This window comes from Bradyrhizobium sp. UFLA05-108 (genome assembly GCF_059803455.1).
Map to the genome: position 1 here is coordinate 1 of NZ_JBANAZ010000069.1, position 50,450 is coordinate 50,450.

The following is a 50,450-nucleotide window of genomic DNA, read 5'->3' on the forward strand; positions in this document are numbered from 1 at the left end:
ATGTCGCAGCCCGGCCGAACAAGGAGATGGCCAATAACGAAAGCGCTTGACACCAATCGCCCCATACAAGTCCTTTGGTCCATAGCGTCGGTCAGCAAGTGTCCGCTTTAGCGCCGCTTTGGGGTATTAAGCGGACGGTCACGGTAGAACCGTGATCACGAGGACCCTGCGACAAGGGCCGCATGCGAGCGAGTGCTTCGCGAACGGGTATGGTCATCGCATGATGACTGCCGCCGGCGACCTCCGGCAAGCTCGCGAGCTGGCACTGCTGATCTGCGATGGCGACAAAGCACTCGAGACCTTCCTCGCGCATTGCGATGTCGCCGCGCGTAATCCGGTGGTGCCCCTATGACGACCTTGTGCTGTCCGCGGTGCTGAGGATCAGGCGCACGCCGGACGGCGTCGACATCGATCGGATCACTATGGACGTGAGACGCGCAAGACGTTGGCGATCGAGCGCCCGCGGCGGGCCGAGTGGCGCAAGGCCGAGTTCACGGCGAAGCGCTTGCCACCTTCGAGCTTCATAATGATTGCCTCTCAACCCATCCGCTATTTCGCGGCCTGTTTGCTCGGGTCATCGGCCGGATTGGCATAGGTGATAGCGAACGGCCCGGGCCCGGCGATCTGTACCACGGTGTCTTCTGTCGTCCAGGCATAGTGGTTCATGCCTGCTGGCATTTCGGCAAAGGCTCCAGCCTTAAGGGACTGCCCCTTGTCCACATCGAGCTTGTCGCCGAGACCGACACGGAAGTCGCCGGAGATCACCGTCACGAACTCGTCGGTGGGATGGTTATGGGCCGGGACTTTGTAGTTGGCCGGCATCTTTAGCCGCATCGTGAACAGCCCCTCCTTGCTGGGGTCACCAGCTATGACGGCGAGCTGCGCGCCGGGTGGGATGGTCGGTGGAACGGGACCCCACTTAATGTCTTCAACATTGACCGGAGGCTTCATTTGCATCTCAGCGGCCTGCAGTGCCGCCTTCGGCAGGAGTTGCGCTGCTGCTAGGACAGCAAGGCCAGAAGCAACAGCAAATAGTACGATTGGTCGCCTCATTTCCTTTCCCTCCTTGGCTTAGATCTCTCTTCACTCACCACAAGCTGGTCACACAAAGAAGAAGTCGCTGCCATGCAACCGTGAAGGCGTGACGATCCGGCGATTGATTGCCGGCGAACGGATCGTCGATGGTGGTGCATGAATAAGTTGCTATGTCGAACCTCCCGATTTGAGACCGGACATTGCAGGGCAGGAATTACAACGGTCTTCCAACTGATCTCTCTAAAATACGAAGCGTGTGCGGGCACGACGAGATCGTGCTCGGCAAGGCCCTAAGGCTGCCCATTGAATATAATTGCGTACGCCTGCCGCGCAGCTCAGACTTAGACCCCTAGGGGGCAGCTCTCTGAGGCTCCAATTCGAGCATACGCTCAACAGCAAGTAGCGCAAGTGGATGGGCCATGACATTATCGGCCCAGGCCCGCTAGACTCTGGAGCGGGCTGCCAGGGTAGCCCCGCGCTGCGCGACGGAGGGCAGCGCTTGTGCGTTTCATAGGTCGCCCGCCGGGTAGGTAGCCCCGGCAGCAAAAGCGCTTCCCGTGCCTCCGTGGACTGCACGGCTCTCGCAGCTTCGTGATCACGCCGATGCGTTCGAGCAACGTTCGTCGTAGTACAATGACCTTTCCCCAAAGAGGAGCCCGGCCATGAGGAAGATCGTGATCGCTACGACCTTTGCTGCCGTTACTCTTACCGCCTATCCGGCGGCCGCATGCGACTGGAACCGTCAGGCAAGCGCTAAAGATCCCGTTGTCGCCGCCACCGCCCCTTCCACAACTGTTGGACAGGCCTCACAAAGCGCGGCGGCCCAGCCCGCGAGCGTTGCTTCTGATGAGGGCAATCGCAAATCCCTCCAAGAATCTGCGCCGGTTGTTTTGATCACTGACCGTCACTAGGCGCGCCTGCGACCCTCTCGACGACGGTGCGGTCGACGAGCGATCAACTGGACCTGCGGTCGCCGGCTGCGTGATGTTCGTCGCCGGCAGTCCGATCATCAGCCTCGTCGGAAGGGCTGACACTGCAATTCGCCTGTGCGACTTCAGGGCTGCTGGTCTGAATCAGGAAAAGCTGCTTCCGCATCTCAGAAAGGCGCGCACGGCAAAACTCACGGTATAGAAAATCGAAAATGGCGGGCATGATCGAGCCCTCCGTCGCTCGAGTAGGCACCGCACCACCACGACCATGGCGCGCGCTGTGAACTAGATCACAGGCAGGCACCTGTATTCCGGGCTGTTCTGGTCACTTGTGCGTGCGAGGTAGTCGCGCTGCACCGCGAGTTTTTAGGTGCGAGGGCAGCTCTTCTTCTCCTTGGTTCGGCCCAGCATGCTCAGCGACCTCGCTAAGGGTCCAACTGTGGACCTTGCGCGCGGAACGACGTCGCAGAGTTACCCGAGGTCGCCGCCGGCGACTGGCAAGATATTGCCTGTGACATAACTTGCTTCATCCGACGCCAAGAACAGGATTGGCGCGACCTGCTCGGCGACCGAGCCGTATCGCCCGAGGAAGCTAGATTTCTTAACCTGCTTGACGACCTCGTTCATCCATTCCTTTTCCTCAACCGTGTCGCCCTCGGCGTTGCGCGGCACTCGCCTCGGCGGCGCCTCTGTGCCGCCGGGAGCCGTCGCGACAACGCGTATGTTGTCCGATGCGTACTCCATCGCCAGGCTTTGAGTGATCGCGTTGATTCCTCCCTTTGCAGCCGAGTATGGCACCCGGTGAATGCCGCGCGTCGCGTTCGATGAGACGTTCACTATCGTACCCCTGCCTCGCCGGGTGAGGTACGGAATCACGGCGTGACAACACCACAAGGTGGGCATTAACGAGCGCCGAATCTCCGCCTCGATCTGCTGCGGCTCGAACCGATGGTATGGTCGCATCCGGATTGCGCCGCCGACGTTGTTGATGAGGATGTCGATTGCGCCGAAATGTCTGATGGCCTCGGCCATGGCGGCTTCAGCACCCTCGTGGGTTTCGAGATCGCATACGAAGCCGCGGCCTCCGACACCTGCTTCCGAGGCGACATCATCGACGAAGTCCGCACGATCGACGAACAGGACGTTGCCGCCCTCGGCCGCGGCCCGCAGCGCCACGGCGCGCCCGATCCCCTGAGCGGCACCGGTCACGACCAGCGTCTTTCCGGCAAAGCGACCTTCGAAGATCATGCTGCCACCGCTTCGGTCGCGGAAAACTTCTCGTAGAAGAAATGCGAGGGGCTAACCCTCTTTTCCGTGAAGAACACCCGCACCGTCTCCACCATCGGCGGCGGACCGCACAGATAGACGTCGCAGTCACCGTCGTTGAGATGCTCGTCCGCGAGATGCGCCGTGACATATCCCTTCAGCGGATGGGCGCTATCCGGGTTGGCGACGCAGGTCGCCCAGGTGAGCGTCGGCAGCCGCCTGGCCAGCGCTTCGATCCGATCGATCTCGACCAGATCGCCATCATTGGTGACGCCATAGATCAGATGCACGGGCTGGTCGGTGCCTTGGTCGGCGAGGACCTCGAGCATCGACAGGATCGGCGCGAGGCCCGTGCCGCCGGCGAGCATCACGACCGGACGGTCGACCGCTCGCAGGAAGAAGCTTCCTTGCGGACCGACAAACGTCATCCTGGTACCGACCCTGGCCTCGCTCGCGAGCCAGCCGCTCATCAGACCGCCCGGCACGTTGCGGATCAGGAAGCTCGCTTCACTCGCCCCCACCTTCGAACTGAACGAGTAGGAACGATGCTCGCTCGTCCCGGGCACCGTGAGGTTCACGTACTGGCCAGGCAGGTATCCCAACGCGTCCGGTCTGTCGAGCTTGAGCTTGAGGATGATCGTGCTGTCCGAGACGAGTTCGACGGAGCTCACCTCGGCGCCATGTTCAGCGGGCCTTACCTTGCAGGCCGTGGACGGAACCGGCACGGCGATAACGCAATCCGAGGACGGCACCATCTGGCAGGTCAGCACCAGTCCCTCCTCGGCCTCGGCTCCGCTCAGCGCGTCGTCGAGATATTCGTCGCCGAGATCGTATTCACCCTGCTCGCAGCGGCATTTGCAGGTGCCGCAAACGCCATCCGAACAGTCCATCGGCAGGTTGATCTTATTGCGATAGGCCGCGTCCAAGACCTTCTCGCCCTTGTTGCAGTCGATGAAACGGGTGGCCCCGTCCTCGAAATTGAGTGCTACGCGATAAGTCATGTCTTACTCTCCCGCGATCCCAACGAGCAGCGTCAGATGTGATAGATGTCGATGACCTGGTGGATGTAGTCGCTCTTGAGCACGACCTTCTTGGCCAGGATCCGCGGTTCCTCACCGCGCGTATCCAGCGTGTAGAAAGCGGCACCGAAGAAGCTGTCGGTCTTCTTGTAGCGGTGGCTGAGCGTGTGCCAGTTGAAGCGCAGGTCGAGCTCGCCGTCGCGTTCCGCCACGATTTCGACATTCGAGACATTGTGGCTGGTACGCGGCTCCGGCGTGCTCGCGCCGGACCGCTCGGTCTTGATGCGGAAGACGCGGTCTTCCAGACCCTCCCGGTTTGGATAGTAGATCAGCGAGATATGCTGCTGCGGGTCCTCGACGACTTGGTCGTCGTCGTCCCACGCCGGCATCCAGAAACTGGCCTTGGGCGAATAGAGCTTGATCCATTCGTCCCACTGCCGGTCGTCCAGCAGCCGCGCCTCGCGGAACAGGAAGGAGCGGACATGTTCGAGATCGAATTTACCGGTGGACACGAGCGTGCTGGCGGTTGCGATGCTCATGCTGCCTCTCCCCGCAACGCAACGACGCCGCCTGTCGCTTCGCCGCCATTTCGCAGGATCGCCTGGCGCAGCGACTTGGCCCAGAACTCATGCTGGCGCACGAACAGGCCTTCGTCCTCGCTGCGTTCGCCGCTCAGCAGCGGCTCGAGGCCGATCGCCCTGGCGTTCTCATCCGGGCCGTCGATCCAATGGACGGCGCCCCGACTGAGGTCATTCCAGAGTTCGCCGGCGCCGACATAGGCGGTCTGACAAGCACGGAATTCTTCCAAATCGTCCGGCGTGCCCATGCCGGAGACGTTGAAGAAGTCCTCGTATTGCCGGATGCGGGTCGCGCGTTCCTTCGCGTCCTCTCCTTTGGGCGCGAAGCAGTAGATGGTCACCTCGGTCTCGTCGACGCTGATCGGCCGCACCACGCGGATCTGCGTCGAGAACTGATCCATGAGGTAGACGTTCGGATAGATTCCGAGATTGCGGGTCTGGCCGATGATGAAGCCGGCGCGATCTTTGCCGAGACGCGCTTCGAGCTCGTCCTTGTGATTGAAGACGGGCCGGACTTCGGGATTGAGCAGATTGGTCCAGAGCAGGATGTGTCCGTTCTCGAAGCCGTAGACGCCGCCTACGCTCTTGGACCAGCCGTTGGCGTCGACCGTCTTGGTGCCCTCGTTCTCGTAGTTGCGATGGCCCATAGTCGCCGAGTAATTCCAGTGCACGGAGCTGACGTGATATCCGTCAGCGCCGTTCTCCATCTGGAGCTTCCAATTGCCGTCGTAGATGTAGGAGGAATTGCCGCGCAGCACCTCGATGCCGTTGGGCGCCCCGTCGGCGATCTGGTCGATCACGGCTTTCGCGCCGCCGAGATGCTCCTCGAGGGAAACGACGTCCGGATTGAGGCTGCCGAACAGGAAGCCGCGATAACTCTCGAAGCGCGGAACCTTAGCCAGGTCGTGCGAGCCGTGGGTGTTGAACGAGGCCGGGTAGTCGCCGGTCTTGCCGTCCTTAACCTTGAGGAGCTTGCCTGAATTGCTGAAGGTCCAACCGTGGAATGGGCAGGTGAAGCTGCCCTTATTGCCGTGCTTTCGCCGGCAGAGCATCGCACCGCGATGGGCGCAGGCGTTGATCATCGCATGCAGTTCACCTGCCTTGTCGCGGGTGATCATGATCGGCTTGCGGCCGATCCAGGCACTGAAATAGTCGTTGTTCTCGGGGATCTGGCTCTCATGCGCCAGGAACACCCAGTTGCCTTCGAAGATGTGCCGCATCTCGAGCTCGTACATCTCGACATCGGTGAAGATGTCGCGGCGGCACCGGAACAGCCCGCTCGTCTTGTCTTCGACCACCGCGCCGTCGATGCGCTCCAACAGTGTCGTCATCGTTTCCTCTCCTCTTCCCATTCGTTGCCGCGTCGGGTCGCTGGCGAGACTCAAGCCGCCTCGGCGCGCTGTCGGCTGGAAAAGTGCTCGTCGGCACCGTCAGCGGCGCGCTGGAGCTGGAAGTCGAAATTGATGTAGGCGCTGTCGCCCTGACGCTGCGGGACCGGCAGCAGACCATCGCGTGTGGCGAAGGCGAAGTCGTCGGCGGCATGCGGGTCGTCGCCGAAGTTGATCTGCGTCGTCAGCTTCCGGTAACCGGGCGCTTCGATGAAGAAGTGGACGTGCGCCGGGCGATGACCGTGACGACCGATCGCCTTCATCAGCGTGTCGGTGGCGCCGCCGGGCGGCACGGAATAGCCGTTCGGCATCTTCGAGTGGAACGAGTATTTTCCGTCGGCGCCGAGCTTGATGCGTGCGCGATTGTTGAACGGCGTCTGTTCACGGGTCGGATCGAAATGCGAATACCAGCCCTGTGAGTTGGCATGCCAGACGTGCAGGATCGCATCCTTGACCGGCTCACCGTCCGGGCCAGTGACGCGGCCTCTCATGTAGAGGCTGCCGGTCGCGTCCGGATCTTTCGTCAGATTGACATCGCCCTCCTCGAGCGGCGCACCCGCCACGTAAAGCGGTCCCTCGATGGTACGCGGCGTGCCGCCCGTGCGGCCAGCCTCCGCGTCCTTTGCATCCATGAACAGATCCAGGAAGTGCTCAAGTCCCGTGCCGGGCACCAGCAACCCGAACTCCGGCGCGCCCTTCTGCAGGAAGTTGATGGCGCCCCAGAATTCGTCCTCGCTGATGTCGTGCCGGACGATGATCTTCGCACTGGCCTCGACGATGTCGCGGACGATTGCCTTCAGACGGGAATCCCCGCTCGGCTGATTGAAGCCCGCAGCCCTGTCGAGCAATGCCTGGACGTTCGCAGTCTTCACGAAGCTCGTATCCATGTCGTCTCTCCCTTGGTTTTAGGTCCGGCATGCGGACGTTCGTCGTTCGTAATGTTTCAGCGCTCGTCGTCGTGGATTGAAGATGGATGTCTACAGAGCGGTGTCACCTTCATCTCCATGAAGGTATAAAGCGGCAGGCTCGTCAGGATGTCGTGAAGCTCCGCGTTGCTTTCGACATCGAAGATGCTGACGTTCGCGTAGTGGCCGACGACGCGCCAGATGTGACGCCACTTGCCAGCGCGCTGCAGCTCCTGAAACCGCTCCTTCTCGCGCGCCTTGAGGCGGTCGGCTTCCTGCCGGTCGAAGTCCAGCGGGATACGGACGTTCATCTCGACCATGGTGAGCATGCATCACGCTCCCTTTGACGCGACGACGTGCAATGTCGGCGCGGTGCGATCACGGCGAAACCGGGCAATCTTGTCCTCGTCGAGCGTCACGCCGAGACCGGGGCCTGTCGGCACGCCCAGCGAGAAATCGGCGTAGTCGAGCGGCTCGGCCAAAATCTCCTCCGTGAGCAGCAGCGGACCGAACAGTTCGGTGCCCCAGGCGAGCTTAGGGAACGTCGCGAAGAGATGGGCAGAGGCTGCGGTGCCAACACCGGCCTCGAGCATCGTGCCACCGTAGAGACCGATCCCCGAAGCATCGGCGATGGCTGCGACGTCGCGGCCGGCATGTAGCCCGCCTGACTGGGCGATCTTCACGGCGAAGACGCGGGCGGCGGCGCTGGCGGCAATACGGAACGCGTCGCGGGGACCGTGCAGCGCTTCGTCGGCCATCAGGGGGATTCCGTGCCGTGCGGACAGGCGCGACATGATGGCGATCGCGTCGCGGGCGACCGGCTGCTCGACCAGGTCGCAGCCGGCGTCTTCCAGCATCTTCATGCCGGCATCGGCCTGTGCCTCGTCCCAGCCCTGATTGACGTCGACGCGGACGCTGCCGCGGCTTCCGATAGCCTTTTTGATCGCCGCAACATGAGCGACATCGTCGGCCACGCTGCGCTTGCCGATCTTCAGCTTGAAGATCGAATGCCGCCTGGCCTCGAGCATGGCCTCGGCTTCCTCGATGTCGCGCGCAGTATTTCCACTCGCGAGCGTCCAGGCCACCGCCAGGCGGTCGCGTACGCGTCCCCCGCCGATCAGTTCGGAGACGGGCACGCCGAGACGCTTGCCGGCGGCATCAAGCAGCGCGGTCTCGATCGCGCATTTGGCGATATGGTTGCCGACGACGTTGCGACCGATCTTCGCCATTGTCTCGGCGACGCGGGACACTTCACAGGTCTTCAGGACCGGCGCGATATAGGTATCGATTGCGAGCTTGATGCCTTCAGGGCTTTCTTCGCCGTAGCTCAGACCACCGATCGTGGTCCCCTCGCCGATCCCGATGACACCGTCTGAGCAGGTGATCCGGACCAGAACGACGGCCTGGCTGCGCATCGTGGCCATCGCCAGGACGTGAGGCCTGATCGTGGGCACATCGACGATAAAGGTATCGACCTGGGCAGCTTTGCTCGTCACCGGCGCGTCCTCGAATTCGCATTTCGTGGCCGAAAACTAGATATATGCGGCATCGATGGCAAAGACCGATTGGGTCCAATATTATACCTATGAGGTATACGCTTCAGATGGGACAATGGTCAGCTCTGCTTTTCCGCACGCGCAACGACGAGTATCGGTGCGTCGTCCGCCGCCAGGAACCTTGGATAATCGCCCCGCCGATCGGCCGCCTTCTCGAAAAACAAGGCGACCGTCTCGCTGGAGCCAACGGCTGACGGTCGCTTTCTTTCTCCAGGTCAGGTGTCCCAACGAGCACTCGATTGACCCGACCAGCGATTGTTAGCCCGTTGAGACATGTTAACCACTGTTCTGATTGTCGGCCCTGGAGCCGTCGTCAATCGCGATCGTGCTTCTATCTTCAGGTCAGAGGTGACTCGCAGAGTTCGAGCCGCGTCGAATTCACCGCGCGCAGTCTCGCGGTTAAGTACTTGGAACCGAATCGGCTTTCAGACCCTCACGCCGATCTACAGATTCTGGGCGTTGGCCGCTCCAATTGCGGCTCGATCCACAGACGCGAAGCTTCGGATTTCCTTGAGTATGGCGCAGGCGCAGTGGCCGCACTTCGCCGTGCAGCCGAGCAAGGCGTAAACGCGACTGACCCGCGGGCATGGCGCGACGCTTGCGATCGCGGATCTAATCTCGACCTCGCTGAGGACGTTGCAACTGCAAACGATCACGGCGCACTCCTGACTGAAGAAGCTGCTAGGACCGCAATGGGAGGCAATCCCAGCGAGCCTGCCGCCGCTACGATGGTGAATGAAGCGAGACCACCCTAGGGCGTAACATCCGATCGAAACAGGACCGCCTCAGTCTATGTTCATACCTGCGGGGTATGGTGCACACCGAATTCCCCCTGCTCATTGTGGCGCCGGGAATGACGCGCCTCGTTTCCGCGAGCGGGAGGGTTTGCCCGGATCAGCTTGAAGCGAAGGATTGATTGTGTCTATTTCAATACTCGAGAGGTATGGACGCGATTGGAGGGCTGCTCCCATGGAACTCCGTCACCTGCGCTACTTCACCACCGTGGCAGCGGAGGGCTCCTTCAGTCGCGCCGCTGAGAAACTCCACATCGCGCAACCACCGTTGAGCCGCCAAGTGCAGCAGCTCGAGGACGAATTGGGCGTGCGCCTGCTCGATCGTGGCCGACCGCTTACGTTGACAGAGCCCGGACGATATCTGTTCGAACAGGGACGTCAGATCCTGCAGCGCATTGACGAGATGCGTGCGATGACCAAGCGGATCGCCAAAGGCACGGTATTGCAGTTCAACATCGGCTTTGTCGCATCCACCCTCTACGACGCTCTTCCGGAACTGATCCGCCGCTTCCGCATCATCCTGCCCGGCGCAGAGGTCAATCTTCTGGAGATGACGACGCTCGAGCAGGTCGCAGCATTGAAGGACGGTCGTATCGATGTAGGTTTCGGCCGACTGAGATTCGACGATGAGGCGATCGTCCGTAGCGTCATCCGTGAAGAACGCGTCTGCCTTGTGGTACCACGCCGGCACAAATTGGCGGCCAAGAAGGGGAGGTTACGACTGCGCGCAACCGCTGACGAACCGCTCATCGTCTATCCCAAGTCGCCGCGGCCAAGCTACGCCGATCAGGTTCTTTCATTCTACCGCGATGCAGGTATTGAGCCGAGGGTCGCGATGGAGGCGAAGGAGTTGCAGACCGCGCTCGGTCTTGTCGCCTCTGGTGGCGGCGTCTGCATCGTGCCTGCCTCCGTGAGGCGCTTCGGGCGCGACGACGTATGCTTTATCGACCTCGATGAGCCGAAGATGATTTCGCCGATCATCATGAGTTATCGCAAGAATGACGCGTCGATGCTGCTCACGCAATTGATCAAGCTGGTTCGCGAATTCGACAAATGGGATGCATCTACCGGTCACCCTGCGTCCGGCTCGTCTGATTGATCGCAACGCCGCGCCTACGCCGAGGGTTCAAGCTCGACGCAGATATCATTCATTGCCAGATACAGCTCTCAAGGCGCGGCGCAACGAAAATGGTACCGCTCAAGAGTATCGGTATCGTGGCAAGCAGCAACTTCGTATAGTCATTCTGTTGCCTGGCCTAAATGGCTTCTGCCGTGCCTTCCTCTGTGATCCGTCCAAGGTGCATGATCACCAGCAGAAGTCCAAGGCTGGGATGACATCGGTGTATGGCGCAATAGTCTAGTAATTGCTCGCCGATAGCTCGTTCGGAATGCCGTCGATCGGGCATTCTTCGGTGCCAACGGTTGGACGAGTCATCGCCTCGACCATCTCGCGCGTCCCTTCCGGATCAGCGATCCAGTTCTTGTAGAACTCATAGGGGCAGGCGGCCACGCCGCGCGGGCCTTCGCCGGAATTGATCATGCCAGTGTAGCCGCGATGCAGCAGCTTGAAGAGATGGTTCTGCGACTGGTTGTTGCGGCGCGCATCGCGGATCAGGCCCTTCGACAGGCCAGCGTATTGAATGCCATATTCCTCTTCGCCGGTCTCGCCAAGCGTGCGTCCATCGAAGCCGATAATCGCAGAGTGCCCGAAGTAGGAATAAACGCCGTCAAAGCCCGCGGCATTGGCGACAGCGACATAGACATTGTTAGCCCACGCCATCGCCTTGGAAATCAGCACCTGCTGTTCCTTCGCCGGATACATGTAGCCCTGGCAACGCACGATCAGTTCGGCGCCCTTCATCGCGCAGTCGCGCCAGATCTCCGGATAGTTGCCGTCGTCGCAGATAATCAGACTGATCTTCAGCCCCTTCGGACCGTCCGAGACATAGGTGCATTTGCCGGGATACCAGCCCTCGATCGGCACCCAGGGCATGATCTTGCGATACTTCTGCACGATCTCGCCCTTGTCGTTCATCAGGATCAGCGTGTTGTAGGGCGCCTTGTGCGGATGTTCTTCGTGGCGCTCGCCGGTCAGCGAGAATACGCCCCAGACCTTCGCCTTGCGGCAGGCTGCGGCGAAAATCGCGGTCTCCTCGCCCGGCACCTGCGAGGCGGTCTCGTACATCTCCTTGGCGTCGTACATGATGCCGTGGGTGGAATACTCGGGAAAAATCACGAGATCCATGCCGGGCAGACCGAGCTTCATGCCGACGACCATGTCGGCGATCTTGCGGGCGTTGTCGAGCACCTCGGCCCTCGTGTGCAACCGCGGCATCTTGTAATTGACGACGGCAACGCCGACCACGTCGTTGCTGGAAGAGATGTCACCGTGAAGCATTTGAAACGCCCTTCTGTTCTAGTTTGAATTCATCGCCGGCGCGATGGCCATGCGACGTCAGTGGCTGATCATCCAGGGGCGCGCAGTCGGGAATCCGACGGCGCCGCTCTTGCTTTTCGTCACGAGACGCCCCGGTTTCTTCTTCGTCGCTGTCCCACAGCAGCCGCAGCCCGGTCCGTGCGCGGCCTTGTACTGGTCGAGCGTCTTCGGCGCATACTTGCTCCGCTCGTTGGTGGCATGCGCCTTACGCTTGTCCGCGGGCATGCAGAAGAACGCCGGCGCAGTGAGGATCACGCGCGGCGATTTCATCTCGCAGCGCGGACAGTCTTGCGGATCGTCACATTCGGCCATCGGCCGCATGTCGGTGAACGGGCCGCAATCGTTGCAGAGATATTCGTAGACAGGCATCGTCGCTCCCTCGCTGTTGCGCATCGGATGCGGGGCCCACCCCCCGCATCCGTCTCACGCAGGGATTACTTGTCGGGCGAGATCGGCATCTGGATGTCGCCTGTGATGTGCTTGATTGGTCCGGCCGACGACGGCATAACGTCGAAGTCGAAAATCTCGGTCGGCAACCACAGCGTGGCGCAGGCGTTGGGCACGTCGACCACGCCCGAGATGTGGCCTTGGCACGGCGCGGTGCCGAGGATCGAATAGGCTTGGGCGCCGGAATAGCCGAACTTCTTCAGGTATTCGATCGCGTTCAAGCAGGCCTGGCGATAGGCGATGTGGACGTCGAGATAGTGCTGCTTGCCGGCCTCATCGACCGAGATGCCCTCGAAGATCAGATAGTCCTTGTAGTTCGGCGTGATCGGCGACGGCTTGAACACCGGGTTCTTGATGCCGTATTTCGCCACGCCATCCTTGATGACGTCGACCTTGATGTGAAGCCAGCCGGCCATTTCGATCGCGCCGCAGAAGGTGATCTCGCCGTCGCCCTGGCTGAAATGCAGATCGCCCATCGAGAGACCGCCGCCGGGCACATAGACCGGGAAGTAGATCTTCGAGCCGCGCGAGAGATCCTTGATGTCGCAATTGCCGCCATGCTCGCGCGGCGGCACGGTGCGCGCGCCCTCGAGACCGATCTTGGCCTTGATGTCACCTTTGGCCTGGCCCGCATGCGCGGTCGGCGCGAACGGCGGATTGGCAAGGCCCGGCACCCGAGTCGGGTTGGTCGCGATCAACTCGGCTTCGCGCGCATTCCAGGCGGCCAGCATCTTGGCATCGGGCAGACAGCCGATCAGGCCGGGGTGAATGAGTCCGGCGAAATTGACGCCGGGCACGTGACGCGACGAGGTGTAGAGCCCCTTGATGTCCCAGATCGATTTCTGCGCCAGCGGGAAGTGATCGGTCAGGAAGCCGCCGCCATTCTGCTTGGAGAAGAAGCCGTTGAAGCCCCACAGGCTTTCCTTCAGCGGGCCGACGTCGAGCAGATCGACGACGAGAAGATCGCCGGGCTCGGCACCCTTGACGCCGATCGGACCGGACAGGAAGTGCACGATCGACAGATCGATGTCGCGCACGTCGTCGGCCGAGTCGTTGTTCTTGATGAAGCCGCCGGTCCAGTCGACAGTTTCGATGATGAAGTCGTCGCCGGGGCTGACCCACTCGACGATCGGAACCTCAGGATGCCAACGGTTGTGGATCTTGTCGTTTTCATAGGCCGACTTGGTGAGGTCAACCTTGATTAGTGTATCTGGCATCGAGATGCTCCCCTTCGTTGACTGATTAGACGGACAAAAACTTGGAGATCTGCGCGGCATCGACGCCGTCGCACGGATCGTCGCGCACGATCTCGCCGTTCTCGATCACGAGCACGCGGTCGGCGATGTCGAGCGCAAAACTCAGGACCTGCTCGGAGACGACAATCGACAAGCCTCGCTCGTCGCGGATTCGCTTCAAGGTGCGCGCCATCTCCTTGATGATCGACGGCTGTATGCCTTCGGTCGGTTCATCCAGCAACAACACCTTCGGTTTGGTGGCGAGCGCACGGGCGATCGCCAATTGCTGCTGTTGCCCACCGGAGAGATTGCCACCGCGGCGCCCCTTCATCTCCAGCAGCACCGGAAACAGCTCGTAGATGTCAGCGGGCACTTCGTTGCCACCCGAGACGACCAAACCAGTCTCAATGTTCTCCTTCACCGTCATGGTCGAGAAGATCATCCGCCCCTGCGGCACGTAAGCGAGGCCTTTTGCGACGCGTTCGTAGCTCGGGAGCGAACCGAGCTCGATGCCGTCCATGGTCACCCTGCCGCTCTTTGTCGGCACGATACCCATCAGCGACTTCATCAGCGTCGTCTTGCCCATACCGTTGCGGCCCATGATCGCGACGATCTCGTTGGGCGCGACCGACACGTTGAGGCCGTGCAGCACCTCGCTCTGGCCGTACGCGACGTGAAGATCATTGATTGCCAACATTGATGTCGCTCCTCAGTGACCAAGGTACACTTCAATGACCTTGGGATCGTTCTTCACCTTCTCCATCGTGCCTTCGGAGAGGATTTGGCCCTGGTGCAGCACGGTGACCTTGTGCGCGATGTCCTCGACAAACTTCATGTCGTGCTCGATAACCAGCACCGAGCGGTCCTTGATGATGCGGTTGAGCAGCTCGGCAGTCTTGGCGCGTTCGGACACGCTCATGCCGGCGACGGGCTCGTCGAGCATCAGCAAATCCGGATCCTGGATGAGCAGCATGCCGATCTCCAGCCACTGCTTCTGGCCGTGGCTGAGCAGCGCCGCGCTCATGTTGAGGCGATCCTTGAGGAAGATCATCTCTGCGACCTCGTGGACGCGTTCGCGCACGGCGGCATCGCGAGTAAAGGTCAGCGCGCCGAAGACCGTGCGGCCGCGTGGAAACGAGATCTCCAAATTCTCGAACACGGTGAGGTCGTCGTAGATCGATGGTGTCTGGAACTTGCGACCGACGCCGGCCTTGACGATCTGGTTCTCCTTCAGCTTGGTCAGGTCCTTGCCGCGGAATTCGATCGAGCCCGACGTGGCCTTGGTCTTTCCACAGATCAGGTCGAGCACGGTGGTCTTGCCGGCGCCGTTCGGGCCGATGATGACGCGGATCTCGTTCTCCTCGACATAGAAGGAGAGATCGTTGACGGCCTTGAAACCGTCGAACGACACTGTGAGACCTTCGACCGAGAGCAGGAAGGGCTTTGGCTGGTGACCGATGAGCATGAAGTCCTCCTCATTCTGCCGGCGCGCCGTCGGCGACCGAATTGTCGCTCCAGCCCGGCTTCGGTTTGCGCGAGGCGGTCAGGCGATTGATGCGCGGCTGGATGTAGTCGCCCCAGATACCGGCAAGGCCGTTCGGGAATGCGAGCACCACGGCAATGAACAGGCCGCCAAGGCCGAACAGCCAGAGTTCCGGGAAGGACTCGGAGAGACTGGTTTTGGCGAAGTTGACCAGCAACGTGCCGTAGACCGCGCCGAGGATCGAGAGGCGACCGCCAACCGCGGTGTAGATCACCATCTCGATCGAGGGTACGATGCCGACGAAGGACGGCGACATGAAGCCGACATTGAGCGCGAACATGGCGCCGCCGATCGCGGCGAACACCGCGGCGATGCAGAAGGCGAAGATCTTGAAATTGGCGACGCTGTAGCCGGAGAAGCGGACCCGATCCTCCTGGTCGCGCATCGCCACCAGGATGCGGCCAAGCTTGGAATGCCGCACCAGCTGGGCGATGCAGATGCAGGCGAAGAGCAACCCGACCTCGAAGAAGTAGAGCACGACCTTGGCGTGGTCGGGACGGATGTCCCAGCCCTTCAGGGTGCGGAGGTCCGTCATGCCGTTGATGCCGCCGGTGTAGCCCTGCTGCCCGACGATCAGGATGGTCAGGATCGCGGCGACCGCTTGCGTGATGATCGCAAAGTAGGTGCCGCCGACGCGGCGCTTGAACATCGCCGCTCCAATGATCAGCGCGAAGATGCCCGGCACCAGGATGACAGCCGCGATGGTGAAGGTCAGGCTGTGGAACGGCTTCCAGAAGAACGGCAGTGCGGTGATCTGATTCCAGTCCATGAAATCGGGAATGCCGGGTGTCGACTGGATCTTTGTGTTCTCGACGCTCGAGGCCTCAAGCTTGAGAAACATCGCCATACAGTAACCGCCGAGGCCGAAGAACACGCCCTGCCCCAGGCTCAGGATGCCGCCGTAGCCCCAGCACATCACGAGCCCCAGCGCGACGAAGGCGTAAGTCAGATATTTGGCGACCAGATTGAGCCGGAAGACGTCGAGGCAGAGCGGCAGGATCACCACCAGGAATGCGGCGAGCACCAGGATGCCGATCAGCTCCGAGCGCGTGGCAAAGCGATTGTCGTTCATGGGTTGCGCCCCCTGCGCTTCTCTACTTGCGGACCTTGAGGGCGAACAGCCCCTGCGGCCGCAGCATCAGAATTCCGACCACTACGAGCAGCGTCAAAACCTTCGCCATCGATCCCGACATGAAGAATTCGAGCGTCGACTGGGTCTGCGAGATCGAGAAGGCCGAGGCGATGGTGCCGAGCAGGCTGGCAGCTCCGCCGAACACGACGACCAGGAAGGTGTCGACGATGTAGAGCTGGCCTGAGGTAGGCCCGGTCGAACCAATCATGGTGAAGGCCGAACCGGCGACGCCGGCGATGCCGCAGCCGAGCGCGAAGGTGTAACGGTCGACCTTCGCGGTGTTGATGCCGACCGCGCCCGCCATGATGCGGTTCTGCACGACGGCGCGGACCTGGCGGCCCCAGCGCGACATGAACATGACGTAGGCGACCGCGATGGTGATCAGCACCGTCAGGCCCATCACGAAGACGCCGTTGATCGGCACCTCAATCGAGTCGGTGACGTGCAGCGAGCCGAGCATCCACTGCGGCAGCTCGACGCCGACCTCACGCGCGCCGAAGATCGAGCGATAGGCCTGCTGCAACATCAGGCTAAGGCCCCAGGTCGCGAGCAGCGTATCGAGTGGGCGCTTATACAGATGCCGGATCAGCACCCATTCGACCAGCATTCCGAGCGCACCGGATGCGAAGAAGGCCAATATCATCGCGAGGAAGAAGTAGCCGCTGAACAGGCTCGGCAGGTAAGACTGGAAGAAGCTCGACGTCATCCAGGTGACGTAGGCACCCAGGATCATGAACTCGCCATGCGCCATGTTGATGACGCCCATCTGGCCGAAGATGATCGCAAGTCCGAGCGCCATCAGCACGTAGACGGAAAACAGGATCAGGCCGGCAAAGCCCTGCATGACGAAGATCGAACCGAGGTCGCCAATCGAATAGTCGCCGAACATCTGATTTCTCCGTCGAGGGGGGACAGCGTCCCGCGTCCGGGGACAGCGTCGCGCGTCCGGGACAGCGTCCCGCATCCGAGGGTCCCGCGTCGCGAGTGATGTCGCGACGCGGGGTCGTGAAGCGTGGATTGACGGTCCACGCCAGGGAGCTCTTGCTCGGGGAAAGATCGCGAAGGACTTACTGGTAGCCCTTCGGGAACGGGTCGGGCTCGACCAGATCGGCCGTCTCGTAGATCAGCTCGAACTGGCCATCAAGCTTGGCGCGGCCGACTCGAGTCTTCGACCAGAGGTGATGGTTTTCGTGGATGCGCACATAACCTTCCGGCGCGCCCTTGAATTCCACGCCGGGCGAAGCTGCGGCGATCTTGTCGACGTCGAAGCTTCCGGCCTTCTCGACCGTCAACTTCCACAGCCACGGGCCGAGATAGGCAGCCTGCGTCACGTCGCCGATCACGGTCTTCTCGCCCCACATCTTCTTGAAGGCGGGCACGAAGGTCTTGTTGTTCGGGTTATCGAGCGACTGGAAGTATTTCATGCAGGCATAGGCGCCCGCGATGTTCTCGCCGCCAATGCCGTCGATCTCGTCTTCGGTCACCGAGATCGTCAGCAGCGCCTGCTTCGACAGGTCGACGCCGGCCGCCTTGAGCTGCTTGTAGAAGGCGACGTTGGAGCCACCGACCACGTCGGTGAAGATCACGTCGGGCTTGGTCAGCTTGATCTTGTTGATGACAGAATTGAACTGGGTGCTGCCGAGCGCGTAATACTCCTCGCCGACGACCTTGCCCTTCAGCACGTTCTCGACATGCTTGCGTGCGATCTTGTTCGAGGTGCGCGGCCAAATGTAGTCCGAGCCGATGAAGAAGAACGATTTGGCGCCCTTCTCCTTGGCGATCCAGTTCAGGCCGGCGAGGATCTGCTGGGTGGCTTCCTGGCCGGTGTAGATCACATTCTTGGACTGCTCGAGGCCTTCATAGAAGGTAGGGTAGTAGAGCATGCCGTTGTACTGCTCGACGACCGGCAGCACTGCCTTGCGCGAGGCCGAGGTCCAGCAGCCCATGATGGCCGCAACCTTGTCGTTGACGAGGAGCTTCTTGGCCTTCTCCGCGAAAGTTGGCCAGTCGCTGGCGCCGTCTTCCTGGATGACCTTGATCTTGCGGCCGAGCACGCCACCCATGGCGTTGATCTGGTCGATCGCGAGCTTCTCGGCTTCGATCGAACCGGTCTCGGAGATCGCCATCGTGCCGGTCGCCGAGTGCAGGATGCCGACAGTGACTTCAGTATCGGTTACCGCGAGACCGGTGGTGTTGATCGCAGAAGTTGCCGGCGCCTGCGCAAAAGACGCGCGCGGCAGCATGGTCATCGCAGGAATTGCCGCCATTCCCATCAGCAGCCTGCGGCGGAATGCCGACTGCGGGCCCGTATTTGTTTCGTCTGACATGAGCACCCCATTGGTTCGAGAACGCGCTTATTGATCAGGCGAGGATTGCTCAGAATTGTGCACTGCACAGATACGTGGGATTGCGTATACTGCACCGCAAAATGACGACGTAGGTTCTTGGGTACGGGATTTGCTTGCGATCAGCGCCGGCAAAGCGGGTCAGGAGTCAGGACGTGGCAGGGCGGCAGCGGATAGACCGCGTCAGGCGCCAATACAATCAATGGGTCGCCAACCAGACTCTGGAAGACTACGCGCTGCGCTTCACCGCCAAGAGCGCGCGGCGCTGGTCCGCCGCCCGCGTTGCCAACACCGCGCTCGGTGCGATCTCCTTCCTCGCGCTTGAAGCGATCGGGGGCACCATCACGCTGAACTACGGCGCGACCAATGCGACCGCCGCGATCCTGGTGGTCAGCGTCATCATCTTCCTGTGCGGACTGCCGATTGCCTATTACGCCACGAAATGCGGCATCGATATCGACCTGCTGACCCGCGGCGCCGGCTTCGGCTATATCGGCTCGACCATCACCTCGCTGATCTACGCCTCCTTCACCTTCATCTTCTTCGCTTTCGAGGCTGTCATCCTCGCGGCAGCGCTGGAGATGTGCTTCGGCATCCCTCGCCCGCTCGGCTATCTCATCTCCTCTGTCGTCATCATTCCGCTGGTGACCTACGGCATCACCCTGATCAGCCGCTTTCAATTATGGACGCAGCCACTGTGGGTCATCCTGCATATCCTCCCCTTCGTGGCGATCGCCTGGGCCAATCCGCATTCCTTCACAGAATGGCGGACGTTCGCCGGCGAGCATGGCAATCCGAGCGGCCATCTCGATCTCTTGCTGTTCGGCACGGCCGCGTCGGTGGTGTTTTCGCTGGTGGCGCAGATCGGCGAGCAGGTCGACTTCCTGCGCTTCCTGCCGCGCGACCGCCGGACATCAAAGACCTCGTGGTGGATTGCGCTGCTCAGCGCCGGTCCAGGCTGGATCGTCTTCGGCGCGCTCAAGCTCCTGGTCGGCTCGTTCCTCGCCTATTTCGCGCTGAGCCATGGCGTCGCGCTCGAACAGGCTGCCGAGCCGGCGCATATGTATCTCGAAGCCTTCCGCTACGTGCTGTCGCAGCCGGATCTGGCGCTGGCGCTGACCGGCAGCTTCGTCATCCTGTCGCAGGTCAAGATCAACGTCACCAATGCCTATGCCGGCTCGATCGCCTGGTCGAACTTCTTCTCGCGGCTGACGCACAGCCATCCCGGCCGCGTGGTCTGGCTGGTGTTCAACGTGATGGTGGCGCTGCTGCTGATGGAGATCGGCGTCTACAAGGCGCTGGAGCAGACGCTGGCGCTCTACTCCAACGTCGCGATCGCCTGGGTCGGCGCGCTGGTCGCCGACCTCGTCATCAACAAGCCGCTGGGCCTTCGCCCGCCGCAGATCGAGTTCAAGCGCGCGCATCTCTACGACATCAATCCAGTCGGCGTCGGCGCGATGACGATCGCGACCATCGTCTCGATCTCGGCGTTCTACGGATTGTTCGGGCCGACCGCGAAGGCTCTGTCCGCCTTCGTGGCGCTCGCCGCCGCGTTTATCGCCGCGCCGCTGATCGCCTGGGCCACCGACGGCAAATATTACATCGCGCGCAAGCCGAAGCGGAGCTGGCAGAACGTCGAGGCGATCCAGTGCTGTATCTGTGAGCATTCGTTCGAGCCGGAGGACATGGCCTCCTGCCCCGCTTATGCCGGGCCGATCTGCTCGCTGTGCTGCTCGCTCGACGCCCGCTGCCACGATCTCTGCAAGCCGCACGCGCGGGCCGGCGCGCAGGTGTCGGTGGCACTCGGCAAGATGTTGCCCGAGGCGATCTACGCGCGGATCAACTCGCAGTTCGGCCATTATGTCGGCGTGTTCACGGTCTCGGCCGGCTTGGTCGGGCTCGTGCTCGGGCTGATCTATCTTCAGACCTCGGCGACCGTGCATGCCGATGCGCTATTGGCCGACGTGCTCTGGAAAGTGTTCTTCGCGCTGATCATCATCATCGGCGTGGTCGCCTGGCTGTTTGTGCTCGCACAGCAAAGCCGCCGCGCGGCGGAGGAAGAGACGCGGCGGCAGACTACGCTCTTGATCCAGGAGATCGACGCACACAAACGCACCGATGCCGAATTGCAGCGCGCCAAGGAGGTCGCAGAATCTGCCAACCTCGCCAAGAGCCGCTACGTCGTCGGCCTGAGCCACGAGCTGCGCTCGCCGCTGAATGCGATCTCCGGCTATGCGCAACTGCTCGAGCAGGACGCCAGCCTTCAGGCAAGGCCGCGCGACCAGGTGCGCGTGGTCCGCCGCAGCGCCGACCATCTGTCGGGTCTCATTGACGGCATTTTGGACATCTCCAAGATCGAGGCCGGTCGGCTCTATCTGTCCCGCGACGAGGTCCGCCTCAATGATTTCCTAGACCAGCTTGTCGGCATGTTCCGCCTGCAGGCCGCGGCCAAGGGTATCGACTTCGTGTTCAAGCGGCCGACGGTGCTACCGGTCGTGGTCTATGCCGATGAGAAGCGGCTGCGGCAGATCCTGATCAATCTGCTGTCCAATGCGATCAAGTTCACGCAAACCGGCAGCGTGAAATTTGTCGTGCACTATCGCAGCCCGGTCGCCGAGTTCGAGGTGGTCGATACCGGTCCGGGCATCCAGGCTGACGACCTCGAACGCATCTTCGCGCCCTTCGAGCGCGGCGCGCTCGGCGTCGCGCAGCCGCAGACCGGCACCGGCCTCGGCCTCACTATCAGCCGCCTGCTGGCGGGCGTGATGGGCGGCGACATCAAGGTGACGAGCACTGTCGGCGCTGGTGCGACGTTCCGCGTCAAACTCCTGCTCTCCGAAGTGACCAATCCCCGGCGCGATGCGCCGGTGGAGGCACCGATCTACGGCTATCTGGGCCCGCGCAAGACGATATTGATCACCGACGACGACCCGACTCATCGCGATCTTCTGCGCGAGGTGCTGGCGCCGCTCGGCTTCATTCTGCTCAGCGCGCCCGATGGCCTCGGCTGCCTCGCGCTGGCGCAGCACTGCCGGCCCGATCTGTTTTTGCTCGACATCTCCATGGCCAGCATGGATGGCTGGACCGTCGCCGAGACTTTGCGCGCGAACGGCCATCACACCGCGCGCATCCTGATGGTGTCGGCGAGCGCGCTGGAAGCGCATGGCGCGCCGCTGGCGCAGCCGTTTCATGACGGCTATCTGATGAAGCCGATCGACGTCCCGCGGCTGCTCGAGACCATCCGCCAATTGCTCAAGCTCGAATGGCAGCACGAAGCCGACCAGGTTCCGGTGCCGCTGTGGAAGCCGGAGAGCGGCTCACGGCCGCCGGTGAAATATGTCGAGGAGCTGATCGGCCTCGGCCGGCTCGGTTATGTCCGCGCGATCCAGCTCAAGCTCGACGAGATCGGCACCGGCCATCCCGAGCACGCGGATTTCGTCACCCACATGCGCGCGCTGGTCGACCGTTTCGATCTCGACCAATACATGGCGACGCTGAAGACATTGCACAGCTATGATCACTGATCCCAAGATCACAGACCCCAGGAAGCGCGACGTCGCGCTCGTCGTCGACGACTCGCCAGAGACGCTGCGGCTTCTGACCGACGCGCTCGACGGAGCCGGCATGACCGTGATGGTCGCGCTCGACGGCGCCTCCGCGATGCGCATCGTCGAGCAGATCACGCCCGACATCGTGCTGCTCGATGCGATCATGCCCGGCATGGACGGCTTCGAGACCTGCAAACGGCTGAGGCGCGACGCGGGTCTCGACGGCGTGCCGATCATCTTCATGACGGGCCTGGCCGAGACCGAGCATATCGTGCGCGGCTTGGAAGCCGGCGGCGTCGACTACGTGACGAAACCGATCGTGGTTGAGGAGATGCTGGCGCGGATCCGCGTCCACCTCGCCAATGCGCGGATGACCCAGAGCGCGCGCGCCGCACTGGATGTATCCGGCCGCTATCTGCTCGCAGTGAACAATAAGGGCAAGCTGCTATGGGCGACGCCGCAGGCGCGAAAATTGCTTTCGGATACGCTGGCCAGCGCCGATGACGATTTCGCACTGCCCGAGCCGGTGCCGCAATGGCTCGACCAGGTCCAGAAGGGCAAACCCGCAAAGAGTGCGACCATGGCCTCTTTCCCTGGCAACGAGCAGTTGCGACTGCAATATATGAGCAAGCTCGGCCCGAACGAATTCCTGCTTCGGCTCGCCAAGGACACCAGCGGCGACATGCCGGCGGAATTCTCCGCCCAGCTCGGCCTTACCACGCGCGAGAGCGAGGTGCTGTCCTGGCTCTCCAAGGGAAAAACCAACCGCGACATCGCTCAGATCCTCGGCCTTAGTCCAAGAACGGTCGATAAGCACCTTGAGCAAATCTACTCCAAGCTGGGTGTCGAGAACCGAACGGCGGCGGCCGCCATCGCGGTGAACGCTACGCGCCGGAACTCCTAGCAAAAGCACCCGCACTCCGACAGTTCTCCCATAGCAGCAGCTGCAGTAGTTGCTGCAGACCACATCGCGCGGCTGGGGTTGGGCCGCGGACGTCTCGCGTCGCGTCAATTCGCGATGCCCCCTGTCGCCCAATCTTTGGGCATGCATCCAACCGGCCGCTCAGGCTAACTCGTTCGCAATATGAGATTCCTGACCCGTCGCTAAACCGTGCGCGACGATGATGCGAACATAGCGCCGTGGAGGACTTGCATGCGAAAGTCAGCCGAGATCGCCTTGCTGGTGTCCCTGCTCGCGCTGGGGCGGGCAAGTTTCGCATCCGACAGTGGGCAATACGAAAACGTTCCCGCGGACATCCGCGCCTGGTTCAAGAGTGTGATTGCGCCAAATGGCGTGCCCTGCTGCGATATCTCCGATGGCCATCGCACAGAATATGATTTTCGCGAAGGCGCCTATTGGGTTCCGATCGAGGGCCATTGGATGGCGGTACCGGAGCGTGCCATAATCCGCGACCGTGGCAACCCCATTGGCGAAGCCGTGGTGTGGTATGTGCATCACCGCGGTGGCATCGTGATCAGCTGCTTCGTACCTGCGGACGCCGTATGAAATCGGCCGATCGACGGTCGCCCTAGCAAGGGCGAGCCGTTTAGCCGTCTCACGCACGGTCACTCACGACGGGTCGCCTTCCGATCGGAATTGTCGCCGAGCTTTCGAGTCTGCTTGACAGCATTTCGGCGAAACTTACACCGATCCATCTCGAACAAATCTCATCGTGGGCGCATGCACCGCGCCTGCCCGCCGCACACCCCCTACCGTTCCTGGCGGCCAAGGACACTCATGAGCACGTATTTGACTTCCAGATATTCCTCGATTCCGTAGTAGCTCCCCTCCCAGCCGTAGCCCGAATGCTTGACACCTCCGAACGGGACAGATGCGGTACCTACCGAACCCGAGTTCAGGATCACCATTCCGGCCTCAATTTCTCGGGATAGGCGGAAAGCCCGGCCGAGTTCGCGCGTATAGGCGTAGGCAACCAGGCCATATTCGGTGCTGTTCGCTCGCTTCACCACTTCTTCCTCTGTTTCGAAGCGGTAGATGGGGAAGATGGGCCCGAAGGTCTCGGTCCGGGCCACCCTCATGCCATCATCCACTCCGCTGAGAATGGTCGGCTCATAGAACAGGCCACCCTTGGCGTGAGCCCTGCCGCCAAGCACCACCTTGGCTCCGCTCCTCCTCGCGCTCTCCACCAGCTCGACCACCTTGTTGTAGCCCGTCCTGTTGATCATCGGACCGACCACGAACTTCTCCTGCATGCCCTGCATCCCGAACATCACGACCAGGCCTGCCACGATTGCAATCAGGCTGATGATCACATGGACCATCGTGAACGTCGCCAAGGTCACACCCAATATCATGATGCGCCGCCGACTACTGTGCAGGCACGAGCGCCGGCGCGCCCTTGTCCTTGATCAAAACCACCAGGAATTTCGCTGGCTTTGTGTCGCTTGCGTTCCGGTCGACGACGTGAACGTCGCCAGGGCCTTCATAGAAGCTCTGTCCTGGTGTCAATGTTACCGGTTGTCCACCCTTCACTTGCATCACGACGGAGCCCTCCAGCACGTAAACAAACGCATGGGCATTGTGTCGGTGAACAGCGCTTGATCCGCCGGGCGCATGCTCGACCGTGATCATCAGGGCTTCCCTGCCGGGGCTTTCCGGAAGATCCTTGGACATGAGTGGCGTGACCTTAGCCTCCTCAGCAACCGCAGTGCCGGTCATGAAGCACAGCAGAGCCAACGCAACGAGTTTGTTTGTCATAGTCGCCTCTTTCGTTCGTCGCCCGAGGCCCGCTCGTAGCAGAGCGGGCCTAAGGCGCGATGAGATGGGATGAATCGTCATCGCGCTTTAGTTTGTTGTTTGAGCATGATCTCCGCGCAAACACGTTCCGCGTTTGTCGCGAGGGAAAACCGCTGCGCATTTTTCCGGATCATGCTGTAGTTGCGATGCGGCATCAGGCTGCTGCCTGTGAGCGGCGGACCCATTCGTCCAAACCGATGCGGCCGAGGCGCGCCTCGCCCAATGGCACTAGCGAGTGCTCGTCGACCCGGCCGCCCCAGTATCGGGCCTCGGGATCGCTCAGGACCTCGCGCGGATCGCCAACCGCCTTCAGGTAGCGGGCAATGATTTCGTTGAACGGCGCTCGCTCCGGGCCGGCGATCTCCACGATACCGCTTCGCGGCGGCGCGAGTGCCACGTCGGCAACATTGGCAGCAACGTCGTCCGCCGCGATCGGCTGGAACAGGATCGGCGGGAGCCTGACCTTGTTTCCATCCGAACTTGAATCGGCGATGCCGCGGAGAAATTCCATGAACTGGGTTGCGCGGACGATCGTGTATGGGACGCCGGATGACTTGATCAGATTCTCCTGGGCGACCTTGGCGCGGAAATAGCCATTGTCTGTCCGGTCGGTTGCGACGATCGATAGTGCGACATGGTGCCTGACGCCCGCTGCGGATTCTGCTGCGAGCAGGTTACGGCCAGAGGTCTCGAAGAACTCCAGCACTGCCTTGTCTTCGAATGAGGGCGAATTGGCGAGGTCGATCACCACCTGTGTGCCTGCCATGGCCTGCTTGAGCCCCTCGCCGGTGATGGTGTTGACACCGCTTTGAGGCGAGGCGGCCAGGACCTCGTGGCCGCCCTGGCGCAGAATGGCGACGGTCTTCGAGCCGATCAGGCCGGTGCCGCCGATCACGACGATCTTCATGTTTGATCCTCCATTGTCGTTAGATGCGCTTGGCTTCTGAGTTGGTAGCCCGGCCCTAGCCCTGCAAGCGGTCAGTAGTCCCAGGTGGCCGGTACCCAACGAAAGGCGTCGCCAGCGACCGCGACATGGCCGACGGACGGGAACGGCATGTGAGTGGCCACCAGCAGCTCGCGGTTCGCCGCCAGCTCCCGCAACAGACTGATACGAACGCGGGCCGCCTCCTCGGGGTCATGTTCGAAGCCGTTGTACCAGTCGGGGTGTTCGAATCCGACCGTGAACACGAGGTCGCCGGCGAACGTCAGCCGGTCGCCGCCGGACGCCAGGCGGACCACGCTGTGCCCGGGGGTGTGGCCGCCGGTGCGACAGACGACGACTCCCGGCGCCACCTCGTACTCCGCCTCGAACGTGTGAAATTTGCTGCGGTATTCGTTCAAGAACCGCTTGGCCGTCTTCCGAAGCGCGTCCGGGAAACCCGGCGGCATGGAGACGCGGGAAAAATCGGGCGATTCCCAGAACTTCACCTCGGCGGCGGCCACATGGATCCGCAGGTCCGGACGCAGCCTCTCCTTCACGCCTTCGATGAGCAGCCCGCCAACATGGTCCATGTGCATGTGGGTGAGCACCACGTCAGTCACGGACGAAAGATCGATCCCAGCGGCCTCCAATCGGTGGACCAATTGCCCGGCCCTCGGCAATGGGAACTCCACCCCCATCCCGGCGTCGACGAGAATGGTCCGGCCGCCGCTACGCACCAGGACCACGTTCAGCGCCCAATCGAACGCGTCCGGCGGCAGGAAATTGTCCTTTAGCCAGGCTGCCCGGACGGCCGGCTCGGCGTTGTGGGCCAACATCGCGCCCGGCAGCGTTAGCACCCCATCGCTGACCACCAGTACGTCAATCTCGCCGACCTTGAGCGCGTAGCGCGACGGAACCAACTCGTCGGGCGCCGGTCCACCGGGGTGTGAGGTGATATTCAGGCTCATGTTTGTCTCGTCCTGGGTATTGCGGATCATCTCGTTCATCCTTGAAAACTCCTGCGTTTGATCTTGGCGTTTGATCCTAGGCGGACCGCGCTTCCCGCGTGGGAAGCGCGGTCAATGTTGGAGAGGTGTTCAGAGACCGGTGACACGCTCATTGCTGGTCTGTCACCGAGATGGTCTATCGAACTTGACCTGCGACTGCGCCAGAGCGATTGCCGTCGCTATAGAGCGATTGCTGCTAACGCATGCGCCTCCGCTAGGCGGGCAAGCGGCTATGCCGTCCGGTTGCGACCGGGAGCCTGTGAGGCGCACCGCAAGCACATGTCGCACGCTTGGATCACTACGGCCGCTTGACGGACGTGCGTTCGCCACCCCAGACTGCCCCTACAGGTGGCATTGGGGCCCCGTATGTCAGACCTTTCAGACATCACCAGGAGGCTTGTGGCTGTCTTCGCAGCAGACGTGGAGGGCTACAGCCGGCTCATGGGTGTCGATGAGGTCGGGACGCTCAAGGGACTCACCGAGCGACGGGCGATCCTCGATAGACTCATTGAGGAGCACAGGGGCCGCATAGCCAACACGGCGGGTGACAGTGTGCTCGCCGAATTTCGGAGTGCGGTGGATGCCGTCCAGTGTGCCGTGGATGCGCAGGCCGCCCTGGCAGAGATCAACGCAAGCCTCTCGCCTGATAGCCGCATCGCCTTCCGCATGGGGGTTCACATTGGCGACGTGATGGTCCGGGCTGGCGACTTGTTTGGAGACGGCGTGAACATCGCCGCTCGGATGCAGTCCATTGCAAGGCCCGGAGCGGCGTGCATCTCCGGTGCGACATATGAACAGGTACGCAAGGTCCTGCCGATCACCTTTACGGACCTCGGCGTTCAACAGGTAAAGAACATTCAAGAGCCAATCAGGGCCTATCAGGTGGGTGCGTCGATTGAAACGAGTGAGGCTGCTCCAGCGCGTGCTGTCGAGGCTGAGAGCGCGCCTCCACTGCCCGACAGGCCTTCCGTTGCAGTGCTTCCGTTCGAGAACATGTCCGGAGATCCGGAGCAGGAGTATTTTGCCGATGGGATGGTTGAGGAAATCATCACAGAGCTGTCGCGTTTCAAATGGTTGTTCGTAATCGCCCGCAATTCGAGCTTCACCTTCAAGGGCCAAGCCGTCGACATAAAGGAGGTCGGACGCAGGCTCGGCGTGCGCTACACCCTTGAGGGGTCGGTACGCAAGGCGGCAGGGAAGGTTCGCATCACAGGCCAGTTGATTGATGCTGTGACGGGCGCGCACCTATGGGCCGACAGGTTCGAGCGTGACCTGACCGACGTTTTCGCTCTGCAGGACGAAGTGACCGTCGCCGTTGTCTCGGCCATTCAGCCAAAATTGCTACAGACAGAAATTGCAATGGCGGCGCGGCGGCGACCGGAAAACCTCACCGCCTATGATTTTTATCTGCGAGCGATGTCGCAATTCTACCTGACGACCCGTGAAGGGTTGGCAGAGGCGATAAGATTGGCTCATCGCGCTTTGGAGCTGGACCCTGGGTGCAGCCTGGCCGCGGCCCTCGCAGGTGCCGGTCACATGCAAAACGTCCTTTTGGGCTATGCGGTCGATGCTCAATTCGACCGGGAGGAAGCAATTCGGCTGCTTCGCTTGGCATTGAGCATCAACGATGATGATCCGGATGTGGTGGCAGTGGCCGCGGTGACATCGGCCTACATGGTCGGCGATCGAGAAAGTGAAATTGAAATGGCTGACCGCGCGGTTGTACTCAACCCAAATTCATTTGTGGCATGGAGCTGCAGAGGCCAAGTCTATAGGATTGCAGGGTTGCCCGAGGAAGCGATTCCCAGCTTTGAACGGGCCATTCGCATGAGCCCAGTAGACCCGCGGCTGCACCTGATGCTTGCTGGTATGGGGCAGGCCCTGATTGAGCTGCGTCGCTTTGACGAGGCTATCGCCGCAGGGAAGAGAGCCCTTCGTCAGTGCCCCTCCTTTTCGGGGGCTCACTGTTGCCTCACGTCCGCTTTAGCCCATCTCGGGCGTGACGCTGAAGCTCGCGAGGCGGCGGCGCAGTTGCTCGAAGTCGATCCCGACTTCACGATATCGGCTTGGATCGCCCGGGGCGGCCAAACAAACTCGACGCTTGTGTTGGAGGGCCTTCGGAACGCGGGGTTGCCCGCATGATCCCGGCTTGTGCGACCGCTCTCGCGTGATCCTACGTCGCGATGTGTTGGCCTCTTGCCGGCAGGCCTTAGTGGTGATGTCGCAACACCTGGAATCGCCTTCCTGTCATGCGCTCGCAGGGGGGTAGCTCGCTTCGACGGTCCAGGAGTCCTTCGGCTGGCTGTACAGCTGCCAAAACTGTTCGGCCACCGATGAGGCCTCCTGCGAGTCCGGGGAAACAAAGGTACAGACGGTCACCGTCGCGACGTGAATTCCCTTTTCTCGGAACGATTCGAAAAGTCCGCGAGCCAAAGCACGAATCCCGGCCTTGCCGATGCTGACCGAGAGATAGTCCGGGCTGGGAGCGAGCGCGAAGCCACCTCCCGTCAACAGGATCGCACCGGACCCCTGCTCCCCCATCTTCGGAGCGACCGCCTGAGCAGCGACAAGCGCCCCTCCGATGTTCACGGCAAGATCACTGTTGAAGCTGTCGCGCGACTGTTCAGAGAGGGTCGCCTTGCGCGCGGATGCGGCATTGTAGTGCAAGACGTCGATTGAGCCGTGCTGCTGCTGAACCTCAGCGATCAGTTCCGCGACGCTCCTCGGATCGCCTGCGTCCGCTTTGCGAGCGTTGGCCTTGTACCCCCTGTTTATTAGTCTTTCTGTCAACTCCTGTGTCTTAGCGACGTTTCGAGCGGCCAAAACCACTTGGAAACCCTCTCTGGCAAAGCGTTCGGCGGTCGCGAAGCCCATTCCCGGGCCCGCTCCGATGCTGAGAAATGTTTTCATCTCTTGTTCCTTTTTGTAAGCACCTCGCCTTTGCCATTCACCAGCCCAGCGTCGGCGCAAAAAGGTGTTCACCGCATGCGTCTTCGCCAGTCGCTCGGCGTTTCACCGGTCAGCTTTCTGAACGCTGCGGCGAAGGCGGTCTGGGAGGAATAGCCGAGCGCTACTGCGACCGAGACCACCGACACGTCGGTGTCACGCAGCATGCTCTTGGCTTGCTCGAGCCGGTGCTGGCGCAGCCAGGCATGCGGCGACAGCCCGGTACTTTCCTTGAAAGCGCGGCAGAAGTGGAAGCGCGACAAGCCTGCATCCGAAGCCAGCGCGGCAAGCGATAGGTCCGCATCGCTGTCCGAACGCAGGCGTTCGAGAGCGCGACCCAGCACCTTGGGCGACAGTCCGCCCATGACCGGCTGGATCGTTGCGGGTGAGCCGCCGTACGCCGTGAGCAGGCGCGTAGCCAGAAGATCCGTCAGCTGGTGTCTGAACAGCGTATCCAGCGCTGCACAGCCTTCCAGGGCGTCGGCCGCGCTCAGGAGCAGGCGGGATGTGATGGGGTCAGGATGTGCAGTTCGCTCGACAAGGTCGCCGGGCGCGGTTGTGCCGGCTTCGTGGGCAACGCGATTGAGCGTTGTCTGCGGAAGATAGAGCTGAAGGACACTCAAAGGCTGGTAGATGTCCCATCGTGAAGTTGAACCGGCCGGAATGACCGTCACGGCCCCGGGACGCGTCATTCCGTGCACAAACGCTCTACCGTCACGGCGCTCGAACTTCACCGGCTCGGCAGGGAACGTCATGATGACGTGGTCGGCCATGGGCCGGACGACGTCGTGCAGGGGATCATGCCTCCAGAAGGTGATCACGCCGCTGGATGGGTCTGAAGCCATGCGCAGTGGCACCATCTTGAGCACGCGTGTCATTTCCGCATCGGCATGCGGACACTCGCCGATCGGGATATCGCTTTGCTGTGGCTGGGACCTGTCTGGGTGATTGTTCTGCGAACGATCGCGCAGGATTGGCTTGCTGCCCATGGATCTGTCCTCACCGTTGAGGGGCATTTCGTTGAGCGTTCGGCGCACGTTCTACCCGCTCAACAGGTTCGACGTCTTTCCCAAAACGGCTGTGCTTTGCCTGATCATGCTCAAGCCGCCATCACACGCCCCTGTCCAACCGAATTGCAATCGAATGCGGCGAACGGTCGCGGCCTGTTGCTTTCGAAACGAGTGCCGGTGCTACAAAGGTTCTTGTTGAGTGACGCCGTTGCGGATGGACAACAACGCTGACTCTCCTTTGAGAGCGCTATCAGTCCCGTGATCTGAGAATGCCAGCTTGCGGGTCCGGCCTAGTGTCCGCTTTCCCCCAAGAGCTGCTGGTCTCCCATTCCCCACGAAGCGCCTGACAGCGCGAATGCGCCCGTCTAGCTTGCCGGCACAACCGCTCCATGTCGGGCGAGTTTTGCCGAGGCTTGGCGGAAAACCTCGAACCCGACGTTGCCCGATCGTTACTTGGTATCAAGTCCATCAAGCAGCGCTCTTGCCTCGCGAGCGTCGGCAATCTGGAGGCTGTCTCCGCGCGTCTCGCATACCTGTGCAATGATTTGCCTCGCCTCGGCCTTCCTGTCCTGTGCAGCGCAGAGACGCGCGAGGCTAACTGCATTTCGCAACTCCCAGAAGAGCGCGCCCTGCTGCCTTGCCAGATGGAGCGCGTCGGAGAAGTATGCTTCTGCTGACGAGGCGGATCGGTGTGGTGACCCCTTCAGGATCAGTTCGCCTTTGATGCGCAACAACTCCGGGACGTACCACTCTTCGTGCCTGGCTTTGCAGCGCGCCAAGGCTTCATCGACCGCTGCAAGTCCGTTATCGATTTCATTTGCTTCACCGAGACAGACCGCGAGCTCGCCCAGCGGAAGCAGGAAGCGCGGCAGGAGCCTGGCGTCACCCGCACGACCGATTTCACTGCGCAAGAGCGCCAGTCCGGCGTCGACGTTACCCCGTTTCGCCATGACCATCCCCCTGAAACAACCAGCCCAAAGCCGCCATAGTCGTATCGCGTGGCGTTCGGTGTGCTCGAACAACACGTCACCGTAGTGCTCCGCCGCGTCGAGATCGCCGGCCCAAAAAGCGATCGGGCACGCGGCCTGTCCCAGCACACTACAGAAAGTCAAGGCGTGGCCGTTCGCGCGCCCCTCCTCGATGTTGCGCTCGACAAGCCGTAGCGCCTGACCCGCAAAACCCTGCAGCCACAGGATGCGGGCACGGAAATAGTGCGTCGAGATGCGAAGATCGAGGGGGAAAATCCTGGGCCTTCCTACCAGGCGATCGAGAGACACATCCACTCGATCGATGTGATTGCGGGCATCCTTCTGGTTTCCGAGAAAGTGCAGCGAGACGGCGAGAAGGCGATCGCCCAGCATCGAGTCGGTCGGATCGGCCGTGTCCTCTGCCGCCCTGGTGAAGCGCTGAGCGAATTCGAGCGCCTTGAGAAATTCGCCATTGTTGAACTGATCGACACACAGGCCCCACAGCGCACGCAGGCGATAGTCCTTGTCGTCGAGCCGTTCCGCCAATTCGAGGGTGTTCGCCAGGGCCGGACCCGTCTCTCTCGCACGTCCCTGGCTGTAGGTCAGCGACCAGCCTAACGCCGCCGAGAGCTGCATGCGCAGGCGTGTTGCGCCGGTAGCGCCATCATCCAGCCGCGCGAGCGCCAATTCGGTACGCTCGCGACATTCGCCGAACAGTGACAGGTGGACCCATAAAGGTACTGCCGCGGCAGTCAACGCAGCGCCGACCTGCAAATCGCCGTCCGCAGAGAATGCCCAGTCGAGGCCCGCACGGACATTGCCGAGATATCGGCCGTAGCGTTTCTGCCAATCGGCTTGCGGCAAGGAATTACTCTCGGCTTCGGCCCGAAGGAGGGCAGCCCGGAAATATTCCGCATGACGACGTGCGGCTTCCCGATACTCGCCCACAGCCCGCAGTTTCTCGAGCGCGTAGGCGCGCGTCGTGTCCAGGAGACGATAGTGATCGTCCCCGGCTTGAAAGTCTGCGGCGACGAGCGACTTAACGACCAGTCCAGCCAGCATGTCTGCGGCCGTCGCGTCCATATCTGCCGTCACCGCGGCAGCAGCATCGAGGGAAAAATTGCCATTGAATACCGCGAGGTGGCGTAGCACTCGGGCCTCGGTCTCCGAAAGCAACTCATAACTCCAGTCGAGGGTCGCGAGCAGAGTCTGATGCCGCGGCAGTGCCGTTCGAAAGCCGCTGGTCAGGAGATTGAAGCGATCGTGCAGGCGCGCCGCGACCTGCTGCAATCCAAGCGTCGCGATGCGGGCCGCCGCGAATTCGATGGCAAGTGGGATGCCATCGAGCTGACGAGAAATCGACGCGACTAGTTGAAGATTTTCCGCGCTCGGCGAGAAGTCGGCATTCAACGCCTTTGTCCTCGCCACCAGAAGCTGCACTGCGCTATATCCGAGGACATCCCGATCTCCACCTTTCTCTTGTCCCGGAATATCGAGTGGAGGAACGCGATAGACGTACTCGCCATCGATGCGCAGTACCTCGCGGCTCGTCGCCAGTATCGTTGTATTTGGACAGGAACGTACGAGCGCTTCCGCCAGCCTCGCAGCCCCTTCGATGAGATGCTCGCAATTATCCAGCACCAACAGAAGTTTCTTTGTACCAATTTCACGCGTGATCGTTTCGACGGAAACCTCGTCGCCACGTTGCGTGAGGCCTAGAACTGCCGCGACCACGAGCGGCACCATCGCGGGGTCCGATAGCGAGGCCAGTTCCACGAGCAGACCATCGCCTCCGAAAGTCGCGAGCAGGCTGCGCGCAACCGCATGCGCGAGGACACTCTTTCCGATACCCCCTGGTCCCGTCATGGTGACCATTCGATAGGTCGAAAGGAGCTCCGATAGCTGGATTTCGGCAGCCGCTCTGCCGATCAATGCATTGGTTGGGGCCGTGAGATTTGTTACATGGCTTTGAATTGGTTCGGTAGTCGGCATGCCCACCGCGGCGACGGCCTCCTGCTGAATGACCCAATCTCCCAGCAATCGGTAGCCGCGACCCGCGATCGTTTTCAGGAGTCCCCGGTCGGGACCCAACGCTTTGCGTATGGCGGAGATTTGAGCTTGCAGCGTATTTTCCTCAACCGCTGCTCCGGGCCACACACGATTCATCAAATCGTACTTATCGATCAGCTCGCCCGCCGACTGGACCAGCGTCTCAAGGATTTCAAACGCCCGACTCCCAAGGTCAGCCGGAACGCCGTTCAGCCGCATCTCGCGGCGAGCGAGATCGATTTCCCAAGCGCCCGACCTGTAAACGGGCTGTCGGTCCTGGCCTCGCATCTGTACTCCTTTCGGGCATTTTAAGGCCATTTCGGACGGCTTTGCCGGACAATCTGCGGTTCCCGCACAGTGCTTTTCAGGACTTTTCAGAACTGGCTCAAGGAGAAATGCAGTCCGTGAGGATAGGGTCAGTCATCGAACATTCTCTGGGCCGCAAAGCCATGACCACAAATGGATTGATTACGATCGAAAGTCGCAACGGACCCGAGGAAACGATGAATCGGTTCGAGGCCGAGGTCCGCGCCAGGGGAATGACCGTCTTTGCCCATATTGATCACGCCGCGGGCGCGACCGCCGCGGGGCTCCCGCTGCGGCCCACGGAACTCTTGATCTTCGGCCATGCAAAGACCGGCACACCGCTGATGCAGTCGAATCAGATGATCGGCATAGATCTGCCGCTGAAGACCCTGGTCTGGCAGGACGCATCGGGCACCACGTGGTTGTCTTACAACGATCCAGCGTTTCTTGCGCACCACCATGGCGTGGACGGTGCAAACGATACGACCGTCAACGCCATGGCTGCCGCATTGCAGGCGATCGCAAGCAAGGCAACGACCGCAACCTGACGTCCAATGGCAGTTCAAGGACTAAACTTCGGAGCACGCCGATGACTATCACACAACCAATAGTCCAACGCGACATCCCGTTAGAGGAAAGGGTAAGCGCCGAAGACGAAACACCCTTGCAGACACCGGCGAATATCGCGCGGCCCTTTGATGCAGAGCTGCACGAGATCATCGACGCGATCGCGGCGATGGTCATGGGTGCACAGGCTGGGTCACGATGGTTGCGCGTTCAACCGCCGGATCTGGAAGAAGTGCGAGAGATCCTCAACAGTATCGCCGTGGACGGCAAGCGAGCTTGCGAACTCGTCGTTCGGCTTCGAGCGGTTCTGAGCGCAGGAGCCCAAACAGCGCAGAGCATCAGCAAGGGCGTTTTTTGCGGATCCCACGATCCTTGCTAACGGGTCCGGGCGATGTTCGGTCTGCACCGATTGCGTCGAAAAACTTCTGACGTCCCATTCGAGGACTGAAATTCGCGATGCCCGTCGTCGGAGTGCAGTTTGAATGTGCCGGGAGGCTCGCTGATTGCGGTAGCAAGAGATGACGCCGCCCCCAGAGTCTCCAACACCGCCGCGCTGGGCCCTTATTATCGCGCACCGCCGCCCAACACTTCCGAACTCGCCAGGCCCGCAGTCTCTCTCCCGGCGAAGCTTCCTCGAGTCCTCAAGGGGATGATCCCACCGAACGGACCGCGAACGAAGCCCTGCACAGGGCAAGGATTTCCTCTGATCGCCGTCATAAATCCGTAATCTTACGTCACTGAGCCTTTGCGGGCCCGACCTCATGACTTAGGTTAGGTATAAGGAGACGGGGCAAAATATGACGGAACGCGATCAACCAGGAACGACGCCACGTGACCGCCTTCTTGAAGCGGCTCACAAGGAGCTAGTTGATTTCGAGCGGCGCGAGAACGAGTTCCGGAAAAAGGATCGCGACGAGCGGGCCGCAGAGTTGCGACTTCCTCTGGAAGTGATCAAGATTCACTAGGGTTTGCGGGCTGCGTGCTACTCTTGCCAGGGCACGACAGCTGCCGCCCTCACGCCGCCCATCCGCCCGGCGGGTTCAGCCGAGTTGATCGATTTCGCCGCCTCCGAATATGTTTCAGTCGCAACGGCACCGCTTGTGAAGCGCTCTTGCACTGGCTTGGGCTTGAATTCGACCGCCGCGGCGCTGGGGCTGACCGGCTGGTCAACCATATTGGTGTTGACGAGATTGATCAGTCGCAACTCGTCCCGTGACAGCTCATGCAGATCCTCCCAGGGCGGCACGTTCAACGAAAGCGACAACAGCTCGCCCGCGCCACCCATCTCGAAGGTGTATTTGGCGAGACGCCCGATATCGCGTTCCACGATTGTTAGATCATCTGCGCTGTAGCTCGCGGCCCTGGCGTCGTTGGCGCGGTCGCCCATCCATATCTGATGCACGCGAACATGGGCAGTCTCTGGCACGTAACGCGTCTTGCCCGACAGAAGCAGGAACACGCACATCGACTCGCAATAGGCCACGGGCGTCATGTTGACAGGATCGCTCTGCGCGGTGTTGGTCTGAACGCTGACGCCGACGGTGGTCAGCGCCCCGAGACTGCGCCAGCGCCGACCAAGCGCCATCGAGTCGTTGACCGAACCGCCGCTGGAAACCAGCACGATGGCCACGCCGCCGAGCTGTCGGCCGCGCGCGAATTCATCGAAATCTCTTGGACTGGCGGAGGTCACGATGCCGACAGCGCTGATCCAGCCCCGGCAATTCGGCTGGCAGGCGACCCAGCTAAACTTCATTGGCAATTTGCGGTCTTCGCCGGCATGCGCCGAACCGCTCAGCATAGCCACCAATGCGATGCAAAGAGCCGCGCCAATGAGCAGCATCCAACCTCGGATTTCCGCCGAACGAGCGCGAGCGGAGATTGGATCGGAGATGCGGAGGCGCTCCGAGGATTCGGCCCGCGAGATGAGCATGATACCGTAACCTCGGCCTGACTATCGAGTCGGGCGGGGCCGCGTCGCGGCGGCGTACCTACAGCGACACGTGGTGCTGCCCGCCTGGCGGGACTGCTAGAGGATCGAATTTCAGCCAGGGCTGATGCTTGGCGCGCCATTTCGGACCAGGGCCGCGCATGTAGTGCAGCTCGGGCCGGTAACTGTCGCGCACGTCCAGAATCAGGTTGCGAACGACGCTGGCGAGGTCGGAGGCTGACTCAGCCGTCCTGCGAGCCCAACCTGACAATGCGGTTGCGTCCATGATTCTCATCGCTGTGACTCCTCGATTTGCCGCTCGATGGATCGGGCGATTAACACCCGGAGCGTAGGCACGAGAGGAGAAGCAAGCCATTGCACAGAGGTCGATCGCGTACAGCCCAATGGCTCAGAAGAGCACACCTAAGTTTAGGTCTGCCCACCCGAGACTTGGCCGGCTTTCAGACAAGCGCTTTTGATCCGACTCGGACCTGCCGCGATACGATGCGGCCCACCATGTGGGCGATGACAACTTGGAGCAAACAATGAAAAAACTTTTCACCTGTGTGGCAGCCGCGGGCTGCCTTGTCGCCTTCGTCTCCGTCGCTCAAGCCCGCTCCGCATACGACGGATCCTGGGACATCATTTTCGTGACGCAAAGAGGCGCTTGTGACGCGACCTATGATTTCACGGTCAACATCACGGATGGAATAGTGACACATCCGAATCTAGTCGGGTTCAGAGGCTACGTGGCGCGTTCCGGCATAGTCCGGGCGTCGGTGACCGTTCAGGATAAATTCGCCTCCGGCGCGGGCAGGCTCTCGGGCAATTCTGGCCGCGGGACGTGGAGTGGCTATTCAGGAAACGCGCGATGCTCGGGCTAGTGGACCGCGCAGCGAAATTGAGGCGCTGAGCCCAGACATTTCGCGAAATTCCCGATGGGGAGTCACTCCGCCGCGAGCGCGCGGTGTCGCAGCGGCAAGCCAAGGTGTTCCCATACATCGACCAGCGCTTCAGCGAGCGCATCGATCAGTGCGTCATCATGGTAGGGCGTCGGCGTGATGCGCAGCCGTTCGGTACCACGCGGAACGGTCGGATAGTTGATCGGTTGCGCATAGATGTCGTGCTCGGCGAGCAGGAGGTCGCTCGCTTCCTTGCACTTCTTCGGATCACCCACCATGACAGGCACGATGTGTGTCTCACTTGGCATTACCGGCAGACCTGCTGCGTTGAGCACAGCCTTGACCCGCGCGGCACGGTCCTGATGGCGGTCGCGTTCCCATTGCGACGTCTTGAGGTGCCGGATTGCAGCGGTAGCAGCGGCGCAGACCGCCGGCGGCAGCGCGGTGGTGAAGATGAATCCCGGCGCATAGGAGCGCACCGCATCGATGATGTCGGCGCTCGCCGCGATGTAACCGCCGAGGCAGCCGAAGGCCTTCGCCAGCGTGCCCTCGACCACGTCGATGCGATGCAAGGCCCCTTCCCTCGCGGCGATGCCGGCACCGCGCTGACCGTACATGCCAGCCGAATGGACCTCATCGATATAGGTCATGGCGCCATAGCGCTCCGCGAGATCGCAGATGCGGCTCACCGGTGCGACGTCGCCGTCCATCGAGTAGAGCGCCTCGAATACGATCAGCTTCGGCCGCTCAGGTGCCTCCGCCGCAAGCAATTCTTCGAGATGACCGATGTCGTTGTGGCGCCAGATCTTCTTTTCCACCCCGGCACGCCGCACGCCCTCGATCATCGAATTGTGGTTCCAGGCGTCCGACAGGATTACGCAGTTTGGAAGCAGCTTGGCGATCGTCGGGATGCCGGTCTCGTTGGAGACGTACCCCGAGGTGAAGACCAGCGCCGCTTCCTTGCCGTGCAGGTCGGCGAGTTCCCGCTCGAGCTCGACCAGCGGATGGCTGGTACCGGAAATGTTGCGGGTGCCGCCCGCGCCAGCACCCATGCGGGTCGCGGTCTCGACCATGGCGCCGATTACCTTAGGATGCTGGCCCATGCCGAGGTAGTCGTTCGAGCACCAGATCACGACCGGGCGTGGGCCGTCCGGGGAATGCCATATCGCATACGGGAAACGCCCGGCGGTGCGCTCGAGATCGGCAAACACGCGGTAGCGCCGTTCGGTGTGTAAGCGAGCAAGCGCGGCGGAAAAAAAATGATCATGGGTCATGGAGCAAAATCTCCGTCCGGTTTGTGCTCGGCGATCGGGACTTCCCCGATCCAACGAGCCGCCGTGCCTCTCTCCGATCCGGCGCGGTCACCTATCCAGGCCTTGCGAAGGGGGCGGCCGGTCCTCGGGAGGGGAAGGACCGGCCGCGGCGAGCCACGGCGAAGGGACGGGGGCGCCGAGGCCAAGCAGTTGCGAAGCTGTCTGTCTCCGCGAGGCAAATTGGTATCCGACAAGGAACGTCGACGCGAGTGAAGCAATGTAAATCTCAGCAAATCTTAGCGAATGCGTAGGCCGGTGCATCGATCACATCCGTTATGAGACGTGATCCGCCTTTTCACCCTAAGCTCCCCGGCCTCCCTGTTTGCCGATCACACACCGCCATCCGGCAAGGCGCTCGGCCGGATGCTCCTTCATCCAGTCGGCAAGCTGCGGTGCCCCCATCAGGCACGACTGCACGGAGACGTTAGCGAAGTCCGAGGTGGTGACGGTCTGCTCGTAACAGTTTGTCGGAGAGGACAGGCTGCAAAGCACGGCAATGATCTTGATCACGACAGCAGATCCCCGCCACTGATCGCGTGAACCGCCGGCCTTTGGTCGCCCTGCTCGCTGTCGGGAGCATCTGACGGGAAGACGCTTTCATATATCGCACGAGCTTCTCGAATGAGGCGGATACGCTCGCGCTCGGATTTTGAAACAAATCGAATAACCTCACCCATAGCATGCTCCTATTGAATTATGGCCATCATTTCTTGTGGAGACTTGGTGTCCCTGGCGCCGACGTTGAAGCCCCTCAGGAGGTAACGAAGAGATAAAAAGCGCGTGACATCCGGGTCGGCCGAGATTGCTTAAGAGCAGCCTAAGAGAAGGCGACCTCGCTAATGTCGATTGACACCATCAGCATATCCAGGATCGGGCGCCGGTCGGGACCGCGCGTGTATGCGCGACGCTTGCTCGGCAGGCGAATGCCGCCCGCCTCAGTATATTCCAGCATCAGCTGTGCGGCGGGAAAGCCGCCGGCGATATTGACGCTGTAGTCGTGGCGGCGAAGCTCGAATTTTTCGTCGAAGAAGAAATCCTGAACTTGGCAATGCGTCTCGATCGAGCCCGGAAAATGGACACGCAGCACTCGCCATGTCTCCTCCCTCTCTTGCCAGGGCACAGTCTCCTCGACGTGGAAGCCGTCCATTGCAAAGGCAAAGGGTGTGGCGAGGTAGGTCCACAGCGCTTCGCCGTTGAAATAGGCACGGTGCAGAGCGTCCCAGGGCGTATGCATCTGGTGCCCGGCAAAGGAATCCCTGGGCATGCGCCGCTCGGCAACGACTGCACCATCGAGCTTCTCGATGGCGATGCGATCGGGAGTGAACATGGTCCGCTGATCCGCCGCCCCATAAGGGGCGACTGACGATCGCTCCTCGTGCAGCCATACGGTCATGCGGCGCGGATTTGCATCCTGTAGTACGCCTTTCAAGGGAAAGAAGCCGCCGCCACTGACAATGGTGGCCTCAACCTTGTCGTAGCTGCGCCAGCGCTTAAGGCCGCCATGCGCATCCAGAACTTTCGCCAATAGCTCGTTCATGGCTTTCCTTTCCAATCCTCGAGCGCGATCGCCGGCATTTCGAAATCAAACTGCACGGCCCTCTCCCGATCCCTGGTTGCCCTCCGATCCGGCGGGCTCTAGCGCGTCGCCTCGGCTCTCTGTTGTGGGCTTTGCGGCTTGCTCCCTTTACCCGCCGTCAAGACCGCGATCTGATTGGGAGAGGCAGGCATGCCACGCAGCGTCAGCGTGGGGACGGAGGGGGTCTCCTGAACGTGTGCGGAGCCCAGAATGGAAATCTGGAGCGCGGTGATCGGAAAGCCCGCCCTTTCATAAGTCGGAAGCTCGGCAGCCGCAGCCACATCGGCTCCGTTTGCGATGGCGGCCGAAAGGGCGGCAAACAAGACTAGACGTTTCATGGGTGCATCTCCTTTGGTTCTACTTCCTGGTTACGGTGGGCGTTGGGTCAGTGCGTCGATGTGACAGCAGCCTTCGACGTGGGGGTGGTGGCGCCGACGTTGTATCGGGGAGCCGGGACCGCGCTTGAGAGCTTGCCGGACATCATGCGGCGCGCGGTCTCGTAGCTGTCCCAGTCGACCTTGTCGGCGAGAGACGGAATGGTGACGACCTCGCCCTGGTCAAGACCGGTCAATGCGGCGTCGACCATGTCACCGGCGGACATCACGATCGCGGCAGGGAGATGGTGGAGCGGCACGCCGGCGGCGTCCCAGAAGTCTGTCGCAGTCGCGCCAGGCAGCACGGCCTGGACGCGCACGCCTTTCTCGGTGAGTTCGTGGTGCAACGAGAGCGAGAAAGCCAGCACGTAGGCTTTGCTGCCACCGTAAACGCCATTGAGCGTTTCCGGAGAGATCGCGACGATCGACGAGATGTTGATGATCGTGCCCTTGCCGCGCGTGACGAAGCCCGGAGCCGCTGCATAGGTCAATCGGGTTAGCGCACCGACATTGAGACGGATCATGTCGTCCATCTTTTCGATATCGGCGTTGAGTAGCGGTGCCGTGGCTCCGACGCCGGCATTGTTGACCAGGAGCGTGATGTCCGCATTCGCGCGCAGGATCGCCTCGACCTTGGCGAGATCCGCCTTGTCGTTGAGGTCGGCTGCGACGGTGTCGACGGAGCGGCCGGTCGAGTTTCTCAAGCGTTGCGCCAGGCCGGCGAGACGAGTCTTGTCGCGGGCGACCAGGATCAGGTCGTAACCACGCTTGGCCAGACGGTCGGCGTAGATAGCGCCGATGCCTGCCGATGCGCCGGTGATGAGGGCGGTGCCTTTGTTGGTGGTGCTCATGGACGTTCTCCGTTATGCCGTCCACACCTAAGGCCTTCCGAAATCTGACGCCATCTGGCAAAATCGAGAGCTATCCTTCCAAAATATGGAAGAGGAGCCGATGGACCGTCTGGACGCGATGTCGACCTTCCTGGCCGTGGTCGAAACCGGCAGCCTGTCGGCCGCGGCGCGGCAATTGAAAACGCCATTGCCAACGGTCAGCCGCAAGGTCTCCGAGCTCGAGTCCCATCTGCGGACGAAGCTGTTCAACCGGTCGAGCCGCAAACTGGTCTTGACCGACGCGGGCAGCTCCTATTTTGCTGCCTGTAAGCGCATTCTGGCGGATGTGACCGAGGCCGAGCGCGCCGCCTCCGGCGAATATTCTGCTCCGACCGGAGAGCTGATCTTGACAGCTCCGGTCGGACTTGGCCGCGCTTACCTCATCCCGATCCTGGCGGATTTCCTCAAGGCCTACCCCGATATCAAGGCCAGTCTTCTCCTCGCAGATCGCGTGCAGAGTCTGTTTCAGGAGCAGATCGACATCGGGCTCCGCATCGGCACTCTTCCCGACAGCAGCCTGATGGCGGTGCGCCTGGGTACGATGCGTCGCATGGTTTGCGCCAGTCCCGCCTATCTCGCAGCGCACGGAACACCGCGCACGCCGGACCATCTCGCCGGGCATGACTGCATCACTTATGCAGGCTTCATGTCCCCTGATGTTTGGACATTCTTCAAGGACAAAGTGGCGGTCGCGGTGCCCGTGCATGCGCGGCTCGTGGTCGGCAGCGCCGAGGCCGCCTGCGACGCCGCGTGCGCCGGCATCGGAATTACCTCCGCCTTCACCTATCACTTCCAGACCGCGCTTGAACGCGGAGCCCTCACGAGCTTGCTCGACGAATACCAGCCGGCACCGCTGCCGGTTAATCTCGTGTACGCAGCCAACCGGTTTCTGCCGATCAAGGTCCGTGCTTTCCTCGACTTTGCGGCGCCGAGACTGAAGAAAGTCTTCGCGGAGCTCCAGCCGCCTGTCTAAGGCGCGGAGCTCATTGGCGCGTAGCCAATGCAGATTGATGCGCGCTTGGCGAATGCCAGCTTACTTCCGCTTTCGGCGGCACAGCGGACGTGACCGAATTAGGTTGCTGGATCGCTTCAGCCGCGAATGACTCGGACATTGCCAAGCCTGCCGCCCGGACTAGGCGGCCTGAACCAGGCCTGCGACGTTTTACTTTTTTTAACTGCCCGAATGCTCGCTGCTGTTCGATAGTGCCGGTACACGACCGCCACATTGGTCGGCATGCTTTGGAAATGACGGTCAACGCGGAGGAGTAGTATCATGGCAATCAAAAACATCGTTCTTGTGCATGGCGCTTTTGCCGACGGTTCTTGTTGGGCAAAGGTCATTCCGTTGCTCACGAAGCGCGGGCTGAAGGCGATCGCCGTTCAAAATCCTCTCAGCTCCTTGGCTGACGATGTCACTGCTGCTCACCGAGTCATCGGGATGCAGGAAGGTCCGGTTATCCTGGTCGGTCACTCCTGGGGCGGCGCCGTCATTACGGAAGCCGGCAACCATGCTCAGGTGAAGGGTCTTGTCTATGTCGCGGCTGGCGCGCCAGATAGCGGTCAGTCGTTCGCTGATTGGTGGAAGGACTATACGCCCGCGCCGGGCGCAGCCGAAATCAAGCCTTACGGCGAAGGCTATGTCGCATTGACTCCCGAGGGGGTTCGCAAGCACTTTGTACAGGACATTCCGTCGGACGAGGCCGATATCGTGTACGCGACCCAAGGCCCGCCGGCCGTGAAGTGCTTCGGCGACAAGGTCACCGAGGCAGCTTGGCGCTCCAAACCAAACTGGTACATCGTCGCAGCCCAAGACGAGACCATTCCTCCTGGAGTCGAGCGCGATTCCGCGAAGCGAATGGGTGCCGAGACCCTCGTGCTGGAAAGCTCGCACGTGCCGATGCTTTCTCAGCCCGATGTCGTTGCAGAATTCATCGCCAAAGCGGCGTCGTCTCTTTGAGACTCGGGAAAATTGGGATCGCAGGCAGACCTTGTCTGCCGTTTAGATGCATCTGCAGGCGTCGGCTTTTTGACCTCGCCGAAGTTGACGCTGGTACTGATGATGAATGTAGGGCGGAACGATCGCAGTGTTAGATCGGACGAGCCCGCCTGCGAATCCCGTTAGCAATGGACCTCAATGATTCCGGAGCGGCTTGATCCACCAGACTGCACCGCAGCCCATCGTCAGCCGCACCGAAGATCGCCGTGGCGAGACCCGGTCTCAGAAGCTTGCAGGAGAGCGTCGTCAGGATGCCCTGAAATGATGGCCAATACACTCTGAACTCCGTGGTGTTGCAATGAGCGTGAGACGTATCGCGACGCGTCTTATTCCATCGAACTTGTTGAGAATTTCGCCGCCGCAACCATCGTCATCCCAACCATAGCTCTGCCCATGGATCATCGACATGATTTTGAGGCTGCAGCCTAAGCGCCCGCGGCGCAAACATGCTGTTCGACCCGTAAACCTGAGCGTGCGGACGCTCCAGGGACTTGGCCGCGGCATGCGTTGGGTGAGCTGCAAGAGCAGGGGAAGAGGCAAGCGCAATGCCGAGCGCCATTGTTGCGAAGACGAGAACAGGGTGTCGTGATTTTTGAACGGTCATTTCGATTCTCCATTTGTTGGGTCATGTGGCGAACGATTGGTTGACCTTCGCCGCACCATTGAATGATTAGGCCACGCTCATCGTGCTTGGGGACGATGCCCTGCGGGATGGATGTGTCCGCTCCGCAGGTTCTCTCTTACGCCGGTCAGATCTCGGCGACCTCGACGATTGCCTTGGCGAAGGCCTGCGGCGCTTCCTGCGGCAGATTGTGTCCGATGCCGCCCCTGATAGTCCGGTGCTGGTACTTGCCCGAAAATTTCTTGGCGTAGGAACTCGGCTCCGGATGTGGCGCACCATTGGCGTCGCCCTCCATCGTGATGGTAGGCACCGTGATGACGGGAGATTCCGCAAGTCGCCTGTCCAGATCGTCGTATTGGGGCTCGCCCTTGGCGAGGCCGATTCGCCAGCGATAATTGTGGACTGCGATGGCGACTTGATCCGGATTATCCAGGGACGCTGCGCTGCGATCGAATATGGCTTCGTCGAAGTCCCATTTGGGCGAAGCGTGCTGCCAGATGAGCTTCGCAAATTCGTGCCGGTATTTGTCGTAGCCGGCCCGGCCATTTTCCGTGGCAAAGTAATATTGGTACCACCATGCGAGCTCGGCCTTTGGCGGCAACGGCACCATGTTTGGGCTGCCGATCAGATAACCGCTAACGGAGACCATGGCCTTGCAGCGCTCCGGCCAGAGCGCGGCGATGATGTTGGCAGTCCGCGCTCCCCAATCAAAACCGGCGAGGGTCGCCTTCTCGATCTTGAGCGCGTCCAAGAGAGCGATGATATCCGTCGCGACCGCCGCTTGCTGGCCGTTCCGGAACGTTTCGCTGGAAAGAAAGCGCGTCGTGCCATAGCCGCGCAGATAGGGAATGATCACGCGGTTGCCGACCTGCGCCAGCAATGGCGCGACATCTACGAAGCTGTGAATGTCGTAGGGCCAGCCATGCAGGAGAACGACCGGTGGACCGTCGGCGGGACCAGCTTCTGCGTATCCGACATTCAGAAGGCCAGCGTCGATCTGCTTCAAAGGGCCAAACGACGTGTTGGTCCCCGCCTTGATCGCGCGCGCACCTTCCTGCTCCGCTCTGCTTGGTTGCGCCTCGGCAAAGCTGTTCAAGGCCAACTGAGCGGCAGCGATCGTCAGAGCTGCAGTGCTGAAAAAGCGCCGGCGCGGCTGGTTGATTTCTTCGGACTTCCTGGTCGTATCCATTGGTCAATCTCGCTGGGTGTTGGTCCGACCTGGACGAGGTTTCCTTCGTCCGGCTTCGATGCGAGCGAAGATGGCGCATGACCAGCGATCGATCCAACGAGTAATTTTTGATGTTTTAATCGATAAAATCGATTAAACTCCAGCACGGCGAGGCCACCGGAAATGCCACCGCTGAACGAGACAGATTTTTTCCTATCGCGCTTGTTCGGAATGAGCGTTGGTTTTGGGTGATGGAACAGGATTGCCGGATGACCCTTGAGCAGCTTCGCATTTTTGTTGCCGTGGCTGAATGCGAGCACGTCACCCGAGGCGCGCACCAGCTTAATCTGACCCAATCGGCGACGAGCGCCGCAGTCGCCGCGCTCGAAGAGCGATACGCGACCAAGCTGTTCGATCGGATCGGTCGTAGGATTGCGCTGACGGAGGCGGGGCGGCTATTCCTGAAGGAAGCAAAGGCGGTGCTTGCCCGTGCGTCCGCCGCCGCGAAGGTGTTGACCGACCTTGCCGACCTCACGCAAGGCTCGTTGGCGCTGGCTGCGAGTCAAACCGTGGCGAACTATTGGCTGCCTGTGGCGATCCAGAGCTATCGGTTGCGATATCCCGGCGTCATCGTCAGCACGACGATTGGCAACTCGGAAAATGTCGCAGCCATGGTTCGCGAAGGCAGCGCCGATCTCGGCTTGGTCGAAGCGGCAATTGATGATCCAACCCTCGTCATGGTTCCCGTTGCGGAAGACGAACTCATCCTTGTTGCGCCGCTAACCCATCCCTGGACGGCAAGAACGCCGCGATCGGCGCAGGAATTGAAGCGCGGACCTTGGGTGTTGCGCGAGCCAGGCTCAGGTACGCGATCGGTCTTCGAGGGCGCGCTGCCCGGCCTTGGCTTAACGAGCAAGGATCTCAACGTCGCGCTGGTGCTCCCATCGAATGAAGCGGTTCGCGCCGCGGCCGAGGCTGGCGCCGGGGTCACCGTGATATCCAGATTGGTGGTTGCGAATTCGATCAAGGCAGGCAACCTCGTTCCCGTCAAATTTCCTCTTCTGCATCGCCGCTTCGTCGCCCTTCGACACAAGGAGCGATACGTCAGCCGCGCGGAGCAGGCATTTCTTCAGGTGATTTCGAACTATGCTGCGAATCGTCAAAAAGGGAAGGGCAGCGCGCGAAGCTTCCGTCCAGCAAACATCGAGAGATAGAGTTTATCGGGACAGGCGACCTACCGAATATTCCTCGGACCGACGACGTCCGAAAAGTGCCATGAAACGAAATCGTGACCCCTTACCGCCAGGAATTGGACTAGCTTTGGTGTTGCAGGGAGGGATGCAGTGAAGCTATCCTCGCCGACTTTTTTTGCATCTGACCAGGCGCTGCCACGATCCCGGTCGTATTACGCATGACGCGCGAGAGCTGATCCGGCGCGCCCGGTGCAGTGGCTGCTCCGTCGCGCCGCCCTCTACATGACGGCAACGTGACTAAAGGACGTTTTCGCCGAATGGCCACTGAGCCAGGCTTGCGCCGTGACGATTTGAAAATGAACTCGGGAGGTCGGGATGAATTCGCTCACTCGCGGTTCGGCCATGCTCACGGTGACCACGCTCGCGGTCGTGTGCACCGTTGGAACTATCTTCTTCGCGTCCGCCCAATCGCTTCCGGCGTCACATCCGGAGATTTGCGCGAGGCCTACCTCCGACGTTGGTGCAGAAGCTTCCTTCCTGGCCGAGACCATCACCGCCATGAAAAGAATGATGGGCGATATGGCGGTGAAGCCGACCGGCGACGTTGATGCCGATTTTGTTGCGATGATGGTGCCGCATCATCAGGGTGCCATCGACATGGCGCTTGCCGTGCTTCGCCACGGCCGCAATCCGCAGATCAGGCGGTTGGCCCAGGAGATCATCGTGACTCAGCAACAGGAGATCGCGGTGATGCGCCTCGCTGTCGATCAGCGCCAACCCTCCGATCGAAGCGTGGAGCCGTGACATGAAACGCGCCGCTTATCTGGGGAGCCTCCTGGTATCGATCGTTCTCGTGGCGACGCGACATGCCGATGCCGGACAAGTCCCGGGCGCTGCCTCCAATCCCGATATCCCGATCAGCCACCGCGATCGCGTCTACGCCGCCGAGCAGTTCTCGAACACAGTCTCGGTCACCGATCCCGTCGACAACAGGCTGCTCGGCGTTATCCGGCTCGGCGATCCGCTGCCGGCGAGCTTCAGCCCACTCTATCGCGGCCAGTTGCTGGTGCACGGCTTGGGTTTTTCGCCCGATCATCGCACACTTGCCGCGGTCGCAATCGGCTCGAACGCCGTGAATTTCATCGATACCGCAACCAACACCGTCAAGCACGTCACCTACGTCGGGCGCTCGCCGCACGAGGCGTTCTTCACGCCGGACGGCAATGAAGTCTGGGTGGTGGTGCGGGGCGAGAACTATGTCGCGGTACTCGACGGCACGACCTACCAGGAAAAGACGCGGATCGTTGTGGCAAACGGACCGGGCATGACGATCTTTTCGCCGGACGGGAAGTACGGCTATGTCTGCTCGTCGTTCACGCCCGAGACCGCAGTTATCACTGTCGCCGACCACAAGATCGTCGGCAAGGTCCCGCAGGCGAGTCCGTTTTGTCCGAACATTGCCGCCACACCGGATGGTGCCCAGGTTTGGTTCACGTTGAAAGACACCGGCAAGGTCGAGGTGTTCGATGCCCAGCCGCCATTCGCGCTCTTGAAGACGATCGACACGGGGCCGATCACAAACCACGTCAACATCGTGCGCAACGCCAACGGCATGTTCGCCTATGTCACGATCGGCGGCCTCAACGAGGTCCAGGTTTATCGCACCAACGACTTCTCGAAGGTAGCAACCATTCCGGTCGGCAAGCTGCCCCACGGCGTCTGGCCGTCCGGTGACGGCACGCGGGTCTATGTCGGTCTCGAGAACGAGGACCGCATCGCCGCGATCGATACGCTGACGAACAAGGTGATCGCGACGAGCCCGATCGGACAGGCGGCGCAGGCGGTGGTCTACGTGCCAAATGCCAGCTCGATGATGAGCGTGAGCGACAACGCCGCGATGACGATGATGCCTGCAACCCCTGATCGTGCGGGAACGGAGAACCTGCAGCCACTCGGCGTAGCCGGGATGTCGACGCAGCTGTGGCTCGCGCCGCCCGGGCAGAAACCGGACCAGGCGCCCACTAGCGTCTCGCTCTCCGACCAAGGCCTGGTGCAAGTGCTCGAGGCTTCGGTCACCGGGCTTGAGCCCGGCAAGCCCTACGTGCTGGCGCTGGCGAACGAGGCGTCAGGCGGCGGTGCGCTGCAGCCTCTGCAGGGCTTCATGACCAATCCGGCGGGCGCGGCGGTCGTCACTGCGATCGGACCGATCCGGCAGCTCGTGCGCGGTGGTGACAAGGTCCAGCGCCGCTATCTGGTGATCGCGCCCGGTATGGTCGACGGCCCGGGCTCGCCGGTGCAGGTGCAGGCGGAATGATCGCGGTCGTGCCTGGATCGGGTCCGCGACAACCTGAGCAGCAATCGCAACGAAATCCTGCAGAGGTTTGCCCGAGGAAGAGCATTTTGAAGTTGCGCGTGAGTTCAAGGACGACATTTTCCGAGGATGGATCCGGGGAGCGATGACATCGGCAGATGCGCTCTCCCACTACTACTCGCACTTTACGCGAGACCAGGATCACTTCGAATCGAAATTTGCCTAGCTCAAGACGCCCCTGAAGGTTATTTGTGGCGAGAAAGATCTCTACATCAACGGGGAGATGGGAGTAGAGTTCGCCGAACGACTGCACGCGGAGATGCCCCTTCTTCCGGGCATGGGGCATTTCCCCCTGCGGACAAGGCTGGCCATCGATGAGGTTAGTGCTGCATTCCGATAAGCCGCCAGCTCCTGCACGTTCAGTCGAAGGTCGACCCGCTTATGGCAGATCGATGGGACCGACATGGCAGCGCGGCATTTAGCTGCGCAGGATGTTCCCTAAGCTCCCCTGCCCTCCCTTTGACCGATCACGCAGCGCCACGCCGCAAGACGTTCGGTCGGATGCTGATTCATCCACGCAGCGAGCTGCGGCGCGCCCATTAGACAGGACTGCATGGAGACATCAGCGAAGTCAGAAGTGGTGACGGTCTGCTCGTGGCAACTTGCCGGAGCAGCAAGACTGCAGAGCACGGCGATGATCTTGATCACGAGAAAATCCCTTCGGATATTCGGAGACAGCCTTCGATTAGTTCGGTCGAGTCAGCATGCCAGGGCGCTACCTTCCACGGCGCGATCGGAGCGATCGGCGTGGATGTAGAGCGGACGCGCCGTGCCTTCCACGACCTCGCGGGAGATCACGACCTCTTCCACACCTTCCAGGCCCGGCAGATCGAACATGGTCTCGAGCAGGATCGCCTCGAGGATCGAGCGCAGTCCGCGCGCGCCGGTCTTGCGCTCGATCGCCTTGCGGGCAACCGCGCCAAGCGCCTCATCGGCGAAGGTCAGCTCGATGTTCTCCATCTCGAACAGGCGCTGATACTGCTTGACCAGCGCGTTCTTCGGGTCGGTCAGAATCTTCTTCAGCGAGGTCTCGTCAAGGTCCTCGAGCGTCGCAACGACCGGCAGACGGCCGACGAACTCAGGGATGAGGCCGTACTTGACGAGATCGTCAGGCTCGACGTGGCGGAAGATCTCGCCGGTGCGGCGATCTTCCGGTGCGATCACCGAGGCACCGAAGCCGATCGAGGTCGACCGGCCGCGCGCCGAGATGATCTTCTCGAGGCCGGCGAACGCACCGCCGCAGATGAACAGGATGTTGGTGGTGTCCACTTGCAGGAACTCCTGCTGCGGATGCTTGCGGCCGCCCTGCGGCGGGACCGAAGCCACCGTGCCTTCCATGATCTTCAGCAGCGCCTGCTGCACGCCCTCACCCGACACGTCTCGGGTGATCGACGGGTTGTCGGACTTGCGGCTGATCTTGTCGATCTC

The 50,450-nt window shown here is 61.3% G+C and carries 52 protein-coding genes; 16 read left to right on the forward strand and 36 right to left on the reverse strand.

The window, feature by feature from the left end:
- Positions 1 to 220 precede the first annotated feature (220 nt).
- The gene (locus tag SO140_RS35945; RefSeq protein WP_449379725.1) at positions 221 to 352 is read left to right on the forward strand and encodes a hypothetical protein; all 132 of its coding nucleotides are present in this window, start codon (positions 221 to 223) and stop codon (positions 350 to 352) included.
- Positions 353 to 549: 197 nt separating this feature from the next.
- Here the strand turns inward: SO140_RS35945 and SO140_RS35950 are convergent, their stop codons facing one another.
- Complete coding sequence (locus SO140_RS35950; protein WP_449379724.1) at positions 550 to 1,053, reverse strand: cupin domain-containing protein; 504 nt, start codon at positions 1,051 to 1,053, stop codon at positions 550 to 552.
- Positions 1,054 to 1,697: 644 nt separating this feature from the next.
- Here SO140_RS35950 and SO140_RS35955 point away from each other — a divergent pair.
- Positions 1,698 to 1,946 carry a hypothetical protein gene (locus tag SO140_RS35955; protein ID WP_449379723.1) on the forward strand — a complete coding sequence of 83 codons (249 nt, stop codon included), beginning with the start codon at positions 1,698 to 1,700 and terminating at the stop codon, positions 1,944 to 1,946.
- Between the two features lie 43 nt (positions 1,947 to 1,989).
- Here SO140_RS35955 and SO140_RS35960 read toward each other — a convergent pair whose 3' ends face one another.
- The 8 genes from SO140_RS35960 to SO140_RS35995 all read right to left on the reverse strand — a co-directional run bounded on the left by SO140_RS35960 (position 1,990) and on the right by SO140_RS35995 (position 8,616).
- Entirely contained in the window at positions 1,990 to 2,187 is a 198-nt protein-coding gene (locus SO140_RS35960) for a hypothetical protein (protein WP_449379722.1), read from the reverse strand.
- Positions 2,188 to 2,435: 248 nt separating this feature from the next.
- On the reverse strand, positions 2,436 to 3,212 hold the full coding sequence (gene benD, locus SO140_RS35965) for a benzoate diol dehydrogenase BenD (RefSeq protein WP_474799172.1): 777 nt from the start codon (positions 3,210 to 3,212) through the stop codon (positions 2,436 to 2,438).
- Positions 3,209 to 4,231, reverse strand: coding sequence for a benzoate 1,2-dioxygenase electron transfer component BenC (gene benC / locus SO140_RS35970; RefSeq protein ID WP_474799174.1), 1,023 nt, complete (start codon positions 4,229 to 4,231; stop codon positions 3,209 to 3,211). The genes benD and benC overlap by 4 nt, the downstream gene beginning before the upstream one ends.
- Positions 4,232 to 4,263: 32 nt before the next feature.
- Positions 4,264 to 4,788 carry a benzoate 1,2-dioxygenase small subunit gene (gene benB / locus SO140_RS35975; protein WP_449379719.1) on the reverse strand — a complete coding sequence of 175 codons (525 nt, stop codon included), beginning with the start codon at positions 4,786 to 4,788 and terminating at the stop codon, positions 4,264 to 4,266.
- Positions 4,785 to 6,158, reverse strand: coding sequence for a Rieske 2Fe-2S domain-containing protein (locus SO140_RS35980; protein ID WP_474799176.1), 1,374 nt, complete (start codon positions 6,156 to 6,158; stop codon positions 4,785 to 4,787). The genes benB and SO140_RS35980 overlap by 4 nt, the downstream gene beginning before the upstream one ends.
- Positions 6,159 to 6,208: 50 nt before the next feature.
- Positions 6,209 to 7,102, reverse strand: coding sequence for a dioxygenase family protein (locus SO140_RS35985; protein WP_474799178.1), 894 nt, complete (start codon positions 7,100 to 7,102; stop codon positions 6,209 to 6,211).
- 56 nt (positions 7,103 to 7,158) lie between these two features.
- Positions 7,159 to 7,449 (reverse strand): muconolactone Delta-isomerase, encoded by a 291-nt coding sequence (catC, locus tag SO140_RS35990; RefSeq protein ID WP_449379716.1) that lies wholly within the window; start codon positions 7,447 to 7,449, stop codon positions 7,159 to 7,161.
- Between the two features lie 3 nt (positions 7,450 to 7,452).
- Positions 7,453 to 8,616 (reverse strand): muconate/chloromuconate family cycloisomerase, encoded by a 1,164-nt coding sequence (locus SO140_RS35995; protein ID WP_474799180.1) that lies wholly within the window; start codon positions 8,614 to 8,616, stop codon positions 7,453 to 7,455.
- 1,029 nt (positions 8,617 to 9,645) lie between these two features.
- On the opposite strand from SO140_RS35995, the gene SO140_RS36000 reads away from it, so the two are divergent.
- Positions 9,646 to 10,569, forward strand: coding sequence for a LysR family transcriptional regulator (locus SO140_RS36000; protein WP_449379714.1), 924 nt, complete (start codon positions 9,646 to 9,648; stop codon positions 10,567 to 10,569).
- Between the two features lie 258 nt (positions 10,570 to 10,827).
- Here the strand turns inward: SO140_RS36000 and SO140_RS36005 are convergent, their stop codons facing one another.
- From SO140_RS36005 to urtA, 8 genes are all read right to left on the reverse strand, one after another.
- Entirely contained in the window at positions 10,828 to 11,868 is a 1,041-nt protein-coding gene (locus tag SO140_RS36005; RefSeq protein ID WP_449379713.1) for an aliphatic amidase, read from the reverse strand.
- A gap of 57 nt (positions 11,869 to 11,925) precedes the next feature.
- The gene (locus SO140_RS36010; protein WP_449379712.1) at positions 11,926 to 12,276 is read right to left on the reverse strand and encodes an FmdB family zinc ribbon protein; all 351 of its coding nucleotides are present in this window, start codon (positions 12,274 to 12,276) and stop codon (positions 11,926 to 11,928) included.
- A 65-nt stretch (positions 12,277 to 12,341) separates the two neighbouring features.
- Entirely contained in the window at positions 12,342 to 13,571 is a 1,230-nt protein-coding gene (gene fmdA / locus SO140_RS36015) for a formamidase (protein ID WP_449379711.1), read from the reverse strand.
- Positions 13,572 to 13,596: 25 nt separating this feature from the next.
- On the reverse strand, positions 13,597 to 14,286 hold the full coding sequence (gene urtE, locus SO140_RS36020) for an urea ABC transporter ATP-binding subunit UrtE (RefSeq protein ID WP_449379710.1): 690 nt from the start codon (positions 14,284 to 14,286) through the stop codon (positions 13,597 to 13,599).
- A gap of 12 nt (positions 14,287 to 14,298) precedes the next feature.
- On the reverse strand, positions 14,299 to 15,054 hold the full coding sequence (gene urtD / locus SO140_RS36025; RefSeq protein ID WP_449379709.1) for an urea ABC transporter ATP-binding protein UrtD: 756 nt from the start codon (positions 15,052 to 15,054) through the stop codon (positions 14,299 to 14,301).
- Between the two features lie 10 nt (positions 15,055 to 15,064).
- A complete protein-coding gene (gene urtC, locus SO140_RS36030) occupies positions 15,065 to 16,204 on the reverse strand; it encodes an urea ABC transporter permease subunit UrtC (protein WP_449379708.1) in 1,140 nt (379 codons plus the stop codon).
- A 22-nt stretch (positions 16,205 to 16,226) separates the two neighbouring features.
- On the reverse strand, positions 16,227 to 17,153 hold the full coding sequence (urtB, locus tag SO140_RS36035) for an urea ABC transporter permease subunit UrtB (RefSeq protein ID WP_449379707.1): 927 nt from the start codon (positions 17,151 to 17,153) through the stop codon (positions 16,227 to 16,229).
- Positions 17,154 to 17,331: 178 nt separating this feature from the next.
- On the reverse strand, positions 17,332 to 18,591 hold the full coding sequence (gene urtA, locus SO140_RS36040) for an urea ABC transporter substrate-binding protein (protein ID WP_449379706.1): 1,260 nt from the start codon (positions 18,589 to 18,591) through the stop codon (positions 17,332 to 17,334).
- 173 nt (positions 18,592 to 18,764) lie between these two features.
- Here urtA and SO140_RS36045 point away from each other — a divergent pair, with 173 nt between their 5' ends.
- The 3 genes from SO140_RS36045 to SO140_RS36055 all read left to right on the forward strand — a co-directional run bounded on the left by SO140_RS36045 (position 18,765) and on the right by SO140_RS36055 (position 23,664).
- Positions 18,765 to 22,133, forward strand: a complete 3,369-nt coding sequence (locus SO140_RS36045) for a hybrid sensor histidine kinase/response regulator (RefSeq protein WP_449379705.1) — start codon at positions 18,765 to 18,767, stop codon at positions 22,131 to 22,133.
- Entirely contained in the window at positions 22,123 to 23,061 is a 939-nt protein-coding gene (locus tag SO140_RS36050; RefSeq protein ID WP_449379704.1) for a response regulator, read from the forward strand. The genes SO140_RS36045 and SO140_RS36050 overlap by 11 nt, the downstream gene beginning before the upstream one ends.
- Positions 23,062 to 23,310: 249 nt before the next feature.
- Positions 23,311 to 23,664 carry a hypothetical protein gene (locus SO140_RS36055; RefSeq protein ID WP_449379703.1) on the forward strand — a complete coding sequence of 118 codons (354 nt, stop codon included), beginning with the start codon at positions 23,311 to 23,313 and terminating at the stop codon, positions 23,662 to 23,664.
- A 203-nt stretch (positions 23,665 to 23,867) separates the two neighbouring features.
- Here the strand turns inward: SO140_RS36055 and SO140_RS36060 are convergent, their stop codons facing one another.
- From SO140_RS36060 to SO140_RS36075, 4 genes are all read right to left on the reverse strand, one after another.
- The gene (locus SO140_RS36060; RefSeq protein WP_449379702.1) at positions 23,868 to 24,455 is read right to left on the reverse strand and encodes an aldehyde dehydrogenase family protein; all 588 of its coding nucleotides are present in this window, start codon (positions 24,453 to 24,455) and stop codon (positions 23,868 to 23,870) included.
- 31 nt (positions 24,456 to 24,486) lie between these two features.
- On the reverse strand, positions 24,487 to 24,876 hold the full coding sequence (locus tag SO140_RS36065) for a cupin domain-containing protein (protein ID WP_449379701.1): 390 nt from the start codon (positions 24,874 to 24,876) through the stop codon (positions 24,487 to 24,489).
- A 193-nt stretch (positions 24,877 to 25,069) separates the two neighbouring features.
- Positions 25,070 to 25,822: an SDR family oxidoreductase gene (locus SO140_RS36070; protein ID WP_449379700.1), complete on the reverse strand. Its 753-nt coding sequence runs from the start codon at positions 25,820 to 25,822 to the stop codon at positions 25,070 to 25,072.
- 71 nt (positions 25,823 to 25,893) lie between these two features.
- Positions 25,894 to 26,844 (reverse strand): MBL fold metallo-hydrolase, encoded by a 951-nt coding sequence (locus tag SO140_RS36075; protein ID WP_449379699.1) that lies wholly within the window; start codon positions 26,842 to 26,844, stop codon positions 25,894 to 25,896.
- Positions 26,845 to 27,210: 366 nt separating this feature from the next.
- On the opposite strand from SO140_RS36075, the gene SO140_RS36080 reads away from it, so the two are divergent.
- Positions 27,211 to 28,986 carry an adenylate/guanylate cyclase domain-containing protein gene (locus tag SO140_RS36080; protein WP_474799187.1) on the forward strand — a complete coding sequence of 592 codons (1,776 nt, stop codon included), beginning with the start codon at positions 27,211 to 27,213 and terminating at the stop codon, positions 28,984 to 28,986.
- Between the two features lie 105 nt (positions 28,987 to 29,091).
- Here SO140_RS36080 and SO140_RS36085 read toward each other — a convergent pair whose 3' ends face one another.
- The 3 genes from SO140_RS36085 to SO140_RS36095 form a co-directional block, all read right to left on the reverse strand.
- Positions 29,092 to 29,754, reverse strand: coding sequence for an SDR family NAD(P)-dependent oxidoreductase (locus SO140_RS36085; RefSeq protein ID WP_449379696.1), 663 nt, complete (start codon positions 29,752 to 29,754; stop codon positions 29,092 to 29,094).
- Positions 29,755 to 29,822: 68 nt separating this feature from the next.
- The gene (locus SO140_RS36090) at positions 29,823 to 30,668 is read right to left on the reverse strand and encodes a helix-turn-helix transcriptional regulator (RefSeq protein WP_498543807.1); all 846 of its coding nucleotides are present in this window, start codon (positions 30,666 to 30,668) and stop codon (positions 29,823 to 29,825) included.
- Positions 30,669 to 31,249: 581 nt separating this feature from the next.
- A complete protein-coding gene (locus SO140_RS36095; RefSeq protein WP_449379695.1) occupies positions 31,250 to 34,105 on the reverse strand; it encodes an ATP-binding protein in 2,856 nt (951 codons plus the stop codon).
- A gap of 41 nt (positions 34,106 to 34,146) precedes the next feature.
- Between SO140_RS36095 and SO140_RS36100 the strand changes: the two genes are divergently transcribed.
- The 3 genes from SO140_RS36100 (at position 34,147) to SO140_RS36110 (ending at position 35,655) form a co-directional block, all read left to right on the forward strand.
- Positions 34,147 to 34,671: a DUF302 domain-containing protein gene (locus SO140_RS36100; protein WP_449379694.1), complete on the forward strand. Its 525-nt coding sequence runs from the start codon at positions 34,147 to 34,149 to the stop codon at positions 34,669 to 34,671.
- 41 nt (positions 34,672 to 34,712) lie between these two features.
- A complete protein-coding gene (locus SO140_RS36105) occupies positions 34,713 to 35,069 on the forward strand; it encodes a hypothetical protein (protein WP_449379693.1) in 357 nt (118 codons plus the stop codon).
- A 418-nt stretch (positions 35,070 to 35,487) separates the two neighbouring features.
- On the forward strand, positions 35,488 to 35,655 hold the full coding sequence (locus SO140_RS36110; protein ID WP_449379692.1) for a hypothetical protein: 168 nt from the start codon (positions 35,488 to 35,490) through the stop codon (positions 35,653 to 35,655).
- A 17-nt stretch (positions 35,656 to 35,672) separates the two neighbouring features.
- Here the strand turns inward: SO140_RS36110 and SO140_RS36115 are convergent, their stop codons facing one another.
- Both SO140_RS36115 and SO140_RS36120 read right to left on the reverse strand, forming a co-directional pair.
- On the reverse strand, positions 35,673 to 36,530 hold the full coding sequence (locus SO140_RS36115; RefSeq protein WP_474799193.1) for a COG3904 family protein: 858 nt from the start codon (positions 36,528 to 36,530) through the stop codon (positions 35,673 to 35,675).
- A gap of 148 nt (positions 36,531 to 36,678) precedes the next feature.
- Positions 36,679 to 36,912, reverse strand: coding sequence for a hypothetical protein (locus SO140_RS36120; RefSeq protein ID WP_449379690.1), 234 nt, complete (start codon positions 36,910 to 36,912; stop codon positions 36,679 to 36,681).
- A gap of 250 nt (positions 36,913 to 37,162) precedes the next feature.
- Here SO140_RS36120 and SO140_RS36125 point away from each other — a divergent pair, with 250 nt between their 5' ends.
- Positions 37,163 to 37,501, forward strand: a complete 339-nt coding sequence (locus tag SO140_RS36125) for a hypothetical protein (RefSeq protein ID WP_474799195.1) — start codon at positions 37,163 to 37,165, stop codon at positions 37,499 to 37,501.
- A gap of 62 nt (positions 37,502 to 37,563) precedes the next feature.
- Here SO140_RS36125 and hemA read toward each other — a convergent pair whose 3' ends face one another.
- From hemA to SO140_RS36155, 6 genes are all read right to left on the reverse strand, one after another.
- The gene (gene hemA / locus SO140_RS36130; RefSeq protein ID WP_474799197.1) at positions 37,564 to 38,793 is read right to left on the reverse strand and encodes a 5-aminolevulinate synthase; all 1,230 of its coding nucleotides are present in this window, start codon (positions 38,791 to 38,793) and stop codon (positions 37,564 to 37,566) included.
- Positions 38,794 to 39,132: 339 nt separating this feature from the next.
- On the reverse strand, positions 39,133 to 39,342 hold the full coding sequence (locus SO140_RS36135; RefSeq protein WP_449379688.1) for a hypothetical protein: 210 nt from the start codon (positions 39,340 to 39,342) through the stop codon (positions 39,133 to 39,135).
- A complete protein-coding gene (locus SO140_RS36140; RefSeq protein WP_474799199.1) occupies positions 39,339 to 39,509 on the reverse strand; it encodes a hypothetical protein in 171 nt (56 codons plus the stop codon). Before SO140_RS36140 ends, SO140_RS36135 begins: the two co-directional genes overlap by 4 nt.
- A gap of 140 nt (positions 39,510 to 39,649) precedes the next feature.
- Entirely contained in the window at positions 39,650 to 40,369 is a 720-nt protein-coding gene (locus SO140_RS36145; protein WP_474799201.1) for a hypothetical protein, read from the reverse strand.
- Positions 40,370 to 40,467: 98 nt separating this feature from the next.
- Positions 40,468 to 40,746, reverse strand: a complete 279-nt coding sequence (locus tag SO140_RS36150) for a hypothetical protein (protein ID WP_449379685.1) — start codon at positions 40,744 to 40,746, stop codon at positions 40,468 to 40,470.
- 47 nt (positions 40,747 to 40,793) lie between these two features.
- Positions 40,794 to 41,633: an SDR family NAD(P)-dependent oxidoreductase gene (locus SO140_RS36155; protein WP_474799203.1), complete on the reverse strand. Its 840-nt coding sequence runs from the start codon at positions 41,631 to 41,633 to the stop codon at positions 40,794 to 40,796.
- Between the two features lie 100 nt (positions 41,634 to 41,733).
- Here SO140_RS36155 and SO140_RS36160 point away from each other — a divergent pair, with 100 nt between their 5' ends.
- Entirely contained in the window at positions 41,734 to 42,645 is a 912-nt protein-coding gene (locus tag SO140_RS36160; RefSeq protein ID WP_449379728.1) for a LysR family transcriptional regulator, read from the forward strand.
- A gap of 300 nt (positions 42,646 to 42,945) precedes the next feature.
- Positions 42,946 to 43,629: an alpha/beta hydrolase gene (locus SO140_RS36165; protein ID WP_449379683.1), complete on the forward strand. Its 684-nt coding sequence runs from the start codon at positions 42,946 to 42,948 to the stop codon at positions 43,627 to 43,629.
- A gap of 788 nt (positions 43,630 to 44,417) precedes the next feature.
- Here SO140_RS36165 and SO140_RS36170 read toward each other — a convergent pair.
- Together SO140_RS36170 and SO140_RS36175 are read right to left on the reverse strand one after the other, a co-directional pair.
- Positions 44,418 to 45,479, reverse strand: coding sequence for an alpha/beta fold hydrolase (locus SO140_RS36170; protein ID WP_449379682.1), 1,062 nt, complete (start codon positions 45,477 to 45,479; stop codon positions 44,418 to 44,420).
- A complete protein-coding gene (locus SO140_RS36175) occupies positions 45,410 to 45,814 on the reverse strand; it encodes a hypothetical protein (protein ID WP_474799255.1) in 405 nt (134 codons plus the stop codon). Before SO140_RS36175 ends, SO140_RS36170 begins: the two co-directional genes overlap by 70 nt.
- On the opposite strand from SO140_RS36175, the gene SO140_RS36180 reads away from it, so the two are divergent.
- From SO140_RS36180 to SO140_RS36190, 3 genes are all read left to right on the forward strand, one after another.
- Complete coding sequence (locus tag SO140_RS36180; protein ID WP_498543805.1) at positions 45,728 to 46,672, forward strand: LysR family transcriptional regulator; 945 nt, start codon at positions 45,728 to 45,730, stop codon at positions 46,670 to 46,672. The genes SO140_RS36175 and SO140_RS36180 overlap by 87 nt on opposite strands.
- Before the next feature lie 354 nt (positions 46,673 to 47,026).
- Positions 47,027 to 47,455 carry a DUF305 domain-containing protein gene (locus tag SO140_RS36185; protein WP_449379680.1) on the forward strand — a complete coding sequence of 143 codons (429 nt, stop codon included), beginning with the start codon at positions 47,027 to 47,029 and terminating at the stop codon, positions 47,453 to 47,455.
- 1 nt (position 47,456) lies between these two features.
- The gene (locus tag SO140_RS36190; protein WP_449379679.1) at positions 47,457 to 48,965 is read left to right on the forward strand and encodes a YncE family protein; all 1,509 of its coding nucleotides are present in this window, start codon (positions 47,457 to 47,459) and stop codon (positions 48,963 to 48,965) included.
- Positions 48,966 to 49,460: 495 nt separating this feature from the next.
- On the opposite strand, the gene SO140_RS36195 is transcribed toward SO140_RS36190, so the two are convergent.
- Both SO140_RS36195 and clpX read right to left on the reverse strand, forming a co-directional pair.
- Positions 49,461 to 49,670, reverse strand: coding sequence for a hypothetical protein (locus tag SO140_RS36195; RefSeq protein WP_449379678.1), 210 nt, complete (start codon positions 49,668 to 49,670; stop codon positions 49,461 to 49,463).
- Between the two features lie 51 nt (positions 49,671 to 49,721).
- Positions 49,722 to 50,450 (reverse strand): ATP-dependent Clp protease ATP-binding subunit ClpX (gene clpX, locus SO140_RS36200; protein ID WP_498543806.1); only part of this gene is annotated, 729 nt, incomplete at its 5' end.

Bases quoted from the DNA above. Each gene is read 5' to 3' on its own strand.
- SO140_RS36150 (WP_449379685.1), bottom strand. From the start codon at position 40,746: ATGAAACGTCTAGTCTTGTTTGCCGCCCTTTCGGCCGCCATCGCAAAC.
- SO140_RS36070 (WP_449379700.1), bottom strand. From the start codon at position 25,822: ATGAAGATCGTCGTGATCGGCGGCACCGGCCTGATCGGCTCGAAGACC.
- SO140_RS36140 (WP_474799199.1), bottom strand. From the start codon at position 39,509: ATGGGTGAGGTTATTCGATTTGTTTCAAAATCCGAGCGCGAGCGTATC.
- SO140_RS36180 (WP_498543805.1), top strand. From the start codon at position 45,728: ATGACCCTTGAGCAGCTTCGCATTTTTGTTGCCGTGGCTGAATGCGAG.
- benD (WP_474799172.1), bottom strand. From the start codon at position 3,212: ATGATCTTCGAAGGTCGCTTTGCCGGAAAGACGCTGGTCGTGACCGGT.
- urtA (WP_449379706.1), bottom strand. From the start codon at position 18,591: ATGTCAGACGAAACAAATACGGGCCCGCAGTCGGCATTCCGCCGCAGG.
- SO140_RS35980 (WP_474799176.1), bottom strand. From the start codon at position 6,158: ATGACGACACTGTTGGAGCGCATCGACGGCGCGGTGGTCGAAGACAAG.
- SO140_RS36155 (WP_474799203.1), bottom strand. From the start codon at position 41,633: ATGAGCACCACCAACAAAGGCACCGCCCTCATCACCGGCGCATCGGCA.
- SO140_RS35950 (WP_449379724.1), bottom strand. From the start codon at position 1,053: ATGAGGCGACCAATCGTACTATTTGCTGTTGCTTCTGGCCTTGCTGTC.
- SO140_RS36000 (WP_449379714.1), top strand. From the start codon at position 9,646: ATGGAACTCCGTCACCTGCGCTACTTCACCACCGTGGCAGCGGAGGGC.
- benB (WP_449379719.1), bottom strand. From the start codon at position 4,788: ATGAGCATCGCAACCGCCAGCACGCTCGTGTCCACCGGTAAATTCGAT.
- SO140_RS35945 (WP_449379725.1), top strand. From the start codon at position 221: ATGATGACTGCCGCCGGCGACCTCCGGCAAGCTCGCGAGCTGGCACTG.
- SO140_RS36160 (WP_449379728.1), top strand. From the start codon at position 41,734: ATGGACCGTCTGGACGCGATGTCGACCTTCCTGGCCGTGGTCGAAACC.
- urtE (WP_449379710.1), bottom strand. From the start codon at position 14,286: ATGTTGGCAATCAATGATCTTCACGTCGCGTACGGCCAGAGCGAGGTG.
- hemA (WP_474799197.1), bottom strand. From the start codon at position 38,793: ATGACCCATGATCATTTTTTTTCCGCCGCGCTTGCTCGCTTACACACC.
- benC (WP_474799174.1), bottom strand. From the start codon at position 4,231: ATGACTTATCGCGTAGCACTCAATTTCGAGGACGGGGCCACCCGTTTC.
- SO140_RS36050 (WP_449379704.1), top strand. From the start codon at position 22,123: ATGATCACTGATCCCAAGATCACAGACCCCAGGAAGCGCGACGTCGCG.
- SO140_RS36080 (WP_474799187.1), top strand. From the start codon at position 27,211: ATGTCAGACCTTTCAGACATCACCAGGAGGCTTGTGGCTGTCTTCGCA.
- SO140_RS36120 (WP_449379690.1), bottom strand. From the start codon at position 36,912: ATGAGAATCATGGACGCAACCGCATTGTCAGGTTGGGCTCGCAGGACG.
- SO140_RS36115 (WP_474799193.1), bottom strand. From the start codon at position 36,530: ATGCTGCTCATTGGCGCGGCTCTTTGCATCGCATTGGTGGCTATGCTG.
- SO140_RS36165 (WP_449379683.1), top strand. From the start codon at position 42,946: ATGGCAATCAAAAACATCGTTCTTGTGCATGGCGCTTTTGCCGACGGT.
- SO140_RS36005 (WP_449379713.1), bottom strand. From the start codon at position 11,868: ATGCTTCACGGTGACATCTCTTCCAGCAACGACGTGGTCGGCGTTGCC.
- SO140_RS36145 (WP_474799201.1), bottom strand. From the start codon at position 40,369: ATGAACGAGCTATTGGCGAAAGTTCTGGATGCGCATGGCGGCCTTAAG.
- SO140_RS36075 (WP_449379699.1), bottom strand. From the start codon at position 26,844: ATGAACGAGATGATCCGCAATACCCAGGACGAGACAAACATGAGCCTG.
- SO140_RS36105 (WP_449379693.1), top strand. From the start codon at position 34,713: ATGACTATCACACAACCAATAGTCCAACGCGACATCCCGTTAGAGGAA.
- SO140_RS36055 (WP_449379703.1), top strand. From the start codon at position 23,311: ATGCGAAAGTCAGCCGAGATCGCCTTGCTGGTGTCCCTGCTCGCGCTG.
- SO140_RS35985 (WP_474799178.1), bottom strand. From the start codon at position 7,102: ATGGATACGAGCTTCGTGAAGACTGCGAACGTCCAGGCATTGCTCGAC.
- SO140_RS36090 (WP_498543807.1), bottom strand. From the start codon at position 30,668: ATGACACGCGTGCTCAAGATGGTGCCACTGCGCATGGCTTCAGACCCA.
- SO140_RS36085 (WP_449379696.1), bottom strand. From the start codon at position 29,754: ATGAAAACATTTCTCAGCATCGGAGCGGGCCCGGGAATGGGCTTCGCG.
- catC (WP_449379716.1), bottom strand. From the start codon at position 7,449: ATGCTCACCATGGTCGAGATGAACGTCCGTATCCCGCTGGACTTCGAC.
- SO140_RS36110 (WP_449379692.1), top strand. From the start codon at position 35,488: ATGACGGAACGCGATCAACCAGGAACGACGCCACGTGACCGCCTTCTT.
- SO140_RS35955 (WP_449379723.1), top strand. From the start codon at position 1,698: ATGAGGAAGATCGTGATCGCTACGACCTTTGCTGCCGTTACTCTTACC.
- SO140_RS36170 (WP_449379682.1), bottom strand. From the start codon at position 45,479: ATGGATACGACCAGGAAGTCCGAAGAAATCAACCAGCCGCGCCGGCGC.
- urtC (WP_449379708.1), bottom strand. From the start codon at position 16,204: ATGAACGACAATCGCTTTGCCACGCGCTCGGAGCTGATCGGCATCCTG.
- SO140_RS36095 (WP_449379695.1), bottom strand. From the start codon at position 34,105: ATGCGAGGCCAGGACCGACAGCCCGTTTACAGGTCGGGCGCTTGGGAA.
- urtD (WP_449379709.1), bottom strand. From the start codon at position 15,054: ATGCTCATCGGTCACCAGCCAAAGCCCTTCCTGCTCTCGGTCGAAGGT.
- SO140_RS35960 (WP_449379722.1), bottom strand. From the start codon at position 2,187: ATGCCCGCCATTTTCGATTTTCTATACCGTGAGTTTTGCCGTGCGCGC.
- SO140_RS36185 (WP_449379680.1), top strand. From the start codon at position 47,027: ATGAATTCGCTCACTCGCGGTTCGGCCATGCTCACGGTGACCACGCTC.
- SO140_RS36010 (WP_449379712.1), bottom strand. From the start codon at position 12,276: ATGCCTGTCTACGAATATCTCTGCAACGATTGCGGCCCGTTCACCGAC.
- SO140_RS36125 (WP_474799195.1), top strand. From the start codon at position 37,163: ATGAAAAAACTTTTCACCTGTGTGGCAGCCGCGGGCTGCCTTGTCGCC.
- SO140_RS36190 (WP_449379679.1), top strand. From the start codon at position 47,457: ATGAAACGCGCCGCTTATCTGGGGAGCCTCCTGGTATCGATCGTTCTC.
- fmdA (WP_449379711.1), bottom strand. From the start codon at position 13,571: ATGCCAGATACACTAATCAAGGTTGACCTCACCAAGTCGGCCTATGAA.
- urtB (WP_449379707.1), bottom strand. From the start codon at position 17,153: ATGTTCGGCGACTATTCGATTGGCGACCTCGGTTCGATCTTCGTCATG.
- SO140_RS36065 (WP_449379701.1), bottom strand. From the start codon at position 24,876: ATGACAAACAAACTCGTTGCGTTGGCTCTGCTGTGCTTCATGACCGGC.